A 57,671-nucleotide genomic window follows, 5' to 3' on the forward strand; every position below is an offset into this window, starting at 1 on the left:
AATAATATTAACATCATTCACACATAACATAAATTCTCCTACAAATACACCCATAAATAATGATAAAATTGTTTCTTTAGTAATAAATGCCAAACCAATAGCTACTAAAGGAGGTAATAATGTTAAAATACCAAAACGAATTGCATTATCATCATTAGCTGGTGTCTGGGAAATCCATAAGGATAAAACAAAAAGAGCTATAATAGATATAGCGGCAATTAAACCCAATTTCATATTATTATTAATATTCATTATCACACCATTTTCCTATACATTTTAAAAATAAACCATTATTCTAATTTAACAAAAATTAGTTATTTAATATACAATTGTTAAACCTAACTTATAATGTACAAGATTATTTTAGTTTTTAATAATATAAAAAATATTACATTTAACCGTAAAATAATTATAAAATTATTTAGAAAATAATGAGTTTTTAAGAAAACATTAAAAAAAATAAAGAATCCAAACTGTTGTGAAATCACATATATTTTCAAACCACATAACAAATACTCTAAATTTAAAAGTTAATATACTCCAAATAAAATTATTTATACCATGATAAAAGCTATTGAAAGCTAATTTTGAACCTTAACGTTTATATATGTTAAAAATAAAAATATTATTGTTCATATTGTTATATACTATTTTTTTTATAATATGAACAATGGTGATGGTTGAAATGAGCATTCGTTTGTATTCCTTTAGTGGTGTTTAGGAAGAGAATGTTCATTGTTTTAAAAAAGAAAAAACTTATTTTAATAATTATTACATTACGGTGAGAAAATGAGCGAACTTAAAGAATTAGTTGAAAAATTTATTGAAATTGATGATAATTTAAATGAAAAAATTGAAGCTGCATTAAACGAATCAGAAGAACTCGATGATTCATTTGAAGAAGAACATAAAGAAGAAATCGAACAATTAAGTGAAATTTACCATGACATTGAACACCTTGTTTTCAGTGAAGAATTCATCATTGTATCTAATGCTAGCAGTGAAGAAAAAGAGATTGTTGCATTAATTATCAGTGAAGAAGATGAAGATAAAGAAGAATTTGTTATTCCAGTTTTCACTGATGAAGAAGAAGCAAACAAAGCTATTGAAGTATTTAAAGAACAATTTGGAGAAAACGAATTTGTTCAAGATAAAAAAATAGGTAGCGAAATTATATCAGATAATGCAGATGATGAAGAATTCATTGGACTTGCTATTAATGCACCTCAATGGGACTTTGTAATTGGTAGTGAAGATGTTCACGAATGTTGTGAATAATTATGGATCTTAAAGATTACGAAAATTATCAAAAAAATAATGTTAAAGCTTCAAAAAGCCAATTAAAAGAATATATTCAAATATATGCAGAAATGGCAAGAAAACTCAAGAGCGAAGATGCTCTTGAACTTGAAGTTATTAAAAAAAATATTAAGAATACATTTCCTAATGAGATTTATTTTACATTAGTAGATGAAGCTGAAAAACCAGTTAAATTAACTTTAACTGAAAAAAGCAAAGAGTATATCATTCCTATTTTTACAGACATTAGGGAATATGCTATTGGAAGTGCAAAAATATCTAAATTATTCTTAGATAAATTAGAAATGAAAGTTCTCACTCCAGAAGACATATCTAAAATAGCTGACAGTGATGAATATTTCCAAGGTTTTGTAATTAATCCCCATTCACAAAACTTTAATATGGATAAAAATGCTAATTTTTAGGTGTTTAAATGAATTTTATCTGTCCTACTCTCGGTGAAAATCATGAAAAAGATTTTCTTGTTACTGGAACTCCTGATGACTTTAAAATAATTGTATTTTCAAATATGAATGAATATGAAAAAGGTTTTAAATACTTGAAATTGACTGATTATACTCCTTGTGAAGTTTCAATTGAATTATTCATGGAACTTGCAAAAAACGACAATGAATTTTCAGGCATTATCCTAGATATTCACTCTAAAAATAAGATTATTTCAAAGAAAGAACTATTAAAATGAATATTTTCTTAAAAAAAAGTCGAAACAAGAGAAGTTAATCAGATTCATCATCTGATTCTTCTGTTTCATCTACAATATCATTATTGTAATATTTATATCTATAAGACATTTTAAATCCACCAACAACTTCACGTTTAGGTCTTTTTTTAGTTTTTATAGGCCCATTTAAATCTTTAAATTTCTTTTGATGATCTTTAACAAGATTTTTATTCTCACGCTTAAATGTAGCCTGTTTATGACGAGCATGTGGGGATTTATAGATTTTTTTTCTAAGTAAACGTCTGCCACTTGTAACACGTCTTATCACAATAATCACTTATTTATGTCTATTAATATTTTTAGTTACAGATTTATCTAAAGTAGATTGAATTTCATCAATTCTCTCAACAACAACTTTTATAGCTTGTTCGCCTTGACGAGTAGGGTTAATACCTTGTTCAACAAGTAATGCATCCCTAATATCCCTTAATCTATCAATTGAATCAATTTTCATAATTGTACTATAGAACATCTCATTTCCTCCAATTCTATTTAATAAATATAACTAATCTAATAAAAATATTTTATGTTAAAAATAAAATATAAATTATGTTTATAAAACAAAAAGTTATTTATTTAGCTGGAGGTTGCTTTTGGGGTGTTGAAGCGTTCATCTCTAGATTAAAGGGAGTTAATAATACTGAAGTGGGATATGCAAATGGTAGAGATTTAACACCAACATATGAAAAGGTTTGTAGTGGAAAAACTGGACATGCAGAAACCGTTAAAGTAACCTATAATCCAAAAATAATCACTCTAAATGATATTTTAGAAAATTATTATAAAATAATAGATCCATTTAGTAAAAATCAACAATGTAGAGATATTGGAACACAATATAGAACTGGAATTTATTGGCAAGAAATTTCACAAAAAGACATTATCTTAAAGTTCATAAAAGCAAAGCAAAAATTGGAATCAAAGAAAATAATTATTGAAATATTTCCAATCCATTGTTTTTACACTGCTGAAGATTATCATCAAAAATACCTTGAGAAAAATCCACAGGGTTATTGTCATGTTGATTTAAATTTAATAAATGATAATGAATTCAGCCACTTAACCAAAGAAGAGTATGAAATAACACAATTATCTATGACAGAAACACCATTCAGTGGTAAATATAATGATTTTTTTGAAGATGGTGTATATGTAGATGTTGTAAATGGTGAAGTTCTATTCTCTTCAGAAGATAAAATAAATTCAAAATATGGCTGGCCATCATTTTTAAAGCCAATCAATGATAAAGCAATTACAAAAAATAGAGATTTTTCTCATGGAACAACACGTATAGAAATTAGAAGTGCAAAATCCAATTCACACTTGGGGCATTTATTCTATGATGGTTCCAAAGGAAGTCCTAGGTATTGCATAAATTCATCTGCATTAAAATTCATACCAAAAGATAAAATTAAATAAATTATTTAATAAAATATTATATGATGAACTTAGAAAAAATTAAACATCCAGAATTAAAAAATCATATTAATATGATTTATATGCATGGTGAAAATCAAAATCAAACTGCAATAAATAAAGTAGAAACAGAAATTAAAGATTATATTTATAATAAAGAATTTATAATATCTACTAAAGAGGAAAAACCTCTGAAAATACCTTATGCAAATGATGGTGAATATTTAGTTCCTATTTATACTGATGAAAAAGAATATATTACTGCAATGGATTATTTCTCTTTAAACAAAATAGAAAACAAAGAATATATAATTGAAAAACTAAATTATTTTAAAAAAATAAAAGAAGATCCTAATTTCTTAGGATACATTGTAAATATTGCAAGAGTAAGTTATATTATTAACCCTACTCTTTTATAAATTCTTTTTGAATATCTTCAACAATTTCAACAAATCTTTTTGAAACTTCATCATCTGGATCAATTATAGAAATTGTGCCTTCTTCATTTGGAGCATTAGAAACTTTTTCCTCAATAGGTAAATCACCTAAATAAGTAATTTCCATTTCCTCTGCAAATGCTTCCCCATTACCTTCACCAAATATATGGAGTTTTTCATCACAATGTGGACAAATGTAATAAGCCATATTTTCAATAAGACCAATATGTTTGATATTCATCATTTCAACCATTTTAACACATTTTAAAACATCTTCTTGAGATACAACGTTAGGAGTAGTTACCATAATAACTGCATCTGCATCAGGAATAGTTTGTAAAACAGTTAATGGTTCATCACCTGTTCCAGGTGGATTATCAATAATTAAATAGTCAAGTGAACCCCAATGTGCATCTGAGATTAATTGTCTAATAGCACCAGTTTTTTGAGGTCCTCTCCAAATAATAGGCCTGTCAATACCTTCTAATAAGAATGCCATAGACATTACTTTAAGACCACTTTCAGTTACAACTGGAAACATGGAATGTTTGTATTCTTCTTTTTTAGATTCAATGAATGCTAATTTTTCCTCATCATTTTTGAAATCTTTATCCGCAAGTCCAGATTCAGTAATTTCTTTAAATACATTGAATTGGTATTCATTGAATTCTTCACCATATAATTCCACACCTAACATTTTAGGAATGTTTGGACCGTGAATATCCGCATCTAAAATACCAGTTTTATATCCTAGTTTTTGTAAAGTTTCAGCAATATTTGCTGCAACGGTAGATTTTCCTACTCCCCCTTTTCCACTCATAACAACAATTTTATGCTTGATTTGATTCAAGTTTTTAGCAAGTCTTAACTCTTGTTCCATCATTTGTTTTTGTTGCTCAGGAGTCATTTGAGTCCCATGACCATGATGGCCATGTCCATGTTCTGCCATTTTATCATCTCCGAAATTTTTATTTAACTGAATTTTTTACTTACTTCTTCAACAGCAAGTATTAATGGGTCTGTAACCATTGAAACTGGTGGTGCATAAGCAAATTCCATATTACTTAAATCAAAGCAGGTTAAACCTTCAGTAATAGCTAATGTCATAGTATCAATTCTTTCAGCTACTCTCTCTTCTGCTATGATTTGACAACCAATAATGGTTCCATTTCCATCACAAATAACTTTTATATCCATTGGTTTAGCATTTGGATAATAACGAGCTCTTGTAAGTGCTTGTACCTTTTGTACAACAGGTCTGATTCTATTTTGCTGTGCAAAACTAGTAGTATATCCAACTGCACCAAATTCTAAATCTCCAACTTTTGAAACCATTGAATTTAAAACTGGGTTAAATTTAGATTTTTTACCACAAATAGTACGAGCTAATGTTTTAGATTCACGAACTGCAGTAGTACCTAATTGAGAAACTGTATTAGAACCTAAAATTAAATCTTTTGATTCTACACAATCTCCAACAGCATAAACATCTTCTACTGAAGTCTCCATCCTATCATTTACGAGGATTGCCCATCTTCCTATCTCACATCCTGCCATTTTTGCTAAGTCTAATTCAGCTCTAACACCAGTAGCCATAATAACCATATCTGCATCGTAGAGATCTTCATCCCCAAAGCATGCTTTTTCGACTTTTTCATCTCCAATTAATTTAGTAATAGGTTTACCTAAAACAACTTGAATTCCTTCCATTTCAAGGTATTCTACTAAAATATCAGACATATCTTTATCCAGAGATCTAGGAACAATTTGAGGTAACATTTCACTTAATATAACATTTAATCCACGTTTTTTAAGTGCAAATGCAATTTCAATACCAATTAGACCTGCACCAGTGACAATTGCACTTTTAGCATCTTTAATTGCTTCTTGAACTCTCATACCATCATCAATATTACGGATTCTAAATACTCCATCTAAATCGACACCTTGCATTGGAGGGATAAATGGATTACCACCAGTTGCAAGAACTAATTTATCATAATCTAAAACTATTTCATTACCTTCTTTTTGATAAGTAACAGTTTTTTTATTAGAATCAACAGCAGTAACTTCTGCTTCAATAATAACATTGATATTCTTATTTTTATAATCTTCAGGAGTTCTCATTACAATATCATCAAAAGATTCGATTGTACCAGACAATACATAAGGAATAGCACATGGAGAATATGCTACTTTATTATCTCTTGTAATAACTGTAATTTCGATATCTTCATCAAGTTTACGAATATTTGAAGCTGTAGATATACCTCCAGCTCCACCACCTACAATAATAACTTTCATTTTAAAACCACATATGATTTATACAATATAATATATATAAAAAAATAATATAAAAAGTTTATTAAGGTTATAACATGAAAGAAATTGAATTTAATTTAGATAAAAATCCTTTTATTAATTTCTTATCAGCAAGATATACCATGAGTGCTAGAATAAACGTTGAAAAATTATGGAATTGGTGTCATGAAAATAACAAATCCTTTTTTATTATGAGTTTAGGATGTTTAATGAATGCTGTAAATTCAGTTCCAGAACTTAAAAGAAGAATAATAAATAAAAAAGTTATTGAATATGAATATCTTGAAGGTGTAAGTCCAATAATGGATGAAAGAAATGAAATTTATAAAGAAATGAGAGTAAAAATTTCTCAAGACTTCTCCAATATCTTAGAATGGCATGATTACGTAAAAAATCTTTCCAAAAATATTTTAACTTCTAAACAAGAAGGATTTACTATAGAAATGGAAAAAAGAGATTTTGAAAACATTGCAAATTTTTCATGTATTCCTTGGGTTGATTTTGATATGATAACAAACTGTGCTGTGCATGGTAAAGCAATACAACCATTAATAACCTGGGGAAAAGTTAATGATAATTATGAAATGAGCGTAGCTATTACAGTAAGTCATATTTTCGTTAATGGACGAGAATTAGGATATTTTTATGAAAATGCACAAAATGAATTTAATAAATTCTAAATTAAATTCTACATTTAAAACCTAATTCATCAATTATTTTTTCCAAATACTTCTTTTTTAAAACAAAGTCACGTTTATTAGCTAATTTTTCTGAATTTGGTTGACGAACTTTTTCATTAAGCCTTGCTGCACCTAAATACTGGGTATCACCTTCAGTTAATTTATGCACTTGACCATTGTCAATAGCTTTTTTAATGTAATAATAATCATTGAATAATACATCAAAATCATTACTTAAATAATATAACTCCAAATCAGTGATGATTTCATTATTATACCAAATAATTAAAACTGATTCATATTTAAAAAGTTCATAAAAAGGAATTAAATTAAAATAGTCAATATCTGCAAGTTTAAATTTAGATGATGGATATCTTCTACCACAATGTTTTGTAAAATACTCCAAAGGAGCAATAAAAAAAGTTGATGACTCATTTAAGGAAACATCATTAATGTTTTTGCCAATTAAATCCTCAAATGAATCCATATTAATCAGTTATTCTTTATCAAGAGCAGGAATTCCTGTAATTCTTAAACCACCATAATGGGATTTGTATTTAATGTTTAATCCAATTAATAATGGAGTAATTTTTTCAATAATCCTTGCTTTTTCTAAAATACCACAGTCAATTGTTCTGATTCCAGGTATTTTATTAATAATTTCAGCTGCAATTTCTTTAGATTCGTTATCATCACCTGCAATTAAACAATCACAATCAATTTCTTCTGGAATGTTTGCAAGATGTGAATTTGAAATATTACAAAATGCACATATTACTTTTGCACCAGTTCCTTCTAATATAGAAGCAGTCCTTTCAGCAGCAGATCCTTCCATTAAATCAATGAATCTAAATGGTTTTCCACCAATAGCAGTTTCTAATGGTACAGTTGCATCCATAACAATTTTGTCATTACAGAATTCTTTAATTCCTTCGAGAGTTGGTTTTTGAGCAGCAAGTGGTACAGTGATAATTAATACATCACCTGCTTTTGCAGCATCTTCATTCGCCATACCAGTCATATTCAAGTCATAGTCAGATAATTCTTCTTTTGCTTTTTGAACTATGTCTAATGCTTTTTCTTCTTTCCTAGAACCAACAATTACTTCTACACCAGCAATAGCTAATCTTTCTGCAATTCCAAGACCTTGTGGTCCAGTTCCACCTATAATACTTACAATCATTTTACCACCTCATATTTTTTTATCATATAGTAATCCGCCAACAAAAATTAAATATTCTGGCAACTTACCATCATGAGCATAAAGTATTTTATGCCCAAATAAGTCTTCAACAGTTTTATCTACATTAGCACCTAATCCTTCAAATGCATATCTCATTTTAACAGGCATTTTACAAGGCATTCCAAATTCTCTTGTACATCTCATACAAAGATTACATTTACCCATGTATAGTCCCATTGAATCTTCATCTTCAAGCATATAAATATCATTCATTAATCTACCTTTTATACGCTCAAATCTTTTTAAAATAAATTTTAATTCTTTTTCTTCAAAAGTATGATTTAATTCTTCTTGTGAAAAATCAATTTTAAAAGCAATAATTTTAAGTTTATTATATGATTTCCATAACTCCTCCACATCAAAATCAAAAGGAGGATAATTCCAGTTGTATCCTAACTTTTCTTGTTCTTCAATGCAAAGCTTTGAAAATTTTTCAAAATCAACGTATTTTTCAAAATACTCTTCAGTATCAACATCTACAGTTAGCTTTTTAATCTCAGACATGAATAATTATTTGAATAATAAATATAATAAAAGTTTCTAATTAATTGAAATAATCATGAATTTTCCTTAAATATATGAATCCTGTATATATTTTTAAAATGGAAACAAATAAGTTATTGATAATGATAGGTACTGTAATTTATTAATAACTCTTTTAGAATTATTTATGATATTTCCTTCATAAACTTATCTAACAATATGTTGTCCGGGATGAATAAAATCATCTAAAAATTCATCACTACTAATCTCCTCAATATCAATGAATTCATAAGTATTAATAATATTCTTTTTAAGGTTTTTACCAACTTTAATAAGATTAATATACTCAAAAGTGAAAATATGCTCAATTAGTCCTACCGCATTATTGACATCTCTTTTTTGTGTGTGGACTAAAAAATCATCCTGAACATAACAATTTTCACGACCATACTTCTCAACAAAATTTTCACAAGCCTTATTAAAGAAAATTTTAGGTCCTACATTAACTTTAATATCATTTAAGTTTGATGAAGCCATTTCAAGTAAAATTACACATGTTAATAACTCATCGCTCCAATAATCTGCTTTGAAAACATTGAATCCCTCATCATTTAACTTACGTTCAAGAGCATCAGTTGTCTTCTTAAGTTGAGGATGAAGAGTATCAAGAGGAATATCTGGAATATTAAATTTAATAGCTATAATATCACTATTTCTACTCTTAAATTCATTAATTAATTCCCATTTATTTAAATTTCTTTTTAATGGATAAAAGTAGTCCTTTTTATTATTTGAAAATATATAATTACGAGCTGATTGAATAAACTCAGATAATTTATTAATCCTAAGAGCAGCTGCCACATTTCTATTCATGTCTGTTGGATCAATAACAATTAGTGGATCATTAAATAATTTAGATGTTCCATATTCTTTTAAATCAATACTATGACCATATTGCCAGTTAATAGCTGATTTTAAAGTGTTTTCAAATGTCCCATATTTAATAATTAACAATTCACATAAATAACCTGCAAACCCACCAACCTTAAATTCAGAACCATATGTTCCAGTCATTGCCATGAAACGTTTTAGGAGTAAAACTTCATTTTCCTGACCTTCAGCTAAATTCTTTTTAACAAAACGAGTATGTAGAATTGTTCTATCTACTGCAGATTTTATTTTATCACCATTTTCAATTGAATAACATGGAACAATATCCACTTCATAACCTTCAATATCTGTAGTTACATAAGGATGTGATGCAAAATGATGTTCTGGAACACTATTAAATTCCGCACAACACTTATGAGCTAAATCAAGCCCAGTTTCCTTTAAATAATGTTTATCAGTATCTAATGGAAATGCTATGAAAATATCAATATCTGACTTACCCTTAAGAGCAGTATTTTTAGCAACAGACCCCACCAAATTGACTTTAGCTTTGATGTTACTTTCATCACATAAATGTTGCAAAAAATTAATTATTTTTAATGAGATTTCATTAATTTCATTTATCTCACCAATTGTTGGTTTTATATCATTTAATATTAAATTATAATCCATAAAATCACAATTCAAATACTTTTAAATCTTCATAAATTGGTCCAGATGGTGTTAAAGTAGATTTCTTTAAAACAATATTATTTACTGTCATCTCACCAATCTCAATATCACTGAATTCTTCAATAACTGATTCAACTTGATTTCTATTTTTGGCCGATTTCATACGTCCAATAGTTAAATGTGTTGAGAATTTTTTATCTTTGTCAAAACCCAATTTAACAAATTCACTATCAAGCTTATCATGTAATTCTTTAATAATTGAATCCTCATCAATTCCAATCCAAATCACTTTTATATGATTATTATTAGGAAATACTCCGCATCCTTTAACTTTAACATTAAAAGGTTTAAATTCAGATACAACATTTTCTATTTTATTTTCCAATAATTTCAAACCATCACTATCAATTTCCCCAAAGAATTTTAATGTCAAATGAAGATTCAATAATTCGACATATTTTATCCTTGTATCAATTTGTTTAAATTGCTTGATGATTTTATTAATTTTTGGTTTTAAATCATTATCTAAATCTATAGCTAAAAATGCTCGTATCTGTGACATATTATAACCTTACTGTTCTATAATTGTTTCATCAATAGCCATTCCAAAGTGACGTGCATTAGTTTCAATATAAACTTTAACTTTATCACCTGGTTTAACATCAGCTACTGATAATGCTTCATTATTTTCATCGACAATTCTAATAGTTTCTGCATTTTGTAAAAGTGTTCTAATGGTTTTACCTTCATATTCTGCTTCAATTAATAATAAAGGCCTTCTTTCAATTTTGCTTCGTCCAACATATGCTGTTCTGGTTTTACCTTCACTATTAACTATTAATACTTCATCTCCAGCAACAAGTTCTGATAGATATCTTGTTTTGTTTCCGGGAACCATTACATATGCTTGAACTGGACCTGCATTTACTCTAAATGGTCTTGAAGCAACATATTCACTTTCAAGAGATTCTGAATGTACTAAAAACATGGATTTTGAATAAGAACCAATTAGCATTCCTTCACCAGGTTTCATCATATCAGTTGTATCAATACATACTCTATCTCCGGAACCTAATGTTTTTACTTTAGTTACAGTAGCTAGTTTTAATTCATATTTTGCTTGTGATGATTCAATAACATTTTGTGCGATTTTTTTAATGTTATTAAAGTCATTAGCTTCAAATATTATACCATCAGTACCATGTTCTAATGTTTCAAGTGCTACACGAGCTCCATCTACATCACGAACTGCTGCAATAATTTGAACATCAAATTTCTGTAAATCAGCAATAATATTTTCAAGTGGGATAATTGTCCAATCAGTAGCAATTAGAATAATATAATCTACAATAGAACCTAATTTTACAGCTAATTGCTCATGAGCTTTATCAGTTATTCTTATATAGGCACATACAGTTTTTCCTTCGCTTTTCGCTTTTTTTGCATTAGCAATATCAGTTGAATCTTTGAAATCTTCTTTTAATTCAACAAAGCCATCTCCTTCACCATTAATACCCACTAGATAGATATCTGCATCATCATTATTTGCAATAATTTTTATATTGCCCAATTTTCTAATTTCTTCAATATCATCAAAATCTAAAACATGATCAATTCCTGATTCTAATGCAGTAGTAATCATTTCTTTTTTATCTTCCCATAATTCATCAGGAGTACTTATCCAAGCGAATTTATTTTGCATTTAACCACCTATTTTAAGAATTTTAAAGCTTCTTCAACTTCTAAATCATTATGAACAACTTCAGAAATTGCTCTTGTAATTTTACCAGGATTTTCAGCTTGGAACAAATTACGTCCAAATGCAACACCTGCTCCACCAACATCAAGAGAATCTCTAACCATTTGTAATAATTCTTCATCAGTTTCTACTTTTGGACCACCAGCAATAACTACTGGTACGATTGCACCTTCAACAACTTCTTTAAAAGAATCTGGATCTCCTGTATAATTTGTTTTAACAATATCAACACCAAGTTCAGAACCTACACGTGCAGCATGTTTTACAAATTCAACATCATGTTCGTTTTCAACTTTTTGTCCTCTTGGGTACATCATTGCAAGGAGAGGCATACCCCAGTAATCACAGGTTTCAGCAACTTTACCTAATTCTTGTAACATTAAACTCTCTGTTTCACTTCCAAGGTTTACATGGATAGATACAGCATCTGCACCAAGTTGAATTGCTTTTTCAATACTTGTTACAGTTACTTTATCATTTGGATCTGGTGCAAGAGAAGTACTTGCAGATAAGTGTACTATTAAACCAATATCTTTACCGTAACCACGGTGACCTTGTTGTACAATACCTTTGTGCATTAATATAGCATCTGCTCCTCCTTGGGATATCTCTTCAACAGTTTTATCTATATCAATTATACCTGGAATTGGACCACTTGATACACCATGATCCATAGGTGCAATAACAGTTCTACCAGTATTTCTATTGATAATTCTTTCTAAACGAATTTTTTTACCTATCATATTAATAACCTCGTTTATACTTATGAATAATATATATCTTTATTAAAGTATATAAATTTTAATTGTACAATGACATAGAAATTAATGATTCTTTTTGAAGAAAATATTAAAATTTATTTAAAAAAATTGAATAAAAACAAATATTTATACTATGAATTAATGAAAAATAAAGTTCAATACAATTTAAATATAAAGTATACAATTCATCTATTTCTCTTAAGAGAGGGAGTCCATAATTCAAATTCCTTAATTTGTTGTGGAATACCTGAATCATGATAAGAATCAAGATATCCTCCACTAGATCTATAATTCTCATTACACTCTTCTACTGAATTAAAGAACTCTAAAATACCTCTATTCCTAATAATAGTATGTTTTGGCTTAAATGTTGATGACCATATATAAAATACCTTAAAAACAGTATCAGGATGATATCCTCCACCTAAATCAATACATAAAATATCACATTTTTGTATTTTCTTAAATACATCAAATAAAGTTTCATGAAGACGTACATCAGCATTAATAAACTCTAAATTATTGCAAGTTAATTCATTCATCTTAACTGTAGCTTCAGGAGAATTATCAAGAGCTATTATTTTTGAATCTTTAAAATTATCCAATAAAATTTTTGTAGTATTACCAACATGACACCCTAATTCTATAATTGTATTGCTATTTTGAGCTAAATCTAAGATTTGACTTCGGTAAATTTTTACATCATAACTAAGTTTAATCATAAATAATACCATTATTATTTAATTTATCTATATGCAATCCTTCGATATTTAGCTTTTTAAATATCTCTTCATTATAAGCTAATGCAAACACTGTATTTCCAAGCATTGCCATTGAACTACCTAAAATATCATCCATAGAATTAAAATAATCAATTTGTTCTTTAACTTTCTCAGACATTAATTTAGTTTCAAGAGAAAACTTATTTGAAAAAATTAAAAAATTATCCAAACTAGGTTCATCTTCAAATAACTCCAAATACTTTAATCCTACTTTCGAAATAATTTCTTTATGACTTGGATCATTAATAATTGTAGATGTCTCAATTGGTCCAAATGTTTTATATGCAATATAAACATCTTGATTATATGATTTTATTTCACCAATTCCGGGTGCTCCAGGTTTTGTTCTTAAAACTAAACCTTTACCTGTTTGAGCTATTACATCTCCTAAACCAGCACCTAAATTAACTTCAGCCATATGAGCAATTTGACCACATAACTCCTCTGAATAACCTAAACTTAAAAATTCATTTAAAGCCAATGTTAAACTTAATGCTGAAGCTGCTGATGTACCAAATCCAGCTCCAATTGGAAGTTGAATATCCTGAATAACTTTAAAATTTGTATTATCCAAATCTAAAATAGCTAAAACTTCACTAATAATAGTGTCATCACCAAGATTAACTTCAAATTCAAAGCTATCTGATTCAATGATTGTTGTTTTAACACCCTTTGTGAGTAAAAAGCCTACTCCACAAGATCCTTTTTTTAGTTTGGATTCATGATTTTCTATATTGAAAAAACCAGTCACATGACCTGGAACAAAAACACTCATAATTATTAATTGTTAAACAAAATAATTAAAATTTATTATTTTTTAAATTTTCTTAAATCTAATTTCCAATTTTTATAAGCAAGTTCCCTATTTGTTTCTTTCCATTCAAGATTTTCACTTAATACTTTTTTCTTTAAGACTTCAAGACTATGTGATTTTAAATTAGAACCCCTATAATACCAATAATTATCTTTTTTATAAACATTTAAAAAACCAGTACCATTATTTTTGTCTATTTCAAGGGATTTTTCAACTAAGTCTTTATCTAAAATTCTCCATTTCAAACCATAAAGACTGACAAGGACTTCTAGTTCTTTTAGTGTTTGAGCTTTAAGTGATTTATCTCCAAACTGATACTCCCAACTCATATCATCTAATTGATACACATTCATAAAACCAGAAAATTTCATAATAATAATTATGTTTTAGTAAGATAATAAATTTTTAGATTTACACTAAATAATTCATTTTAGAATAAAAAAATAAGTTTTGAGGAGTTATAATTCTCCTCTTTCGCGTCTTTGGTCTAATAATTCAAGACCTAAATTACCTAGTTTGTATTTTTGGATTTTACCACTTGTTGTAAGTGGGAATCCATCAACGAAGAATACATATTTAGGTACTTTATATCTTGCAATAGATCCAATACAGAAATCACGAATATCTGCTTCAGTAATATCATCAAAGCCATCTTCTTTAATTATGAATGCTCCAACAATTTCACCATATTTCTCATCTGGGATTCCAGCAACTTGAACATCTTGAACACATTCATGAGTAAATAAAAATTCTTCAATTTCACGAGGATAAATGTTTTCTCCACCTCTAATAATCATATCTTTGATACGACCAACAATAGAGTAATATCCATCTTCATCTACTGATGCAAGGTCTCCTGAGTGTAACCATCCATCTGGTTCGATTGTTTCAGCTGTTTTTTCAGGCATATTATAATATCCTTTCATGACATTGAAACCTCTACACATTATCTCACCAGTTTCTCCAACACCTACTTCTTCACCGGTTTCTGGATCTACGATTTTTACTTCAATATTTGGGAATTTACGTCCTACAGTGTTAATTTTTTTCTCAAATGAATCAGCAGCATTAGTTTGTGTAAATCCAGGAGCTGCTTCAGTAAGTCCATATACACTTGTAATTTCTTTCATATTCATTTTTTCGATTGCATCTTTCATTGTTTCAACAGGACAAGTTGAACCTGCCATAATACCAGTACGTAAAGAGGACATATCAAACATATCAAACATTGGATGGTTCATCATACCTATAAACATAGTAGGTACTCCGTAAACGGAAGTACATTTTTCTTTTTGAATTGAAGAAATTGCAAGTAATGGATCATATTCTTCAAGAACTACCATAGTAGATCCATGGGTGATTACTGCCATTACACCAAGTACTGTCCCAAAGCAATGAAAGAGAGGAACTTGTAAGAGTAATCTGTCCTTTTCAGTGTAATTCATGTTTTCTCCAATATAATAACCGTCATTTACAATATTACGGCTAGTTAACATTACACCTTTTGGGAAACCTTCAGTTCCAGAAGTATATTGCATATTGATAACATCATATTGAGAAACTGAATCCTTGATTTCTTGGTATTTTTCATCATCATAGCTCATACCAAGTAATAATAATTCATTAGTGTTAAACATTCCACGGTGTTTTTCTTGACCTACATGGAAAATATATTTTAAATGAGGAAATTTTTCAGTAATTAAATGACCTCTTGCACATTGTTTAAGTTCAGGTACAAGGTCATTTATAATATCAAAATAGCTAGTGTCTCTGAATGCATCAGTCATAGCTAATGCTTTCATATCAGACTGACCTAACACATATTCTAATTCATGAGCTTGGTAAGCAGTATTAACTGTAACAATTACTGCACCAATTTTTGCAGTTGCAAACATATAAGTTAACCATTCAGGTACATTTTTAGCCCATATACCAACATGATCTCCTTTTTCAATACCGAGAGCTAACATCCCTTTAGCTAAATTGTCAACTCTTTCATCAAACTCTTTGTATGTAAATCTTAAGTTTCTATCTGGATAAACGATAAATTCATGATCTGGTTGCTTTTCAACCATTGACTCAAAAAACTTCCCTAACGGAAGTTCTGTAAATAATTCACTCATTGGAAAACCTCCATTTTTTTAAATTCAACATTATTCATACTTGTAAAATATTCTTGCAAACTCAACAACAAATAACGCAAATCCAAACTATGAGTGAAAAATCTAATTAATCCATTACTAATTTTTTGTTGTTTTAATACTATCTCAAACATTTTATCAAGCCCTATATTCAGTTTAATATGGAGTGTATAATACTGCAAGTATTTTTGCTTTATCTTCTCCACTTGCATGGAGGTGGTGAGGCACTACTGAATCATAAAAGATTGTATCCCCTTTTCCAATAATAAATGAGTCTTTTCCATAAATTACTTCAATTTCCCCTTCTAATACATAGATAAATTCTTCACCTTCGTGAGAAGATAATTCTTTTTTACCTTCTTCAAATTCAATGTCTATGATAAATGGGTCTATGTTTCTATCAATTTTACCTGCACCTAATGAATGGAATTCAAGATTAGTTGCATTAGTTACATCTTCTCTACCTGAAAAATAAAGAGAATTTTCAGTTTTTCCGTTTCTAGTGACTACTGGACCAAGTTCAGGAGTATCATCTAAAAATGTACCTAAACGTACACCAAGTGCTCTTGCCATTTTAGTTAATGGAGTAAGAGAGGGAATAACTTCCCCTGCTTCCATAGCTTCTAAAACTTCAAGTTTTACCCCACTTCTTTCAGCAAGATCTTCAATAGTCATGTTTTGTCTAGCTCTAATATCTCTAATTTTCTTTGCAAAATCTTCGTTTGTCATATTTTTCACATCTTAAATTGGATTTACTTAAAAAAATTTAAGTATTTATAATTATATTCTATTTAATATATAAAACTATCTTAAAATTAAACAAATAATTAATTTTAGTATAAAAAGAATAAAATAAACATTTAATTGTTAAGAAAAAAGAGAATTTCATGAAAAATATATCAAATATCATTAATATAAAAAAAATATTTATTATTTTAATAAAAATGATTTAAAATCAAATAATTAGTAAATAGCTTAATAATTATACTTAAAAATAAGAAAAAATAGTTATATTAATCTATTCAATTAATTATTGTGGAGACTCACTAATATCTCTACAAAAAAATCATGGAAACATTAGTCTTTGAGAAATAAGGTCAGTACTCGTCTGGCCTTATAATAATATTAATTATAGAAATCAAATAATAGATTATAGGTGATTAAATGGAACTTGAAGAATATTTAGAATATGTAAATAGTGGAAAAAGAATTATTGCTGATTCTGAAGTACATTTATTTATGAATGAGTCATTAGAAAATGCATTAAAAATTACTCATAAAATAAATAATGAATATCATACTATTGAAGAAATTCAAGAATTAATTAGCGAATTAACCAATCAACCTGTAAATGAAACATTACATTTACTTCCTCCATTCAATACTGATTTTGGTAAAAATATCCATATTGAAGAAAATGTTTTTATAAATTCTTGATGTAAAATGCAAGATCACGGAGGCATGTTTATTGGAAATGGTGTGTTTATAGGACATAATGCTTGTTTATTAACTTTAAATCATGCAAAAGAAGTAGAAAATAGAGCAGATATGTATCCATCCGCTATACATATTGAAGATAATGTTTGGATTGGTTCAAATGTAACCATTCTACCAGGTGTAACTATTGGTAGTGGAGCTATTATTGCAGCAGGTGCTGTTGTAACAAAAAATGTTAAGTCAAATACAATTGTTGGTGGCGTACCAGCAAAATTTATAAAAAATATTACTGACTAAAAAACTGTAAAAAGTACCTTTAAATATATTTTAAAACATAAAATTAAATTAATATATATTAAAGGACTGTTATTATGCTAACCATTAATCAATGCTATTTAGATTTTGTAGATAAAATATTAAAACAGGGAAAAGAAACTTATAAGGATTCCAATCATCATTTGATAGAAAATTTGGGAAACTTTTATATAATTGATGACCCATTAGACTTAAAATTTAAAGCTAAATATCAACATTACACTACTAAAATGATGTTAGATGATATTAAATCTGGAAGATTCGATATAGATGAATGTCCCATTAAAAGCGATGCTCTTTATGAATATGTAAAATCAGCTGAAAATCCAGATGATCAAGGATTTGTATATACCTACCCAAACAGGATATTTACACATTTTAATATTGATCAATTCAATACAATGAAAGAAAGGATATTGACTGCAACAGGTTCAAATCGTGCAGTAGCTGTTACAATTGACCCTCAACTTGATTCAGATAGAGAAGACATACCATGTCTTCAATTTTTACAGTGTATTGTCCGTGATAATGAATTAACTATCCATTGTTTATTTAGGAGTAATGATATTTTTGGTGCATTCTATTCAAATATGTTTTTCATAACATATTTAGGTATTAAAATGAAAGAAGAAGTCAACAAGGAAATTGTTGGTGAAAAGTTAAACTTTGGTGGAGTCCATTACCACTCAACTTCAGGCCATATTTACAATACTGACTTAAAATCAGCACGTAAGTTAATAAAAACAAATAAATAAGGTTGTTTTTTAACCTTATTTTAAAACTGGTTGAAGTGAATATTTTTATATTTTTCCAGAGATATTTGAGTAATTTAATGCTCTTGATTTAATATCTCCAAATGTATCTTCAATTAGTAATTTACCATTTTTAAATACACTTCTAAGGCAATCTTCACCTTGTGCATCAATAGGTGTTGTTTTAAAAGAATTATTTTCGTTAATTAATTTAAATCTACCTGTTTTAGATTTTTTACTAGAATCTAAAGGATTCTTATAAATATCAAACCATTTATTATTACGTAATTGAGCTGAACATTTAAATGCATTTCTTTGTGTATCTCTGTTTACAGCAGTATGGAGACCTCCTCCCATACCAAAGATAATATTCTCAGCAGCCCATCCATCAGATTTCATTGCAAATAACATATCCCTAATTTTATGGTAATCTAATCCATCACCCCATAGAAGACCAATATTGGAATTAAATACTTTATATCCTTTACTAGTTAGATAAGATCCAAAACCTTTTTCTAGGATATTTAAACAATCAATTGTTGTTGCAACAGGATCTCCACTGTCTGGTCTAAATACTACTTTATTGCCCTCAATAGCTAAAAAATCAGTTATAGCTTTGTTTAACTCAGTATTTGGTTTTCCAGCTTCAGTTAAAAAGTTTTTATAGTTGTATGAATCTATAACCATAGATAGTATTCCATTTTTAGCATTATTAATTACGTTTAATACTTGCTCAAATTCACCTTCTGGACCTAATGAAGTCATTACACTGTGTTCAGTTGCTTGAACTGAGAAACCATATAAGTTTGAATCATTATAATAATTTTTAGGAATCAATAAAGCAGGAATAGTATCAGTTCCAGAAAAACTAAGTAAATGAGCTGATCCAGATAACATAGATGATTCTGTTGAACTAGCTCCACGATATCCAAAATCATGCAACATAAAATCTAAATTATCTTTTGAAGAACCCGTGACTTCAAGATAAAATTTTGATAATTTTCTTACCTCAGCAGACAATGTCGCAACTGTTGAAGGATATCAAACTTGTAAAAGCAAGGATTCTAAGTAATTGACTAACCAAAATGATTTATTATCAGTGTTTTCTACACTCATTAATACATTACCAACATTAACTGGAGTTCCTTCAGGTACTGCTTTTATTTCAATTGGGAGGTATCCATCAAATTTATCCAAAATATGATACCAACCTTTCTTATTAAATATGTCATCACCAATATGATTAGAAATAAGCTTATCTGCTTCTTCAATTTTTTCTTGACTTACAACTTGACCTTCTAAATATTTTTTCATGATATACTGCAAACCATAAAAAATAGTTTTGTTGAATTCAGAACCTACTCTACTTTCAAGATAAGAATAGATTTTTTCTGTTCCTTTAGGATAAAAATAATGATGAGTTACTTTATAACTATCAGTTAATACACATATATTATTTTGAATCATAATACCACTATAATAATAAATTATATACAATCTAAAAAAAATGAAAAAAAAGAAGAAAGATTATTTAAAGTTAGTAGCTCTTTCTTCGAAGTGTGCTTTTGGAAGTCCACAAACAGGACATTTTTCAGGAGCATTAGGACCTGAAAATACAAATCCACAGTTTTCACATTTCCATTCAATATCTTCTTCTTTGTTAAATACAGTATCATTTTCAACATTAGCAAGTAATGTTCTGTATCTTTCTTCGTGTTCTTTTTCAATAGCTCCAACTTTTTCAAATAAGAATGCAATCATTGGGAAATTTTCTTCTTTAGCAGTTTCAGCGAATTCTTTGTACATAGAAGTCCATTCTTCGTTTTCACCATCAGCTGCTGCATTGAGGTTAGCTATTGTATCTGGGATATTTTCATCATTTAAAAGTTTGAACCAAATTTTAGCATGTTCTCTTTCGTTTTTAGAAGTTTCCATGAAAATATCATGAATTTGAACATAACCTTCTTCTTTAGCTTTAGCTGCGAAGTATTGGTATTTAGTATGTGCTTGGGATTCACCAGCAAATGCTGCTTTTAAATTTTCTTCAGTTTTTGTACCTTTTAAATCATACATAATATACACCTTTTAATTATATACTATAATTTTCATTTAATAAAAATGTTTTTGATTATATAAAAATAAAGAATAAAACTTGATACTTATTATAATCTCATCACCAACTACTTATTAGAATATTTAAGTCTTTTGTTAGTGTGTTTACTGCTTATTCTATTGAAAAAAAAGCCACACTATCCATTAACATCTGTTTAAAAATATTTATTTAAAAATAATAAATTTTGTAATATAAAAAAAGAATAAAAGAAAAATAAAAATTATTTTCCTATGCAATATCAGAATATAATAACCCATATGCTCTTTGTGCAAAGAATGTTAAGTACGGAGTTACAATAACTGAAATAATTCCCAATTGTGGAATTTGACCATAAATATAAGATAAAATTCCTTGAATAACTACCATAATAATAATAACTAAAAGAATAGTAGCTATCACTTTACCTACACCAATTCTTGGAATGTCTTTTGCAGCTTCAATAATATTAAGCCCATTACCAAGACTACCAGTATTTGCTAATCTTGCTTCACCCATAGATTCAAGGAATGAGAATATTATAAATAAAATGATTGCAACAATAGCAGTAATTATTAATGAAGATCCTAATGCCTCCAAACTAGCATTTGATACAACAGGTCCAACAGCTACAGTAGAATTAATAGCAGTTGCATTGACATTTGCATTAAATTCATTAACAATTTGCATAAAATTACCAGGAATATTAGTAATTAATGCTACAATCACAACAATAATAGCCGGAACAATAAAGTATACAATATTAAGAACTATTACTTTAATACCACTTACTATATCATTTTTCCAGTTAAATGAAGGAGCTTTTTCATCCTGATTAATTCCAGATTTCATAATTGCAAGCTTATAACCCATTGTCACAAATATTACAATTAATGAAAGAATAGACAGAATTACACCTAAAATTACAAAAGCACTAGATTCAGAACTTAGTATAAAAAAAGATATTCCTCCAAAAAGTAATAATACTGCTGCAAATGTTAAAACAATATAAAGCGCAAGTTTATCTAGATTATTAGAAGGAAAAATAAATGATTTTTTGATAATATCCATTATTTCCATATTAAACACCTTTAAAATACAAATACTTATATTAAAGTACTTTAAATTATTTTTAATAATAATACTATTTAAAAGTAATGGAAAATTAAAGTAATAATCTAAAGATTTATTAAAAAAATAAAAAAAGATGAAATTTATTCATCTAAACCAAAGGATTTTTTAAGTAAATCTGCGTTAACAAATCCTTCTTTGTAAATTTTACCAGTTGATAGATCATTGATTACAACTTCAGCAGGAGCAAACATTCCTTTATCAATTTTGTAGAAATCAAATTCAGCTTCTTTAAATACATCAAAGAATGGCTTACCATATCCATCTGCTGCAGAAGAAGGTAATTTAGCTGCAACATCAGCAATATCATCGTTTTCATCAGATTCTACATAGTAATAAGTTCTTCCACCAAATAATACTGCATCGTTAGTTTTACCCATTGCTTTAAGTCCATCTGGGTCAACTGGTGCAATAGGTGCAATACCTGCTGCATGTTTTACTTTAGTTACATCAAATTTGATAGCTTCTAACATTTTGTAAGTTCCATTTTCAACTACTCTACCAGAAATTTGAATAGATCCAACTAAAGATGAAGTAGGAGCTACGAGTAAGTATACATTTTTAACATCAACATTACATTCATCAGCAATGTATTGTGCAACTTCTTCACCAGGTAATACATCAGCTTCTAAAGTTAAAATAGCTAAATCTGCTTCAGTATCTTCATAACCTATTTCTTCATAAGTCTCAGCTGGTTTTAATGCAATTGCTCTTGCAGGACCAGAACCAAGTGCAAAGAAATCTCCAACAGATACAGACCAACCTGCTTTTTGAGAACCTAAGGTTGAAATAGATGGTGAGTCAGTTTTAATTTTTACTGAAGGAAGAGCGAATTTTTCAGATAAATCTCCTGGAATGGAAATTCCAACATCTGCAAGTCCACCAAGACAAACTTTAGTATAAAGTTCACCTGCTTTGAAACTTCCATCTACATTCACACCACAATCCAAAATGGTAGCACCATTTTCTAAGGTTTCTACAGCGATGTTTAATGCATCTGCTTTTTCAATCATCACATCTACTGTCTTTTTTGCTTCTATGTTTACACTTACCATAGTTTAACCTCTATTAAAAAATATCAACTTAAATCATTTTAAGTTATCGGATAAGATTTTATTGTTATTATTATTTATATTTGACTAAATGATTTTAACAAATACTCAATTATTCATTAATCACCTGATTTTATGGAGACAATAACCAAAAAAACAAACATTACCCAAATCGATTAATTAATATATACCAGATTATAAATAATTATGTAGTGTTTTAATTACACTTTATTTTAAGGAGGAAATGTTCATGGATAGATTAAAAGATAAAGTAGCTATCGTTACTGGTTCTACAAGTGGTATTGGAATCGGCATTGCTAGATTATTTGCTGAAGAAGGTGCTAAAGTAGTTATTTGTGGACGTAGAGAAGAAAAAGGACAAGCAGTTGTTGATAATATCACAAAAGAAGGAGGAGAAGCTTCTTATCACTTCTTTGATATTACTGACACTGACAGTATTGAAAAATTAATTGATGATACTGCAGAAAAATATGGAAATATTGACATTTTAGTAAACAATGCTGCTAATGTAGCTCTAAAAGATGGAAGTATTAGTGAATTGACTATAGACATGTGGGATGCTATCTTTGAGAGTGATTTACGCGGTACATTCTATGCTACAAAATGTGTAATTCCATACTTACAAAAAAATGAAAATGGTGGATCTATTATAAACATTGGATCAATGGCATCATGTGGTGGGGATTTAGGTTCTACTGCTTATGCATGTGCTAAATCTGGTGTTGACATGCTTACACAATACACCGCACTCCAATATGGTAAAGATAATATTCGTTGTAACTGTGTACGTCCTGGATTAATAGTAACTCCAGAAAATGAAGCAAATGTGCCTGAAGTCTTAAGAAACATTTTCTTAAGTAATATCATGGTAAACCGTTATGGTGGTCCAGAAGATATAGGTCATATGTGCGTATATTTCGCATCTGATGAAAGTGAATATGTTACTGGACAAATAATCAATGTAGATGGTGGTCTTAACTCCCATGTATCCACATCAGCACAATTTAGAGAGTTAAACTCTCGTACATGGTAATTAGTACTTTTTAGTACTAATTTTTTTATTTTAAAAATGATTAAATGAAATAAATCATTTATTGTTTATTTTTTCTTATGTGAAATAAGAACAAAACTCACACCATTAATACTAAAACCAAACATCAATCGAAGACCAGTTTGTCTTAACTGTTTAGGTTACATGAGTATTCTTGTAACTTTGTTTTCGTTTACAACTTTTTTTGATTCTGGAGCTTTTTTATCAAAGTTACTGATTTATTAAATTATTCACACCAGTATTATTGAATCAAAATTAAAATTCTCATTATCCCTATATTACTGTCATCACTATCAATAACCCTTTTAGCAAAAATAACTCCTAATGAAACAACTAATTACAAATAATTTTCTTTGACATAGAAATAATTTTAGTAAATTCACGTATTTTGAAACTTGCCAGTATCTTACTTATCATATACTTACAATAAGCTCTCATGCTATTAATTATATGAATAATGTGCCTGAATAACTACTTTTAGTAGATTCAATTTTTCATTACCTTTTTATCTTCAAATCTGATAACAGTTTTCATTTTAAAAATCAGCTCATTTAACCACCAAATAGTTTTTCAATCTCTTCTCTTACAAATGGATAATCATTAACATCAGTTAAAATATGAACCTGATCACTATATTTAATATTAAATTCTTCAGTTGGAATTATATATTTACCATTACGAATAACAGATACTACAATTGCATTTTTTGGAAATGGAATATCCTTAATTTTAAAATTGATGTAATCGCAATCAAGTGGCACAACATATTCTGATAAAACCTGTTTTGAAGGCTTTTTAACAAATTCTCTGTTTTTCTTTAAAAGTAATCTGTCATATAATGACTCATATATTGGTTCATTTCCTAAAATTGTTGGAACTACATAAGCTATTAAAGATACTATAATCATTGCAACAAGAGATTCTGTTGAACCACACATCTCAGCTATTAGTACAACACCTGTAATTGGAGATCTAACTGTTGCTGCAAAAAATCCTGCCATTGAAATAACAATAAACTTATAGACTAAATCTTGCTCTAAACCAAACATTGGAACGAAAAATGATCCGAATACAGCACCAATATATGCTCCCAATACTAATATTGGTAAAAATATGCCCCCTGGTGCTCCGGATGAAAATGAAAAGAGTGAAAACAAGTATTTTAAAACTAAAAGTAAAACTAATACTCCAAGTGAAGGCATAGCTACATCAAGCATATCAAGCATAAAATGCCCACCATCACTTATTTCAGGTATCATTAATGCTACAACACCAGAAACTAAAAATACAAAAACAAATTTAAACCATGAAGGAATTTTAAGACTATTTACAAAGTCACTTGATTTTACCATTCCAATATTATACAAATAACCAAGCAAACCAATAAGAATTCCTAAAATAATTAGTAACCAGTAATAATCTAATGGAATATTCAGAAGTGGGAATGTTAATGCAGTAGATTGGCCAAATATCATTTTTGATATGAAATCAGATACAATAGCTGATACTAGTGCAATAAATACTAATGTTTTATCAAATCCATGGTTAATTTCTTCAAAAACAAATAATACTCCAGCTAATGGTGCATTAAATGCTGCTGTAATACCAACTGCAGAACCTACTAAAATAAGTCTTAATTCTTCTGTTTTAGATCCTTTAAATAAACGTGAGACACCTTTTCCAGCCATACCACCAATTTGAACTGATGGACCTTCAGGACCTAGAGATAAACCTCCAAGAGCAGTTAATACTCCAGATACTATTTTGGAAAATAATACTTTTGCCCAATTAGCTTCCATATGACCTTTAACTTCAGCATAAATCTGAGGTATTCCACTTCCAGCAGAATCAACTTCCCATTTTGTTAACCAATCAACAATAAGTCCCATAATAATTAATGCAATGAAAAATAAAATCATATACATTAAATTTCCATGTATAATATCCAAATAACTTCTTAGAATATTTTCAGAACCATGAAGTAAAAAACGATATAAACACACCATCAAACCAGCAAATATACCTACCATGATTCCTTGAATAGTTAAACGGAAAATATATTTTGGGTTTTCAACTATTGATTTTAATGTTTGCTCAAGATATCTCATTACTCTTAATTTTATATTAAATAATATAAATATTAATATTCAAACATGATTAAATACACTATGAGGTGTTTTATTGACTAAGAATAATAAAACTTTAGAAGACATAATAGACGTTATTTTTTATGATAAACCAGCAACACAAGAGGAAATTGCTGAAAAATTAGATATTAGTCGTAGATACGTTACTCAATTACTTAAACCATTAATTGACGAAGGAATTGTAAAAAGATCTTATGTTATTGATTTAAATAAATATGATGAAACTTATGGTTCATCAAATCCTATTTTTAATTCTAAACAGCATTCTGCTTATTTTTTAATTGAAAATATGTTGAAAAATATGGCAGAGCATGTTAAAAAAGAAGTTGAAATGTCTTTTGAAGCTATTTTAAATAATGACAAAGAAATTGCCAAGCAAGCTTTAGAATTAGATTATACTACAAATAATATGTTTGAAAAGGTTCGCTCTTCTGTTGAAACTGTTGTTAACATTGATCCTCATTCAAGACTTTCTAAAATTTTATTATTCAATGAGGTAGCATACAATCTTGAACGTATTGGTGACTATTCAGGCCATATTGCTAAGTTTGTTATAAATGAAGAAGCACATGTTGATGATGAACTTTTAAAAATATTAACTAAAATGCACAAATATGCACAAAAATCAATCTCTTATTCAACAGATGCTTTCATCAACAAGAAGTTAGAATTACGTGGAGATTTAATGGATACTGAAGAGAAAATGCATGAAAAACAAGAAACAGCTTTGAGTTTAATCGCAAAACAAATGGTTGAAACTTCATTTGATGACGTTGAAGAATCAAATTATTATATCTACATATCTCGTGTAATTAAGTCTTTTGAAAGAATGGGAGACATATCAGTTGAAATTATCGAATTAGCAGCTGAATTTCACAAGGATATTCCAAGACCAACTATTCCCCGTGCTTTCAGGGAATAAAACCTTCTTTTTTTGCTTTAATTAAAATTCATGTGATTTTTTATTCACATTTTAGGAAATAGTAATTTTCAAGACATATTTTTTGACTAATTTTCTTCACATTATGAGAATAATAGTTCCTATTTTAGTAACCTTTATATATGGAAAAAAATAACCTTCTAATTGTGTGATACAATAATCACACATTTTTAAAGGTGTTAAATAATGAAAAATACAAAAAAAATTACAATAATAGTTCTTGCTGTTTTCATTATCGGAGGAATCACACTTCTTTCAGGTTTTGGAAGCTCTGAAACAGTCAATATTGTAGGTTCAACATCCGTTCAGCCAGTAGCTGAAAAACTTGCTGAAACCTATGAAGAAACTCATTCTGATATTAATATTAACGTTCAAGGAGGAGGTTCCAGTGTAGGAATTAAAAGTGCACAAGACGGCACAGCAGATATTGGAACAAGCTCTAAAGATTTAAAAGACGATGAAAAAGAAGGATTGACCGAATATAATATAGGTCAAGACGGTATTGTAATAGCAGTTAATAATAAAAATACCATAACTGATTTATCTAAAGAGCAATTAAAAGACATATTCTCCGGAAAAATCACTAATTGGAATGAAGTTGGAGGACCCGATGGAGAAATACACCTCGTTACTCGTGAAGCAGGTTCAGGTACTTTAGATGCATTTGAAAGTATTGTAATGGGTAAAGATACAAAAATTAAAAGCGATGCAATTGCACAAAGTTCAACTGAAGCTGTAAAACAATCCGTAAAGCAAGATGAAAATGCTATCGGTTTTGTATCATTTGCACACATGACTGATGATGTAAAATCTATCTCAGTTGGTGGAGTAAGTCCTAGCAGCGAAACTATTGCAGATGGTTCTTACGAATTACAAAGACCATTCTTATTCCTTGTAAAAGGAACACCAACCGGTGAATTAAAAGAGTTTATAGACTGGGTAAACAGTTCTGAAGCTCAAAAAGTTCTCGATGAAGAGAAAATTATCAAATCTACAAATTAAAAAAATTAATAAAAAATGATTAAATTTATTGAGCTTTTGTTATTATCTAAAAATACCTAAAAGCTCCAATACCTTTAATTATTTTATTTATAACATTTTTTGAGGTTTAAAATGACAAAAAATAATTTATCTGAATTTTTTATAGAACACGGATTAGCCGTTACTGCACTTCTTTCTATTTTTATAATTTTAACAATATTAGGATTCATTTTTATTGAGGCAATACCAGCATTTCAAGAATACGGATTTTTACAATTCCTACTCGGACAAGTCTGGTCTCCTAATGATGCTCAATACGGCGTATTCGCAATGATTATAGGATCACTGTGTGTTACTCTTTTCTCATTAGTTATTGCAGTTCCTTTATCTATTTTATGTGCAATATTCATGGCAGAGGTTGCAAGTGAAAAAGTTGCTAATTTTTTAAAACCAGTTATTCAAACATTATCCGGAGTCCCTTCAGTAGTATATGGGTTTTTTGGACTTGTAGTTCTTGTTCCACTCGCTAGATCTTATTTTGGAGGAACAGGATTTAGTATATTCACTGCTGGAATCATTCTAGCAATCATGATTTTACCTACAATTATTTCTGTATCTTATGATGCATTATGTGCTGTACCACATGAATATAAAGAAGCATCTTTAGGATTAGGTGCAACAGATTGGCAAACCATTCGCCACATCATATTTCCTTCAGCATTACCCGGTATAGTAACTTCAATCATTTTAGGTATGGGTAGAGCTATTGGAGAAACATTAGCAGTAATTATGGTTGCAGGTAACGTAGCACAAATACCAAATTCATTATTCGCTCCTGTTAGAACATTAACTTCAAATATTGCTTTAGAAATGAGCTATGCAACAGGATTACACCATAATGCATTGTTCGCTACTGCAGTAATTTTATTCATTATCATATTATTGTTATTAGTAATCGCAAATTATATTCAAAGTAAATACAAAATGGACGTTGGAGGAGGAACTTTATGAATTTTAACTTTATTTCAGCTAAAAGCGCTCAAAAAATAATGAATTACGTATTCATATTTTCAGGTGTACTTACATTAGCTATTTTAATTATCATTTTAGGATATATTATCATGAATGGAATTCATGTATTAAGCCCAGAATTCATATTTGGAGAAGTTATTGACTCCGGTAGAGCTGGTGGAATTTTCCCTATGATCGTGTCCAGCTTATACGTCACATTCATTTCAACATTAATAGCTACACCATTGGGTGTTGGTGCAGCAATCTATATTTCAGAATATTCTAAAAACGGTACAATTTCTAGAATCATTCGTTTCGGTGCTGAAACAATAGCTTCAATTCCTTCAATTGTATTTGGATTATTCGGATTATCCTTTTTCGTAGTATTTTTAGGTCTCGGATGGTCTATTCTTTCAGGAGGATTAGTACTTGCTATTATGGCAATACCTACAATTTTCCAAATTGCAGAAGTTTCCATATCCTCAGTTCCAGACACATATAAAGAAGCAAGTTTAGGTTTAGGAGCTACTAAATGGCAAACAATTTATAAAGTTATTTTACCAGCTGCACTTCCAGGAATCATTACAGGAATTATTTTTGGAATGACTCGTGCAATATCAGAAGCAGCTGCTGTTATGTATGCTGTAGGTTCAGCTACATCAATACCAGTATCTATGTTTGATCCAGGTAGGCCACTACCATTACATTTATACGTTCTTGCAACAGAAGGAGTTTCAATGCCAAATGCATATGGTACTGCTGCAGTTCTTGTAATTATTGTTTTAGTTATGACTTTCCTTACACATTATTTCACAACAAAATATCAAAAGAAAATGACAGGTAATTAAAAAAATAAAATGAGGTTTATTTATGAACAGAATTAGAGTAGAAAATTTAAATACTTACTTTGGAGATACACAAATTCTCAAAAACATAAACGTTGCATTTCCAAAAAACTCCATAACTGCGTTAATTGGTCCTTCTGGTTGTGGAAAATCAACATTTTTAAGATCCCTTAATAGAATGAATGATTTAATACCTACATTCAGCCACGATGGAAAAATTTACATTGATGATGAAGACATTTACAATCCAGATGTTGATGTTGTTGAACTTAGAAAAAAAGTAGGTATGGTTTTCCAAAAGCCAAATCCTTTCCCAAAATCCATTTTTGAAAATGTTGCTTATGGTTTAAGAATACATGGAATTGATGATGAAGATTTCATCGAAAAAAGAGTAACTGAATCACTTAAAGCAGCAGTTATCTGGGATGAAGTTAAAGACAAGCTTGATCAATCTGCAATGGGATTATCTGGAGGTCAGCAGCAAAGATTATGTATTGCAAGAACAATAGCTAACAGTCCTGAAGTTATTTTAATGGACGAACCATGTTCTGCACTAGATCCTATTTCAACTATTAAAATTGAAGACTTAATCCATAAACTTAAAAAAGATTATACAATTATTATAGTTACACATAATATGCAACAAGCTTCAAGAGTTTCCGATTACACTTCATTCTTCTTGAATGGTGAAATTTTAGAAAGTGGAGAAACAGAACAAATATTTATTAATCCAAAAGAGAAGAAAACTGAAGAATACATTACCGGAAGGTTCGGATAAAAAAAATAATTTGGGAGATTAAATATGCATAAAGAATATCCAAGTATTACATTTAAAAACAGAATTGAACACATTGAAAAAAGCATAGAAGAACTCGGTGAATTAGCTATTAAATCAAATGAAGATGTTATTAGCTTATTAGACAATTATGATGAAAACACATATCTTGATGTATTAAACAGATCTAATGAAGTTGATATTAAAACAATCGATTTAGAAAAAGAATGTATCAGTTTTATGGCAATTGAACAACCAGTAGCTAGTGATTTAATGTTTATTGAATCTGGTATTAGAATATTAAGTCACATTAAAAGAATTTGCCGCTTATTTATGAAAATCGCAGAATCAATAAAAAACCTCCAAGATGTTAAGGTTCCAGAAATCATAATTAAGAAGTTATCATATATGGGAAACCGCACTCAATATATGATTAAAAAATCCATTTTCGCATTCTTAAATCATGATATAGAAAAATCAAAAGAATTAGCAGCTGACGATGATCAAATTGACGATTTGTATGATACTATCTTAGAAGAAGCTACAGAAATGATTGAAAGCAAAGAATCAGTTCCTGATTTTCTTAAAGTCATTACAGTAGTAAGATACTTAGAACGTATTGCTGATAAAACAGTAAATATTGGTTCAAGAGTAATATTCATGGAAACATTTAAACGTCCAGAAATTGATTAAAATAATTTTTATTATTTTAATCTTCTTTTTTTAATTAGAACTTCTCCAAGTGTTACCGCATTTAGCACATCTAATAAAATTAGTTGGAGCTTCATCGGCTGAACGAGTTTGCACTGTCCACCAGTATCCTTTAGTTCCGCCGCATTTATAGCAAGTTATTTTTGTTGTTGGCAATGCCATATAATTATCTTTTTTAACAATTACTTTATTTTCAGGATTAGTTTCACCTTTCATGTGATACTGCTCTTCTAAATCATTATTACTTAGAGATTTTTCATAACCACATGTACATTCAATCTTACCTTTTTTAGGCATTAACATTGCACCACAATCTGGACAGAATTCCATATAACTAAACACCATTGAAAATTAATAACTATTAGTTTAGTGGAAGTTGTTTATAAATATTCTCGTTGGGATAAAAAAAACTATTTAAAAAAATTAGAAAATAAAAGTTTGGGTGTGAAAGGATTAACCTTCCACCATAATCAGTTTACCCGTAGATGGATCTTTGTATACTTTACCCATTTCTGTATACCCTTGACCTGAACTGTTTGAAGTGTCAGGTGTTTCATTTAATTTTTGGCCTTGGTCAACTTCAGTAGTGTGTTGTTGCATGCTTTCCTGTATAGATTGATCTGGATCAATCATTGCCTGCATATTCCAGCTTATAATAACAAAAACTAGAAAACCAACAGCAATGACTAACATTGCATCTACAAGGTTTGCTGTTCCAGCCATTGGATCTTCTTCAACTCTTTTTGACCTTCGCCTGCTTTTTTTCCTTGGCATAAAATCACTATATATTCATGAAATCTAAAACTGCATCAATCAAAGCATCTAAATCAGATAAATAACTATCATACCATCCAGATCTAATTTTACCAATAAAATAACATAAAGCACCAGATCCAATACCCACAATAGTTGTATTAAATGCAACAGTCAGAGAAGTTGCAAGAGTATTGATATCCCCTGCACCTAATGCAGCAAGACCTGGACCCATTGGAATTAAAGTACCCATTAAACCTAATGTTGGTCCAATACGTGTAATAATATCCGTTTTTTTTAATGTAGCTAATGTTTTTTCTTCTTCAAATTCAAATAATTTACGAGCCAATGCATCCCTTGAATCATTTCCTAAACGTTCAGATGATGCAAGCTCAATTAAAACTCTTTTTTGAGATTTAGGAATTTTTGCATTGTTAATCACATTTTTCAAATTATCAACAGATTTAGAATCATTGATATCATAAATTAAATCTCTTATTGTTCCAACAGAAACTTTTTTTCTTGAAGTATATTCTGCAATAATTCCTCCTAATGTGATAATAGTAATTATAACAATCACAAGTAAAATAACAAGTACTGGAATTGTTAAACTTTGTGAAATCACATCAAGAGAACCTGTTAAAAACTCCCCACCAGGAATATTAAAAACCATAATTTTCACCTAAAAATCTAATCGAAAATAGTCTTACCTCTTTTAGTTAAAAAGATACCACCAAATAATAAAATAGCAAATGCTAAAATCACCATAAGTATATCTTGAGGAGAACTAATAGTTATAGAACTTAATGTTTTAGTTAATGTAACTGCAATATTTGGAATTACAATAGCTGAAAGCAAGAAATATGTACCAAGTAAAAGCATGAAATTGCCCAAAATAATAGGATAAGGTTTATTGATAAACCTAAGAATAGTATTTGATGCAAAATAAGTTATAATCATTACTAAAACAAGAGCACCAGTAGCATACCAACTTAAATTAAGTGAGCTAACACCAATAGTTGGTGCAACAATTAACACACTTGCAATTATTGAACCAAAACAACAAGGACAAGGAGCAATAATAGCTAAGGAAGTTGCGGTTGATGTATTTTTGTCATGTATTTTCCATTCTCTTATTGTAAACAGACCAGCAATAATCATGATTGAAGCCATTATAATATAAAAAATTGTATTATAACTGTAAATTGCTTGAACTAATTGTTCCGCAAAGAAAGAAGCAATGTATGAAATAATAATTACTCCTCCTCCATAAGATATGCAGATTATTGCAAATAATTTTTTATTTAAATGAGCTAATCCTGATGCAAGTCCTATTTTAATCCCAAAAATAAGAACTGCTGCAAAAATACCTAATTGCCATAAAACACTCATCATATCCATATTAATTTCTCCATAATCAATTTAATTTTAAATAAAATATTAATTTATCCGATATGTAAATAAATAAATATCAATATTACATTTTAACTTCATTATTTAAATAATAATGGTACAAATCAAAATCAGTAAGTTTTAAGGTATTGAAATAATATAATTAATATAATTAAATAAAAATGAGGCAAAATATGTTTTGGAATGAAGAAATTGAAACCATGTCAAGGCCTGATCTTGAAGAATTACAATTAAAAAAACTTCAAGCAACTGTAAAAAGGGCATTTGATAAGATACCTTACTACAATAAAAGATATTCAGAATCTGAAGTTTATCCAGAAGATATAGAAACTTTAAAAGATATTGAAAAACTTCCATTCATAACAAAAGATGATTTAAGAGAAAGTTATCCATTTGGGCTTTTTGCAGTAGATATTAAAGATATTAAAGAATTACACTCCTCTTCAGGTACTACTGGTAAACCTGTAGTTTCAGGATATACTGAGAAAGATTTAGATACATGGGCAGAAACAACAGCACGTGGACTTACTATGATGGGCCTTGGTGAAAATGATATCATCCAAAATACCCATGGATATGGAATGTTTACAGGTGGTTTTGGAGTGCATTACGGATCTCATAAAATCGGTGCAACAATCATTCCTATATCAACCGGTCAAACCAGAAGACAAATTGAAATTATGAGTGATTTTGGTACTACTGGATTAATATTTACCCCATCTTATGGAATACACATTGGAGAAGTTGCTCTTGAAGATGGAATTGATCCAAAAGATTTAGGAATTAAAGCCATTGGATTCGGAGCTGAAATGTGGACAGAAGAAATCAGACAAAAAGTAGAAGAATTATTTGGTGCTAAAGCATACAATATTTATGGATTAACTGAACTTATGGGACCTGGTGTTGGTGTAGAATGTAAAGCACAACAAGGACTACATATTGCAGAAGATATTTACTATCCAGAAATTATCGAACCAAATACAGGTAAGGTAATTGGTGAGGATAAACCTGGAGAACTAGTCTTAACTAACCTTGAAAGAGAAGGAATGCCAATTATAAGATTTAGAACAAAAGACTTAACCACAATCACATATGAAAAATGTAGTTGTGGTAGAACTCATGCTAGAATGAGTAGAATTACAGGTAGATCTGATGATATGATTAAAGTAAAAGGAGTAGCTATTTTCCCATCCCAAATTGAAAAAGCATTACTTAAAGTTGGTGATGTAGAGCCTCATTACATGATTATAGTTACAAGACCTGGAACTTTAGATGAAATTGAAGTCAAAGTAGAAGCATCAAAAGATCTTTTCTTTGATGGTGTAAAAGAAATGATGGCAATTAAAAACAAAATTGGTAAATCAATTGAAAATGAAACAGGTATTCGTGTGAAAGTTACATTGGTAGAACCAAAAACATTGCCAAGATTTGAAGGAAAAGCAAAAAGAGTAATTGATAAAAGGAAGTTACACTAAGGAGATTAAACATGAAAATCAAACAATTATCAATTTTTTTAGAGAATAAAATAGGCAGTTTGTCAAAGCCTCTTGAAATACTTTCAAAAGAGGGTATTAATATAAGAGCTATGTGCATGGCAGATACTTCAGAATTCAGTATTTTAAGACTTGTTATAGATAATCCATTAAAAGGAAAAGAAATTTTAGAAGAAAATAATTTCCTCGTTAAGATTACAGAAATCATTGGTGTTGAAATGAATGATACACCAGGCGGTCTTACAACGGTATTACAAGTCATGAAAGATAATAATATAGATTTAGAGTATCTTTATGCATTTACACATGATAAAGTTGGTAAAGCTATTTTATTACTACATGCTGATGATATGGATAAATTAATAGATTCATTACACGAAAATGAAATCGTTATCATACCATCCGATGAAGTTTACAATTTATAGATAATTTTTAATTATCTACTCTTTTTTTACGTGAAATAAATGAATTCAAGTAGAGTAATATTTATAGATTATTTAAAAGTAATTGGTCTTTTATGTATCATATTAGCCCATATTTCAACAGATACAGGCATACTGCAAATTAGAAATTTCGATGTTCCTTTGATGGTGATGATTTCAGGATTCCTTGCAGTTGACTCATTTAAGAGAAACCTTAAACAAGACAAATCATTCTTAAGGTATTTTTGGAAGAGAATTAGTCGTCTATTATTCCCAACATGGATTTTTCTAATTGTATTTTTTTCAATAATGACAATGTTTTCAGTAAATGGAACTTATCCATATGAAATTAATTTTATAATTAATAGCTTTTTATTACTTGATGGATTATCATATGTTTGGATTATAAGAATATTTCTCATTTGTACATTCATAACTCCTATAATATACTATTTCGATAAGATTGAAAATGATTATATTCAATTTTTAATCCTACTTTTGATTTATATTCTCTATGAAATAGCTATATTTTTAAAAATAAATGAATGGAATATTATTTTTGAATTCATATTAGCTTATATTGTACCTTATGGAATCATATATTTACTTGGAATGATTTCTAAAAAAACAAACCCTAAAACTGATAGAATTATTTCAGTTCTTTGTTTATTTACATTTATTGTTTCTGGATATCTGATTTATTTGAATACTGGAATGTTTCAACCAACACAAATTATGAAATATCCACCAACAATATACTACATAAGCTATGCTTTATTTGTATCTTTCTTACTGTTTAGCATATTTAAAAGAATTAATTTAAAACAAAATAGATTTATTAAGTTTTGTTCTAAATCTTCACTTTGGATTTATCTATGGCATATATTGTTCTTAACAATAATACCAATAATTTTGGGAGAATTAAATTGGGTTTTAAACTATATTATTGTATTAATCTGTTCAATTGGAATAACATATATTCAAAATAGGATTCTTGATTTGTTCAATCTAGATATAAAAATATTAAGACAATAAAACTAATAAAAAAAGAAATGGAAAATATTATTTTTCAATAACAAATCCATGGTTTTGTGCTTTGGTTACAAATACTGTACCACTTTCACCAATTATCTCTTTGGTTTTTTCTACAATAAACTCATTTGATTCATCAAAAACAGTGTATAGAACTGGTCCAAATGAAGAAATACCAACACCATATGCTCCTGCTCTTTCAATAGCTTGCATAATTGGTAAATAACTAAAATCAAGGGAATGTTCTAATTTATTGAAACCAACTTTTTGAAGCTCACTTATAGCCCATCCAAAGTTTTTAATATCTTTTTCAAGCATGAACGGAACAAGATTCATTAAAATTAAATGAGATACTTGTTCTACTTCTTCTTTTGGAATAGGACAATAAGTTTGGAAAACATCCACTTCGTCATCCCCCTCCATATGTTTTTCAACTTCTGGAATAGCTATTAAAATGTTCCATTCTTCTGGAAAATCATATCTTGCAATTAATGTTGCGGGTTTTGCTTGGGATGCACCTGAAGGTAAGAATAATGGTTTTTCTTCCTTACTATGTCCACCATCTAAGATAAAGCCTCCTAAGTCATGAGTGTATGTTCCAATTCCAGAGGTTCCTCCCCTTCCTACAATGCTACTGAGTAGGTTACTTTCTACTTCAATACCCATAGTTTCAGTTATTAAATGTGCAGTCGATACAGCAATTTGAGTTCCACTTCCAAATCCTGAATGTGGAGGATAAGTATTATGAACAATAAATTTGAAACCAGAATCAATTTTAAAGTATTCAACAGTTTTTCTAGCTGCATCAGGAATTTTTTCCCTACATTCTTCAATAGCTTCCTCATCTGTTACATTATCTGTGAATTCAAGTTCTATTCCGCTTTCAATTTGCTCAATTTCTAAAACAAATTGGGGATCAGCTAATGCTAATCCAATACCACCATCGACTCTTCTATATGACCCATTCAAGTCAATAAGAGACATATGTATTCTTGAAGGTGCTTTAATTATCATTTTTTCACCAATTTATAAAAATTTATCTTATAATTATATGTAAATAAAGTTTTATAAATGTTGTCATATTAAAATAAGTTGCTAACCTTTAATTTAGCATTTTCAAATGTATAGTGAAATTAATATAAAAAAATAAGATTAGACTAGATTTGAATCTAGTCTTCAGATGGTGCACGAGTAGCTAATTCTTTGTTTAACTCGTATATTAATCTGTTGTCCCCATCAGCTAATTTAGCTTTTGCAACTAATTCCATTGCATTTTCTTCTTCTTCGACTTGTTCTTCTACAAACCATTGGAGGAAGTTGTTAGTTGCATGGTCTTTTTCTTCAATAGCAATGTTTACTAAATCATTGATAAGACCTGTTACAGTTTTTTCATGTTCTAAAACATGTTCAAACGCTGCAAGTGGACTATCCCATTCAGTTTGAGGTGCTTCAATAGCAGTTAAAGTAACAGATGCTCCTCTTCTAATAATATAATCATAGAATTTCATTCCATGTTCTAATTCTTCATTTGCTTGTACTCTCATCCAGTTAGCAAATCCTGCTAAATCTTCATCTTCAAAATAAGCTGCCATGGATAAGTATAAATATCCAGAATAAACTTCAGCATTTAATTGTTCATTTAATGCTTTTTCCATATTTTCAGATACCATTAATATCACCAACTTAATTTTTGTTTGTAATATAATATAAATTTTAAGTAATTTGAAAACATATTAATTAACATGATTGAAAAATCCCTTTATGAGAATTACCAAATTGATTTTAATGAAACATTTACACCAAATACTGGTGATTATTTATTTATTTTTAATGAAAAAAGAGAATTGTTTTTAGATGATAATAAACAGTTAGCAAAATCTATTGATGAATTTGATGTTAACTTTTGTTTTTATATTGGAACATACAAAAATAAACGAGCATTTGTTATTAATGTTAACAGTGATGAATCATTTTATGAATTAAGAGAAATTTATGAATTCAATCCTGACCTTTACCATATTGCTGGAAAAGCAGTTTTAGTAAATGACTGGTATATTTCCCATCAATTCTGTGGTAGATGTGGAACCAAAACACAAATAGATGAAAAGGACATGATGCTAATATGTCCAAAATGCGGGCAAAATCATTATCCTCGTATTGCTCCTGCAATTATAGTTGCAATTAGAAAAGGTGATGAACTACTCATGGCAAAGCACAGTTATCATGAAACAATAAGATATGCACTAATTGCTGGTTTTGTTGAGCCTGGTGAATCTATTGAAGAAGCAGTTAAAAGAGAAGTATTAGAAGAAGTGGGATTAAAAATAAAAAATTTAAGATATAAAAGAAGTCAATCTTGGCCATTTCCAAATTCTTTAATGCTTGCTTTTACAGCAGAATATGAATCTGGAGACATAACTGTTGATGGAGATGAAATTTTAAAAGCAAAATGGTTTAAAAAAGAAGAAATTACAAGATATGAATCAGACATTAGCATATCTGATTGGTTAATCCAAGATTTTCTAAACCACTAAATATTCAAGGAGATTATACCTGCTTTTAATCTCTCTAATCCCTCTTTTAATAATTTTTTAGGACATGCAATATTCATTCTCAAAAAACCAGCTCCATTTTTACCAAAATCACTACCTGCCGATAAAAACAAACCTTGATTGAATCTTAGATACTCAGATAATTCATTTGATGAAATATTTAAACTAGAACAATCAAGCCATAGTAGATATGTCGCATCACACTCAACTAATCTGATTATTGGTAATTCTTCTTTTAGATAATTTCGAACAAATCTTTTATTTTCAAATAATATTTTTTTAAGTTCCTCTAACCATTCTTCAGAATCATTATAAGCTGCAATTACTGTACTTGTTGCAAACACATTACATGAATCTGAATTATCAACATGTAATTGCATTTTGATTTTTTCAAATAACTCTTTATTTTTTGTATGAACTATAGAACTTTTAAAACCAGCAACATTAAATGATTTTGAAGGTGATAAGCAAGTAATTGCTTTTTTATGATTAGATGAAATTTCAAAAGGATTATATTTAATATCAGGATCTGTCAAATCACAGTGAATCTCATCTGAAATTAAGATAACATTATGCTTAGTGCATAATTGTCCAATCTTAAATAAATCCTTTTTTGACCAAGTTTTACCAATTGGATTATGAGGATTGCAAAGAATCATCATTTTTACTTTTGATAACTTTTCATCTAAATCATCAAAATCAATAATATATTTGCCATTTTCATAAATCAATTCATTTTCTAGGATCTTGCGATTATTCTCTTCGATTACATAATAAAATACATGGTAAACAGGAGACTGTATTAATATATCATCACCCACATCAGTTAAACATCTTATCATTGATGATATGGATGGCATTATTCCAATAGAATACAACATATCCTCTTTTAACATTTTAAAATCATATCTTCTATTCCACCAATTGATATATGATTCAAATAGCTCATCAGGAACAATTGAATATCCATATATCGGATGCATTGCTCTTTTTAAAATAGCTTTCTCAATAGCTGGAGCTACTTTAAAATCCATATCTGCTACCCACATCGGCAAATCATCATCAAAACAATCCCATTTTAGACAATTAGTATTATTCCTATCAATAACACTTTCAAAATCAAATTCAGTATTTTTCATAGTGAACCCTAGTTTCATCAAATTTATCCATGAATTTATTTTCAAAACCATCAGCAGGATAACCTAATGTGATAATACAATATGGTTTTAAATCAGTGATATCATTAATTCCGATTATCTCACCTATTTTAGCCATTCTTTCTTCTTCAGGTGCAACTCCATTCCAAAGACCACCTAATCCAAGGTTTACTGCTTCAAGTAACATGTTTTCAGCTACTGCACCCATATCTTGTTGCCATACAGTTTTATAAAATGCTCTTTCGATATTCGCAACAAGTACAATTGCAACAGGTGCATCAGTTACACGTGGTTTAATTTCACCTAATTTTTTTAATGTTTCTTTGTTTTTAACTACAACAAATTCCCAAGGTTCTGCTCCAAGTCTAGAACCAGGTGCCTGCATTCCAGATTTTAAAATATTTAAAATTAATTCATCATCAACACCCTTATCCTGATATTGACGAATGCTTCTTCTTGTATTTATAATTTCTTCAAATTCAGACATATTTATAAATAATATTATCATTATATAAATAATTAGTTTAATGGAGGTGAAAAAATGGAAAGCAACAAATTAGCTGGTATTTTGACTATTATTCTTGGTTTAATATTCATATTATTCCCAATGTTTTCATCAGAGCTAATCTCAATAATTGTTGGTTTAAGTTTAGTGTTTTTTGGTATTTCAGCAGTATTTATGGGATACAATATGAGAAAAGATGGAATTTCATACTCTATGATTCCAATAATAATCGGGATTATATCCATTGTTTTAGGAATAGGATTTATATTCTATATTGATGCTCTTTCATTCTTAGTAGGATTCCAATTTTATATTGTTGGAATTATCATGATTGTATTTGGAATAAGTGGATTAATCTCAAAATTAAATAGAATATCTGCATTTACATCAATACTTGTTTTAATAATGGGTATTGTATCAATAGCACTTGCCATATTTGCTCTTAATGAAGCAATATACATTTCAATCATTATTGGTATTGTTTTGATTATTGAAGGAGTGTTATTCCTTTTAAATGATTAAAACTTATTAAAAATAGCATTTAAATAATCAAGGACTTACCATCACCATAACCAATCATTATAGTTTGGTTTTGAAAAAATAGAAATTATTAAAGTGTGAAAAAAATACTTACACACTTTAAGATTTTATGAATTTTCACTTTTACTAAAAGAAATCTCATTTTTATCGCAAAACTCTTCAATATGTGAAATAACATCTAAAAGATCATCTTTATCATATTCATTTTTGAAATAATACACAACTGGTTGGGCATTTGTATAAACAGTAATGACAATATACTGATTATCCCATAAATGAACATCAAGAGTATTGTACATTTGAATATTGTTTATAATATCACTTTTAGCTTTTTGAGAGGAAGTTTCATTGCCAAAAACTTTAATTTCACTATTTGGATAATTATTATGTAAATTTATGATTTTCTCCTCATCAGTTAAAACATCTTTTTGAGGTTTTATTTCAGACAACTTATCTTTAAATAGCTTTGCATTATGTAATTTTTCTTGAATTTCAACTAATTCCTTTTCTAGCCTTTTTTCATCCTCAATTAGTGAATTAATAAAAGCTTCACTACCATTGTTATATTCTTCATACATTTCAAGGACATCCCTTGCAGACAGTAGTGATTGGTTTTTAAAAAAATCCTTTGTGTGTTGTTTTACACGAATGCTTAAAGGTTTTAATTTTTCTTTTTTAGATTTATAATCAAACATTTCCTCTGCTAAATCATTACCTTTTTTGTGTAAATACTGCATTCTTGATGTAAACATTTTTTCAAATTCTTCACGATTCATGTCTTCAGGGAACTTGAATTCAAATTCACCTGGAGTGTATGATCCTCCGAATCTTTCATTTCCAAATTCAAATTTTCTTTTTTGGTCAGTCATTGTATCACATCCATTTTGTATTACAAAATAGGTTTTTGTATACAATATAATATTGTGGCAATGTACTATATAAATGTATTCATTTTTAGAAAATGTATACTTAATATTAGTCAGTTATCTAATTTTTATACAATGAAATACATAATGTTTAATTAAAGGAGATAAATAAATGACGCAATATTGTAGAAAGTGTGGAGCAGAATTAGATGACGACGCAGAATTTTGTAATTCCTGTGGCTTCAATCTTAATAGTAATCTCAATGAACAGAAAATAAAGAAATTTGAACATCATACATCCTCAAATAAAAATGAATTTGTAACTAAATCACCATTGATTTTGGCTGTTATTGGAATAATCATATCCATTGCTGAAGGTTTAAGTACACCGTTACTACTAGGATGGGACAGTATCCTAATAGCCATGGCAGTTGGTGTAATTGGAGGAGTTTTAGGAATCATTTTAATGGAAAAATTCGACGAACCATTAATAGCTGCTATTGAATTTATTGCAACTGGATTTTTAATCTACACATTCATTGGTCGCTTTGGTGAAATAGCTACTATTCTATTTATTATTGCAGCTGTTTTAGCATTATACCTTAAAGGACATCATACAAAAAACAAAAAACTCTTTGCAATTCCAATTTTAACTGTTATTTTATTATTTGTATTATTAATAGCTGGTGGAGCAGCATACCAAATTAATGCTGAAAATTCAGTGACAGTCGGCAATTTAACCCAAAATATAACAAATGACGGCTATGGATATTATAATGGTTATATAACTGGAGACATTAAATTAGATTCAAACTTTGATTATTTAAGTGTACATGTTGATTTTTTAGATAGTAATGGAAAAGTAATTGATTCAACAATTGGATGGAGTAGTGCAAATCCTGAAAATGGAAAAACATATAAAATTTCTGCATTGTATTTCGACCAACAAAACCCAGCAAAAGCAGAAATCAAAGTAGTTGACTCATTTAATGATGAAACACCATTATACACAGAAAATATGACTATTTTAACTACAAGTGAAGTTTAAATACTTCACTTAACTTATTTTTTTTAAATTACTTCAAAATTAATTAGCTTAATTTTATTAGAAATTAAATTAGGATTACTGTCAAGTTCTTCAGATAATTTAGTAGTAATATACTTTTTATTATCATCTGCAAAAACAGTAGCTATTTTAATATCATCTGTATTAATTAAAACACTTGCAAGGAAGTTAGCACCACTAGAAATCCCAACACCTAAACCAAATTCTTTAGCTAGTCTTTTAGACATGTTAATTGCATCTAAATCATCAATAAGTACAATATCATCAATTAACTCTTCTTCAATGATTCCTGGAATAAAATCATCACCAATTCCCTCAATCATGTGACTACCTTCTTCCATTCCCATTTTAAGAATAGATAATGTACTAGGTTCTAATGCAAATAATTTAAAGTTAGGATTACTTTCTTTTAATCTCTTACCGATTCCCATAAGAGTTCCACCAGTACCTATGCCTGAAACGAAAGCATCAACATCACCAATGTCATCCAAGATTTCTTGGCCTGTTTGAGCTTGTACTTTTACATTTAATGGATTATCAAATTGGAGAGGTCTATATGCATCATTTTCTACTGCAAATTCTTCTGCAAGCTCTAAAGCTTTTTTAAATCCTCCTTCCTCTTTAGATACTAAGTGAACATGAGCACCATACATTTCAATTAAGTTTCTTCTCTCAATAGAAACCCAATCTGGCATGAAAATATGAACATCATGACCATATAAAGCACCAATTGCACTAAATGAAATACCAGTATTTCCACTTGTAACTTCTACAATTGGTTGTGTTTCTTTTAAATTACCGTTTTTTCTTTCTGTTTCAATAATGTTTAATGCTATTCTATCTTTAATACTTCCAGAATAATTGTAAAATTCAAGTTTAGAATATGTGCTTCTTAGTTTTCCTTCATATTCATAATTAATTTTTATCAATGGAGTATTTCCAACTAACTTTCCAATATTCATAATAGTCCATCCACTAAAATATAATATTATAAATTATGTTTTTTGGATTTAAAATACTTTTTTAATTAAACAGTTATCTTGAATATTGGTTAATTAAAATTATTTAAAAAAAAAGTAAGAATTAAATCCCATTTACAAGAGATTTAACCCAATTAAATAGACCATCTAGAGAAAATTCACTAGATGAATTATTTCCTAAAAATTCACTTACCTGATTTTGATAGTATTCAACATCACCTTGTACATTTTGTACTTGTTCAATAGAATCTGCTAAGTTTTCAATATCAATATTAGTAATATTAATATTATTGTTTTCAACATGATTGTTGATAATATTTACAATCTCATCATGGTTTGTAATATTACTATTAGATACTTCTTCTTTAACTTGATCCACCATGTTAGATAAACTATCTGCATTTACACCTGAATTATTTACAATTTCTGCTTGGGTGTAAATTTCATCATTCGCAGCTTCTTTTACAGAATCTGGAATTTGAACATTAGTTGCTTCTTCATAAGAGTTCATGATTCCTGCAAGAGCAGATTCACCAGATGCTTGAACCGGACTTGTTACATACACATGACCACTTGTTATTCCAGCAGATTTTAAAGCTGAAAGGTACATATCACCAGTTATAGTGGTAATTTTGGATTTATCAACACTTACCTTTAAATTTTCATTATCATTTAAATCAACAAGTGCAGAGGACAATATTTGATTTGAATTATATGATTTACCGGTAATACCACTTGATATTTGATTTACTTGATCTGCGGTGATTGTTTTTACATCTACATTATTAATATCAACATTTCCTTGTTTGACAAAAAAATTGTCAACAAAAGACTTGTAATTTGAATTTGAATAGGTTGTCTCACCATAAGTTACTACAACATTAGAATCTGTTGCAAATCCAGTTGGCATTAACATACCAACAAGAATCAATGCTAATAACAACATTATAATCTTACGCATTTTATCACCTCTTATAATGCTTATTAAAGATTATCCTATGTACTATTTAAATGTTATAGTTTTTTAGAATAAATCTATACCAACAAGCCAATAATAATATGTTTGGCATTTATAATTTTTAATAAATCCTCTTGATATATTAACTATTTTAATTCAGTATCATATTGTTTGGAAAAATATGAATCATCAATGTTTGAGTTTTTTTAATTCAAAGACATATTCATCGAATAAAATTACATGTTTTGTCAAGTTATAGAGTTAATGCTGTTTTCATGACTCTTCTTTAAAGATTTTAACAAGAAAAACACAATCACAAATATCTGCAATACAGTCAATATTTCAAATAATAACTTTTATATAATAAATACAACTTAAATAACATTTATAATAAAATATATGTCGTTTAGAGGAGTAGAAAATACTCCTCTTTAAAAATAAAAACATCCATATTACAAAACTACTTTTTTATCGGCGAATGTCGACAAACTATCGACACTCAAGGAGAGTATTTATATCCCAAAACTATTTTTTTATCTAATAATTTTGGATTATTTACTGTTTTTTTACTTACAACCTTTTTCCAGTGTTTGCTTCTAATTATCTATTAATCTTTGACTAATCCATTCTTCATTATAACCTTTTTCACAATAAACATTGATTGTTAATTCAGGGTCTGCTATTACCAAAGCAGGTAAACATTTAGTATACAAAAAAATATCTAATATTCCTATCTTTACCAAATATTTACATTGTTTATAAACTCCTTAGAAATAATATATAAATATATTAAATAATTTTATTTATAAAGATTTATATTGCTTTTTTTATAAAAATAATAACAATTTATAAATATTGTTAAGGATTGATTATATTGACAGTAAAAGCTCAATAGATAATAAATCTAATTTTGTTTATCAAGAAAATAATAAATAAATTAAAAGGTGATTAATGTGGATGAAATAAAATTAACTGGTAAAAGTAAAGATATCGTTTCAGATAATATTTCTAAACTTAAAGAAATATTTCCAGATGTAATAACTGAAAATAAAATTGATTTTGAAAAGTTAAAATTAATCTTAGGTGAAGATATTGATGATTCTGAAGAAAGATATAGTTTTACTTGGCCAGGTAAAACACAAGCTATTAAAGAATCTCAAAAAGAATCTACGGGTACTTTAAGACCTTGTAAAGAAGAAAGTAAAAACTGGAATACATCAAAGAATATATATATATATAGAGGGAGATAATTTAGAAGTCCTTAAACTATTACAGAAAACTTATTATAATAAAATTAAAGCCATTTATATTGACCCACCATATAATACTGGAAAAGAATTTGTTTATTCTGACGATTATAAAGATAATTTAGATAATTATCTAAAAATTACTGGTCAAAAATCAGATTCAGAAAAAAATATTAAATTAACTACCAATACTGAAATTCAAGGCCGTTATCATAGTAATTGGTTGAATATGATGTATCCTAGATTAAAATTAGCTAGAAATTTATTAACAGAACAAGGAGTTCTGTTTATGAGTATTAATGATTCTGAAATAGAAAATCTTAAAAAATTAGCTAATGATATATTTGGTGAAGAAAATGTTGAAATCATGATATGGGAAAAAGTAACTGGAAGTGAAAATGCAGGTTCAGGGAAAATGAAAGTTACAAAACGTTTTCGTAAAGATCATGAATATATAATTGTATGTTATAAATCTAAAGAGAATACATTATTCAACAAACCTTTACGTATTAAAAAAACAAAGAATGAATATGGTAATACTGATAATGACCCTAGAGGAAATTGGATGAGTTGTGAAATATGTAAAAGTGAAAATAAGTCTAACCCTAATGGTAAAAATTATTTTGAAGTTACAACTCCTGCAGGTATGAAAATTTCTAGACAATGGCATTATAGTTATGATGAATTAATGGAATTAGATAATGATAATAGGATATACTGGGGAAATGGTAAAATTATACCTAGATTAAAAAAATTTTTAAATGAACCTTCACCAACAACACCTACTTCAGTTATTATGGGAATGTACACTCAAACAGAAGGTAATAATGATTTAAAAGAATTAAACCTAAATTTTGATAATCCAAAACCTGTAAATTTAATAAAATGGTTTTTAGAATTTTTTGATGATGATGAGTGCATTGTATTAGATTTCTTCTCCGGATCTGCTACTACTGCACAATCTACTATGGAATTAAATTCTACAGATAATCACCATCGTAAATTTATTATGGTTCAAATTCCTGAAGCTACTGATGAAAAATCAGATGCTTTCAAAGCAGGTTATAAAAATATTTGTGAAATTGGTAAAGAAAGAATCAGAAGAGCTGGAGATAAAATAATTGAAGAATCAAATAATAAAAATTTAGATATTGGTTTTAAAGTTTTTAAATTAGACTCTTCTAACTTAGAAAAATGGGATCCTAATTTTAATAATATCCAACAGTCTTTACTTATAGATCAAATCAAAAATGATAGAACGAATGATGATTTAATTTATGAAATAATACTAGAATATGGAAAAGATGGTATTGATTTAACTTCACCAATTGAAAAACATGATAATATTTATTCTATTGATTCTGGAACATTAATAATATGTTTAGATGATAATATTACAACCGAAATAACTGATAGTATTTTAGAAATTTCTAAAAATCCATCTGATTCAAAAGTTGTATTTAAAGATAGTGGATTTGCAACAGATTCTGATAAAGCCAATATAAAGGAAATATTGAAAACAAATAATATTGATGAGTTTATAACAATATATGAGATTAAGTATGAAACTTAAATTTGATTCAAATCTTGATTATCAGACTGAAGCTGTAAATGCAGTTACTGATTTATTTAAAGGTCAAAATTCTATGCATCAATATTTCACTGTTACCGGTCAAGCTACTTTAAATTCTACTCAAGGCATTGGTAATAAAATAGACATATCAAATGAGGATATTTTAGAAAATTTAAGAAACGTGCAATCTTATCATAAGCTTGCACCATCTGAAACACTTTCAAGTTTAGATTTTAATATTGAAATGGAAACTGGTACTGGTAAAACATATGTTTATTTAAAAACAATTTTTGAACTTAATAATAAATATGATTTTACAAAATTTATTATTGTAGTTCCAAGTGTTGCTATTAAAGAAGGGGTAAATAAAACTATTGAAATTACAAAAGAACACTTTAAAGGATTATATGATAATGTAATTTATGATCATTTTGTTTATGATTCATCAAAATTAGAACAAGTACGTAACTTTGCAGTTAATTCTAATATTCAAATAATGATTATTAATATTGATGCATTTAATAAAAGTTTTAAAGACCCATCTAAAGAAATTAAAGCAAATATTATTCACAGAGAACAGGATAAATTAAGTGGATATAGACCTATTGATTTAATAGCTGAAACTAATCCTATTGTAATTATTGATGAACCTCAATCTGTAATGGGTGGTAAAGGTGAAGAGGCTATTTCATATCTTAATCCTTTATGTACTTTAAGATATTCTGCAACTCACAAAGAAATTCAAAATCTTATTTATAAACTTGATGCAGTTGATGCATCTGAAATGGAACTTGTAAAACAAATTGAAGTTGCTGGTTTTGAATCTGAAGGTTATCATAATGAAACATATTTAAAGTTAATTTCAACCAATAATAAATCTGGTTCTATATCTGCAAAGATTGAAATTGATGCTAATGTAAAAGGTTCAATTAAAAGAAAAACAGTTACTGTTAAACAAGGTAGTGATTTATCAGAAAGCAAATTAAGTAATCGTGAAATTTATAATGGTTATGTTGTTGATGAAATATATTGTGAAGAAGGAAATGAATATGTAACATTTACTCAAAAAGATGAAATTTTAACTATTGGTAAAGTCTTTGGTGATGTAGATGATTTAAAACTTAAAAAAGCTCAAATTCATAAAACTATTGAAGAACATTTAGATAAAGAGCTAACATTTGCAAAGATGGGTAAAAAAATTAAAGTATTAAGTTTATTTTTCATTGATAAAGTAGCTAATTACAGACAATACGACTCAGATGGAAATCCTGTTAAAGGTCCATATGCTGAGATATTTGAAGAAGAATATAAAAAAGTTATTCAAAAACCTAAATATTCCACTTTATATAATTATGTTGATTTAGATCGTTTAGCAGAAGAAGTTCATAATGGATATTTTTCTATTGATAAAAATGGAAAAGTAAAAGATACAAAAGAAACAAAAACAGGAAAAATTAAGATATATAGAGATGATGAATCAGCTTTTAATTTAATTATGAAAGATAAAGAAAAACTTTTAAGTTTTGATACTCCATTAAAATTTATTTTCTCACACTCAGCACTGAGAGAAGGTTGGGATAACCCGAATGTTTTCCAAATTTGTACTTTGAATGAAACTAATTCCACCATGAAAAAACGCCAAGAAATTGGTAGAGGATTAAGATTATGTGTAAATCAAGATGGTGAACGTATACACGATAAAACAGTTAATACATTAACTATAATGGCAAATGAATCTTACGAAGACTTTGCAAAGAATCTTCAAAAAGAAATAGAAGATGAAACTGGAATTAAATTCGGTACAATTCAAGAAGATGCTTTTGCACATATTTCATGGATAAATAAAAAAGGCGTTGAAGAACCATTAGGAAAACAACATTCACTAGATATTTTCAAGTACTTTAAATACAAAAAATATATTAATGCTAAAGGTAAAATACAAGAAGCTCTTAAAGTTGCTGTAAGAGATGGAACCGTTGAGGTTCCTGAAGATTATGCTCAAATTAGAGAAGAAATTGTTAAAGTTGTTGAAAAACCAACCAAAGGTCTTAAAATACGTGATGTTAATAAACGTCGTCAAGTTAAACTTAAAGAAGGTATTTTAAACAATGAAGAATTTAAATTATTCTGGGATAAAATTAAACATAAAACAACATATTCTGTTGAGTTTGACAGTGAAGAGTTAATTTCAAAATGTATTAAGGTAATGCAAGACCGCTTAAATATTCAATCACCAAAATTATTATACACAAAAAGTGGTTTGACTATTGAGGCATCTGGTGTTAATTATAATGAAAATGGAATTATAAGTACTGCTTACTCTGAAGAAGATGAAATAGCTCTTCCAGATATTGTTAAGTACTTACAAAACGAAACTGATTTAACTAGAAAAACTATTGTTCGTATTTTAATAGAAAGTGATACTTTAAATCAATTTAAAAAAAATCCTCAAGAATACATGCAAGAAACTGCTAAATTAATCAATAAAGTAATGAGTGAATTGATTGTCGATGGTATTAAATATACAAAAACTGATGATGCATATTCACAAGAATTATTTAAAAATGAAGAATTATTTGGTTATTTAGAAAAGAACCTTGTTGAAGCAAATCACTCAGTTTATGACTACATTATTTATGACAGTGAAAATGAAAAGACATTTGCTGAAAGATTAGATAATGATCCTGATGTAAAACTATTTGCTAAACTTCCAAGTTGGTTTAAAATCAAAACTCCTATTGGAAATTATAATCCTGATTGGGCAGTGATGCTAGATGAAGGATATGAAGAAAAAATGTATTTTGTTGTTGAAACAAAAGGAACAATAGAATATCATGGCAATAGACCTAAAGAAGAATATAAAATTGAATGTGGTAAAAAACACTTTGCAGCTTTAGGTAATGATGTGAAATTTACAGAATCTAATTCATATGAAAACTTTAAAAAGAATATTGAAAGTTAATACTTTAAAGAGTATAAATTAAAATCGCTAGAAAATCATAGAATAGGTTTTCTAGCAATTATTTAATTTATAAATCATTATATTTTCTCATTATAAGATTGTTTAAATAATTCCATAAAGTAGAGAACTTCATCAATTTCTTTAATTTGAATTTCACAATATCTAGTTCCCAAACGACCCATATTAAAAAAATAATAGTGATAACATGGAAAGAAAATATATCAATATCAATTTATTAAATTATGAGAGATTATTAAATATGAGTCATGAAATGACATAATTACTAGATTATTAAATGATTATGAATCAATTAAAGATTTAATTGATGCAGATGAAGAATTTGAAAATAAACAAGGAATTCATTCTCTTCATTAGATGAACTTGATGAATATTTAAATGATTAAATCAACCTGCACTAAGATTTAATCAAAGCTATTCATTTTTTAAAATAACATATCGACATATTTAAATATATCAAAATAATATTATTATACATGTCAATTGAAAATTGTGACACACACTGTTCAGTTGAAGATTTAATTAACACATTACCTTCAGATAAAACTCTTGAAGAAAATGCAGCAGTATTAAAATCTTTAGCTGACCCTACTCGATTAAAAATAATTCATCTATTGAAAAATGGAGAATTATGTGTCTGTCAGATATTGGAAGCTATTGATAAATCCCAATCCACCATATCTCATCATTTAAATATGATGAAAAAGGAAGGCATTTTATCCACACGCAAACAAGGAAAATGGATTTATTATAAACTAACCAATGAAGACATAATAGAAAATCTTGAAAGAATATTTTAATAATGAGATGATAATAATGAATGATAAAATAGCTTTAGCTTCTTGTAATGGAATGAGTGCTAATGGACTAGTGTCTCGTGTAGCAGTTGGAGACTGTAAAAAAGAAAATGATAATGTCATATCAATTTGTATGGGATCAATTTCAGCAGATACTGAAGGAAAAAACGATGATATGCTTAAAAAATTCCCAATTATTGCAATAAACGGATGTGATAATGGATGTGTGAACAAAATCTTAAATAACAAAGGCATCACCGTTTCCAAAACTATTGGAGTTGGAGATGTGCTAAAAGAACATAATGTAGTTTCAACAGACCCTTTTAGATTAGATAGTGACGGGGAAAAATGCGTGGAAATTATTAAAAACAAAATAAATGATGAGTTACAAACAATATGAATTATAAAAGATTAAAGGAACTACTTAAAAATCCAGAAATACAAACTATTACTTAGTATGTTGATGTACTTCAAAGAATTAGATATGAACTTGATACTCCTTAAGTTAAACCAATTCCACATTCCACAGTAATCAATAATTTAAAAAAGATAATATAAATTAATAATTAACTGGAGAGTGTTATTTATTCCACTTTTAAGACATATTAAAAATAATAAAGAGGTATTAAGAAATTTACCAGCAGATATGCGAGAGGAATTAATTACATTGGAAGATATTATTCCAGATCATATTTTTATCTCCTCTTTGTTATAATGATCCAGTTTTTAATAAAGAAAAACGTGAATTATTAAATAAGAGGACAGATATTCTTGCAAAAATGTATTTTGTTAGGGCTAATCGTGAAGAATTAGCTGAGAACGACCCAGAGTATAATCCATTTTACGCTAGAATGAACATCAAAACTGATGAATGTGTTGAGTTTGTTAAAAAATACTCTCAATTTAAAGACATCATAGAATCCATTGTCTTCAATGAGATTGGTAGTGACGACATTGTGAAAGAAATTCCTATTGATGAGTATTTAGCTAAATATGCTAAACCAATTTCACATTCCGAATTAACCAATAATTCTAAAAAAAGAAAAACCAGACAAAGCCAAGCTTTAAACAAAAAAAAATAAAAAATCTGATTCAAAATTAAAAATTAAGAAAATACTTAAAGATTATAAAGACGATACATTAGTTAGCATTGCTGGTGGATTTAATAACACAGATTTATTTAATAAAGGTTCCATTTTCAATATTGTAAAAGAACCAGATAATTTATATGATATGGAAGCTATTGCAGTCAAACAGAACAATGAAACAATAGCTTATATTGCAAATAGTATTAACACTGATGTGAGAGGAACTATGAGTGCAGGTAGGATTTATGATAAATTTAATAATGATGCTAAGATTGAACTTATTTTTGTAGATAATCCAATCATAGCAAAATTAATTATCTGAATTTAATATCCAATTTATGAGGGAGAATATGCCAAGCAATATATCAAAAGAAATGAAAATGAAATTTCCACCAATTATATTAATTAAAAGTAACAAAAAACCTGAAGATGCAAAAGCACCTAAATCCAGAGGATGTGTAATGAGTCTTGTTGCACAAACAATAACTAAGCGCATAACTACTTGTTTTGGGCGTGAACATATTGCTTGTGGTGGAGTTTCAGTAGGTTTTGGTTGGGGAGATGGATTTAAGGATGGAAATGCAATGGATTTCCAAGCATCATTTTTATCCTGTGGCATTGAATCAACTCCAGATAAAGAAAAATATCTAGAAAAACTAAGCCACATGCCAAAACCAACCCAAGAAATGTTTAAACATGGCGAGAGAATTTATAGTGATTTTGAAACTGCAAAGGAAAATATAAAATCTAGACCAGTTTATGATAGCGAAGATTATGTGATTTTTAAAGGATTAGAAAATTTAAAAGAAGATGAAATTCCTGATTCTGTAATATTTACCGTTAATCCAATTGAATTAACTGCATTAATTCAGATAAACACTTCATTTAGACTTAAAGATGCTTATCTTTTAACTCCACAGGCATCTGGATGTCAAGCTATTGGATGTTTTACTTTTAGAGAAAGTGAAAGTGATAATCCAAAACCTGTTTTAAGTCCTATTGATTTTGCAGCACGCAGTAAAATGAAACATTTTATTCCTAATGATTATTTAATAATTTCAATGCCTTGGAAATTGTTTTTAAAATTAGAAGAAATAAGTAAAAAAAGTGTTCTTCAAACTGGAATGTTTAAAAAATTCATTTAGAATAAATTAATCTAAATAATGAAATTAATCCAACAGTTACAGTAATACTTTCAATGACTGTTGATGAAATATCCCATATTGCAATAAAATACATTATATAGATTATACTGTTTAGAATAAATCCCATTTTAATTGATTTAATTGATTTTAAATAGTAATTACATAATGTAAGTTGCACTAAAGCAAGAATTGGTAATAATCCAATAAGGCCCATAGTATTTACTAAACAACCTACAATTACAGAAATGATAATGAAAATTACAGTCCAGTTAAATGTCAATTTATCTTTATAGACCATTGCATTTCTTGATGCTGCAATTGCCATAGTTACAACACCTGTCCATGATAAAAAGAATACTGAAGAAATCATCAGAATAAAAGCATTTAGAAATTGATATTTATATGCTTCTTTTTCATCATTGACCCACATGCTAAGTAAGATGAAAATACCTGCAATAAATGATATTACATTGCCTATGACAATATTAACGGGTAAATTCATAGTATCTTTTCTAACTTCAATAATTCTATTTTTTTATTTATGCCTCCAGCATATCCTGTTAATTTACCATTTGTACCTAATACACGATGACATGGTATTAAAATAGAAATAGGATTATGTCCAACAGCACCACCAACAGCTTGTGCAGACATGTTTGAAGATATCATTGATGCAATCTCACCATAAGTTAGTGTCTCACCGTAAGGAATGCTACATAATATTTCCCACACCTTTAGTCTAAACTCACTACCTTGAGGTTTCAATTTAAAATCGATTTTTGGATTTAATCCATCGAAATAATCATCAAACCACTTTTTAAGCCTTTTAAAAATCGCTAAATCATTATTTTCAACGGTTTCATCAACTGTATCCTTGAAGAATTTCTGATTATAAAACCAAACACCACAAATAGCTTCACCGTCGCTTACAAAAAGCATTTCACCTATTGGAGAATTATAGCTGGTTGAATAATGCATGTTATCTATAAATATGACTTGAAAAATAGCTCAAATTCTTCATCATCCATTGGCTCTGGAGTTGATATGTTTTCATTAGACATTATACTTGAAGCAAGGTTAATGTATTCTTGTGTTTCTTTACTTTCAGGGTATTTTTCTATAACTGTTTTTGCATCTAATTCAGCTTCTTGAATAAGATTACTTCTATGGATAGTACCAATAACATGTGTGCCTATCTTTTTGGCAAAGTCGTTAACAATTCGCTCCTCATTTTCAACATTTCTACAATTACAGATTATACCACTTAAGTTACCTTTAAGCTTTTTAATACCTTTTACAATATTATTTGCAGCATATAATGCCATATATTCTCCAGATGTTACTATTAAAACTTCATCAGCATATTTTTCACGAAGAGGCACTGAAAAACCTCCGCAAACAACATCTCCTAAAACATCATACAAAACAACATCCAAATCCTCATCGAAAATGCCTAGATTTTCAAGGCGTTTCATTGCAACAATAACACCACGTCCAGCACATCCAACACCAGGTTCTGGACCTCCACTTTCAACACATAAAATGTCCTTAAAACCTTTAAAAACTAAATCATCTCTTTCAGGTTTTCTATTATTCTTTAATGTTTGAACAATAGTTGGGATTCTTGAACCGTATAATGTACGTGTTGTATCAGCCTTTGGATCACAACCAATAACCAAACAATTTAAATCATCACTACCCCATACGGCAGATAAATTAGCTACAGTAGTACTTTTTCCAATTCCACCTTTTCCATAAATAGCTATTTTTTTAATCATCAATATTCCTCTCAACTAATTTATAAACAAAGTCTTTTTCTCTAACTTTTGTTGGAATAGCAATCGCTACATTAAAACCTTTTTTAACATTCAAAACAGATTTACCTTCAATTTGCATAGAATCAATAGTATGAATAATAGATCCAGTAGTTTTACCTTGAATGATAATTTTATCCCCAATTTTTAAATCATCCCAGATTCTAAGCTCAGCTGCTTTAGCCCTATTATAATAATTTACAACTTGACCAATATCTTTTTTAATATATTTTGATTGATTATCCTCACTAACCTCAAATGGAGTATTAAAATAAAAATTAGTGTCAAATCCACGATTAAATACACTTTTAAGTTCTTCCATCCATTCATCTTTGACTTTATAGTTTAATGGATCATTATTATAATTATCAATAGCTTGCCTGTAAATTCCAGTAACCATTGCACCATAATCAGGACTTCGAGCTCTTCCTTCAAGCTTAAATGAACTAACTCCACTTTTCATAAGTTCTGGAATATATTCAATCATACACATGTCTTTAGGTGAGAAAAAATTAGTTCTATAACTTCCATCATCACTAGGTGCAATGATAAATGATTCTTCATCAACATCTGAGAAATTTATAACTTTATCATCACCATCTTCATAAGTTAATGTCCAGTTTTTGCGACAAGGCTGCAAGCAATCTCCACAATTAGCACTTCTACCATAAAGACCATAACTTAAAAAACAGCGTCCAGAAATTGCCATGCAAATAGCACCATGAACAAAAACTTCAGTTTCAATTGGAGATTTTTTAGCAAGCTCAGTAATTTCTCCCAAAGAAAGTTCACGGGAGAGAATTGCTCTTTTAGCTCCTAATTTTTTAAGTGTTTTTAGCATATATGAATTTGAAACATTTTGCTGTACACTAATATGAGCTTCAAGACCATTAGATACTGTATTTTCAATTAATCCAATATCTGATAAAATAAGACCATCAATTTCACTAGATGAGATGGTTTCAAGGTTATTATCTAGAGAACAAGCTAACCTTTCATTTAAAATAGTGTTTGTACATAAATAAGTTTTAGCTCCATACTCTTCAGTTATTTTAGATACTTCTTTTAAGTCATCTAGGGAAAAATTTTTAGCATTGACCCTCATATTATAATCATCAAGGCCAAAGTAAACTGCATCAGCACCATTTTCCAAAACAGCACGAAGCGAAATAAAATTTCCTGCTGGAGCTAATAATTCAACCATAATATCTAAGGTTTATAATATGTTTCTGCTTCAAGACCATCTGGAATTTCAGTAGGATACTCTTCATTTATACATCCTAAGCATAAATTATCTTTTGGCATTCCAATAGCCTCAATTAAAGCTTCAATAGTAATATAACCTAATGTATCAATTTCAAGTTGTTCTTGAATTTCTTCAATAGAATAATTAGCAGCAATCAACTCTTTTTTAGTTGCCATAGCTACACCATAGAAACAAGGAGAAATAACTGGTGGACAACCTACTAAAAAATGAATTTCAGCTGGTTCTGCTTCTTTTACAAGATCTAATAATTTTTTAGAAGTAGTTCCTCTTACAATACTATCATCTATTAAAATAATTCTTTTACCTTTAATAGCATCCTTAAT

At 28.5% G+C, this 57,671-nt stretch carries 66 protein-coding genes and 2 pseudogenes (2 of these 68 running past the window's edge); 30 read left to right on the top strand and 38 right to left on the bottom strand.

Translation table 11 applies throughout. From position 1 onward, the window contains the following. Window positions 1–252 carry the 5' portion of a Na+/H+ antiporter NhaC family protein gene (locus tag ACI389_RS05430; RefSeq protein WP_439780529.1) on the bottom strand. Its footprint begins 1,491 nt before the window's first position, so the window shows 252 of its 1,743 coding nt (coding positions 1–252); it begins with the start codon at window positions 250–252; the stop codon falls past the left edge of the window. A gap of 537 nt (window positions 253–789) precedes the next feature. Between ACI389_RS05430 and ACI389_RS05435 the strand changes: the two genes are divergently transcribed. Genes ACI389_RS05435 through ACI389_RS05445 form a run of 3 tightly spaced genes read left to right on the top strand, consistent with a single transcriptional unit; the run spans window position 790 to window position 2,002 of the window. Continuing rightward, on the top strand, window positions 790–1,278 hold the full coding sequence (locus tag ACI389_RS05435; protein ID WP_439780530.1) for an SseB family protein: 489 nt from the start codon (window positions 790–792) through the stop codon (window positions 1,276–1,278). Window positions 1,279–1,280: 2 nt separating this feature from the next. Further along, on the top strand, window positions 1,281–1,724 hold the full coding sequence (locus tag ACI389_RS05440; RefSeq protein ID WP_439780531.1) for a hypothetical protein: 444 nt from the start codon (window positions 1,281–1,283) through the stop codon (window positions 1,722–1,724). 8 nt (window positions 1,725–1,732) lie between these two features. Further along, window positions 1,733–2,002, top strand: coding sequence for a hypothetical protein (locus ACI389_RS05445; protein WP_439780532.1), 270 nt, complete (start codon window positions 1,733–1,735; stop codon window positions 2,000–2,002). A 34-nt stretch (window positions 2,003–2,036) separates the two neighbouring features. Here ACI389_RS05445 and ACI389_RS05450 read toward each other — a convergent pair whose 3' ends face one another. Both ACI389_RS05450 and ACI389_RS05455 read right to left on the bottom strand, forming a co-directional pair. Continuing rightward, window positions 2,037–2,309: a hypothetical protein gene (locus tag ACI389_RS05450; protein WP_439780533.1), complete on the bottom strand. Its 273-nt coding sequence runs from the start codon at window positions 2,307–2,309 to the stop codon at window positions 2,037–2,039. 9 nt (window positions 2,310–2,318) lie between these two features. Then, the gene (locus ACI389_RS05455) at window positions 2,319–2,513 is read right to left on the bottom strand and encodes a hypothetical protein (protein ID WP_439780534.1); all 195 of its coding nucleotides are present in this window, start codon (window positions 2,511–2,513) and stop codon (window positions 2,319–2,321) included. 77 nt (window positions 2,514–2,590) lie between these two features. On the opposite strand from ACI389_RS05455, the gene msrA reads away from it, so the two are divergent. After that, window positions 2,591–3,460, top strand: coding sequence for a peptide-methionine (S)-S-oxide reductase MsrA (gene msrA / locus ACI389_RS05460; protein WP_439780535.1), 870 nt, complete (start codon window positions 2,591–2,593; stop codon window positions 3,458–3,460). Window positions 3,461–3,480: 20 nt separating this feature from the next. Then, a complete protein-coding gene (locus tag ACI389_RS05465; protein ID WP_439780536.1) occupies window positions 3,481–3,876 on the top strand; it encodes a hypothetical protein in 396 nt (131 codons plus the stop codon). Here the strand turns inward: ACI389_RS05465 and ACI389_RS05470 are convergent. Together ACI389_RS05470 and ACI389_RS05475 are read right to left on the bottom strand one after the other, a co-directional pair. Further along, the gene (locus tag ACI389_RS05470) at window positions 3,863–4,843 is read right to left on the bottom strand and encodes an Mrp/NBP35 family ATP-binding protein (RefSeq protein ID WP_439780537.1); all 981 of its coding nucleotides are present in this window, start codon (window positions 4,841–4,843) and stop codon (window positions 3,863–3,865) included. The two genes, ACI389_RS05465 and ACI389_RS05470, sit on opposite strands and share 14 nt — an antisense overlap. A gap of 23 nt (window positions 4,844–4,866) precedes the next feature. Beyond that, the gene (locus tag ACI389_RS05475; RefSeq protein ID WP_439780538.1) at window positions 4,867–6,198 is read right to left on the bottom strand and encodes an FAD-dependent oxidoreductase; all 1,332 of its coding nucleotides are present in this window, start codon (window positions 6,196–6,198) and stop codon (window positions 4,867–4,869) included. A 74-nt stretch (window positions 6,199–6,272) separates the two neighbouring features. On the opposite strand from ACI389_RS05475, the gene ACI389_RS05480 reads away from it, so the two are divergent. Further along, window positions 6,273–6,896 carry a CatA-like O-acetyltransferase gene (locus tag ACI389_RS05480; protein WP_439780539.1) on the top strand — a complete coding sequence of 208 codons (624 nt, stop codon included), beginning with the start codon at window positions 6,273–6,275 and terminating at the stop codon, window positions 6,894–6,896. A gap of 1 nt (window position 6,897) precedes the next feature. Here the strand turns inward: ACI389_RS05480 and ACI389_RS05485 are convergent, their stop codons facing one another. The 12 genes from ACI389_RS05485 to ACI389_RS05540 all read right to left on the bottom strand — a co-directional run bounded on the left by ACI389_RS05485 (window position 6,898) and on the right by ACI389_RS05540 (window position 17,171). Further along, a complete protein-coding gene (locus ACI389_RS05485; RefSeq protein ID WP_439780540.1) occupies window positions 6,898–7,383 on the bottom strand; it encodes a hypothetical protein in 486 nt (161 codons plus the stop codon). Window positions 7,384–7,392: 9 nt separating this feature from the next. Then, entirely contained in the window at window positions 7,393–8,079 is a 687-nt protein-coding gene (gene npdG / locus ACI389_RS05490; protein ID WP_439780541.1) for an NADPH-dependent F420 reductase, read from the bottom strand. Window positions 8,080–8,088: 9 nt separating this feature from the next. Then, entirely contained in the window at window positions 8,089–8,643 is a 555-nt protein-coding gene (locus ACI389_RS05495; RefSeq protein ID WP_439780542.1) for a DUF2284 domain-containing protein, read from the bottom strand. A gap of 186 nt (window positions 8,644–8,829) precedes the next feature. Next, window positions 8,830–10,185, bottom strand: a complete 1,356-nt coding sequence (cca, locus tag ACI389_RS05500) for a CCA tRNA nucleotidyltransferase (protein WP_439780543.1) — start codon at window positions 10,183–10,185, stop codon at window positions 8,830–8,832. Window positions 10,186–10,189: 4 nt separating this feature from the next. Further along, window positions 10,190–10,747, bottom strand: coding sequence for an RNA 2',3'-cyclic phosphodiesterase (gene thpR / locus ACI389_RS05505; protein WP_439780544.1), 558 nt, complete (start codon window positions 10,745–10,747; stop codon window positions 10,190–10,192). Window positions 10,748–10,756: 9 nt separating this feature from the next. Then, window positions 10,757–11,887, bottom strand: coding sequence for a 3-dehydroquinate synthase II (locus ACI389_RS05510; RefSeq protein ID WP_439780545.1), 1,131 nt, complete (start codon window positions 11,885–11,887; stop codon window positions 10,757–10,759). An 8-nt stretch (window positions 11,888–11,895) separates the two neighbouring features. After that, entirely contained in the window at window positions 11,896–12,687 is a 792-nt protein-coding gene (locus ACI389_RS05515) for a 2-amino-3,7-dideoxy-D-threo-hept-6-ulosonate synthase (protein WP_439780546.1), read from the bottom strand. A gap of 203 nt (window positions 12,688–12,890) precedes the next feature. Next, window positions 12,891–13,427 carry an SAM-dependent methyltransferase gene (locus ACI389_RS05520; RefSeq protein WP_439780547.1) on the bottom strand — a complete coding sequence of 179 codons (537 nt, stop codon included), beginning with the start codon at window positions 13,425–13,427 and terminating at the stop codon, window positions 12,891–12,893. Beyond that, window positions 13,420–14,262 carry a pantoate kinase gene (locus ACI389_RS05525; protein WP_439780548.1) on the bottom strand — a complete coding sequence of 281 codons (843 nt, stop codon included), beginning with the start codon at window positions 14,260–14,262 and terminating at the stop codon, window positions 13,420–13,422. Before ACI389_RS05525 ends, ACI389_RS05520 begins: the two co-directional genes overlap by 8 nt. A 35-nt stretch (window positions 14,263–14,297) precedes the next feature. Then, the gene (locus ACI389_RS05530) at window positions 14,298–14,672 is read right to left on the bottom strand and encodes a hypothetical protein (protein WP_439780549.1); all 375 of its coding nucleotides are present in this window, start codon (window positions 14,670–14,672) and stop codon (window positions 14,298–14,300) included. A gap of 87 nt (window positions 14,673–14,759) precedes the next feature. Then, window positions 14,760–16,424: an AMP-binding protein gene (locus ACI389_RS05535; RefSeq protein ID WP_439780550.1), complete on the bottom strand. Its 1,665-nt coding sequence runs from the start codon at window positions 16,422–16,424 to the stop codon at window positions 14,760–14,762. A 174-nt stretch (window positions 16,425–16,598) separates the two neighbouring features. After that, entirely contained in the window at window positions 16,599–17,171 is a 573-nt protein-coding gene (locus tag ACI389_RS05540; protein WP_439780551.1) for a helix-turn-helix domain-containing protein, read from the bottom strand. A 435-nt stretch (window positions 17,172–17,606) separates the two neighbouring features. On the opposite strand from ACI389_RS05540, the gene ACI389_RS05545 reads away from it, so the two are divergent. From ACI389_RS05545 to ACI389_RS05555, 3 genes and pseudogenes are all read left to right on the top strand, one after another. Then, window positions 17,607–17,879, top strand: coding sequence for a hypothetical protein (locus ACI389_RS05545; RefSeq protein ID WP_439780552.1), 273 nt, complete (start codon window positions 17,607–17,609; stop codon window positions 17,877–17,879). A gap of 126 nt (window positions 17,880–18,005) precedes the next feature. After that, a pseudogene (locus ACI389_RS05550) lies at window positions 18,006–18,161 on the top strand (DapH/DapD/GlmU-related protein); the annotation flags it as partial. 89 nt (window positions 18,162–18,250) lie between these two features. Beyond that, window positions 18,251–18,949: a thymidylate synthase gene (locus ACI389_RS05555; protein WP_439780553.1), complete on the top strand. Its 699-nt coding sequence runs from the start codon at window positions 18,251–18,253 to the stop codon at window positions 18,947–18,949. Window positions 18,950–18,994: 45 nt separating this feature from the next. Here ACI389_RS05555 and ACI389_RS05560 read toward each other — a convergent pair. From ACI389_RS05560 to mch, 4 genes and pseudogenes are all read right to left on the bottom strand, one after another. After that, window positions 18,995–20,413 (bottom strand): annotated as a pseudogene (locus ACI389_RS05560) (nicotinate phosphoribosyltransferase). Between the two features lie 60 nt (window positions 20,414–20,473). Then, on the bottom strand, window positions 20,474–21,019 hold the full coding sequence (gene rbr, locus ACI389_RS05565; protein ID WP_439780554.1) for a rubrerythrin: 546 nt from the start codon (window positions 21,017–21,019) through the stop codon (window positions 20,474–20,476). Between the two features lie 268 nt (window positions 21,020–21,287). Further along, entirely contained in the window at window positions 21,288–22,115 is an 828-nt protein-coding gene (locus ACI389_RS05570; protein ID WP_439780555.1) for a DUF4013 domain-containing protein, read from the bottom strand. A 134-nt stretch (window positions 22,116–22,249) separates the two neighbouring features. Next, window positions 22,250–23,221 carry a methenyltetrahydromethanopterin cyclohydrolase gene (mch, locus tag ACI389_RS05575; RefSeq protein WP_439780556.1) on the bottom strand — a complete coding sequence of 324 codons (972 nt, stop codon included), beginning with the start codon at window positions 23,219–23,221 and terminating at the stop codon, window positions 22,250–22,252. A 247-nt stretch (window positions 23,222–23,468) separates the two neighbouring features. On the opposite strand from mch, the gene ACI389_RS05580 reads away from it, so the two are divergent. Next, window positions 23,469–24,272 carry an SDR family NAD(P)-dependent oxidoreductase gene (locus ACI389_RS05580; RefSeq protein ID WP_295031383.1) on the top strand — a complete coding sequence of 268 codons (804 nt, stop codon included), beginning with the start codon at window positions 23,469–23,471 and terminating at the stop codon, window positions 24,270–24,272. 569 nt (window positions 24,273–24,841) lie between these two features. Here ACI389_RS05580 and ACI389_RS05585 read toward each other — a convergent pair. Continuing rightward, a complete protein-coding gene (locus ACI389_RS05585; RefSeq protein WP_439780557.1) occupies window positions 24,842–26,398 on the bottom strand; it encodes a chloride channel protein in 1,557 nt (518 codons plus the stop codon). 73 nt (window positions 26,399–26,471) lie between these two features. On the opposite strand from ACI389_RS05585, the gene ACI389_RS05590 reads away from it, so the two are divergent. The 6 genes from ACI389_RS05590 to ACI389_RS05615 all read left to right on the top strand — a co-directional run bounded on the left by ACI389_RS05590 (window position 26,472) and on the right by ACI389_RS05615 (window position 31,682). Next, window positions 26,472–27,359: a PhoU domain-containing protein gene (locus tag ACI389_RS05590; RefSeq protein WP_439780558.1), complete on the top strand. Its 888-nt coding sequence runs from the start codon at window positions 26,472–26,474 to the stop codon at window positions 27,357–27,359. Between the two features lie 204 nt (window positions 27,360–27,563). Beyond that, window positions 27,564–28,379 carry a phosphate ABC transporter substrate-binding protein gene (locus tag ACI389_RS05595; RefSeq protein ID WP_439780559.1) on the top strand — a complete coding sequence of 272 codons (816 nt, stop codon included), beginning with the start codon at window positions 27,564–27,566 and terminating at the stop codon, window positions 28,377–28,379. A 111-nt stretch (window positions 28,380–28,490) separates the two neighbouring features. Next, window positions 28,491–29,369: a phosphate ABC transporter permease subunit PstC gene (gene pstC, locus ACI389_RS05600; protein WP_439780560.1), complete on the top strand. Its 879-nt coding sequence runs from the start codon at window positions 28,491–28,493 to the stop codon at window positions 29,367–29,369. Further along, window positions 29,366–30,217: a phosphate ABC transporter permease PstA gene (gene pstA, locus ACI389_RS05605; protein WP_439780561.1), complete on the top strand. Its 852-nt coding sequence runs from the start codon at window positions 29,366–29,368 to the stop codon at window positions 30,215–30,217. Before pstC ends, pstA begins: the two co-directional genes overlap by 4 nt. Window positions 30,218–30,239: 22 nt before the next feature. After that, a complete protein-coding gene (gene pstB, locus ACI389_RS05610) occupies window positions 30,240–30,992 on the top strand; it encodes a phosphate ABC transporter ATP-binding protein PstB (RefSeq protein WP_439780562.1) in 753 nt (250 codons plus the stop codon). Between the two features lie 24 nt (window positions 30,993–31,016). After that, window positions 31,017–31,682, top strand: a complete 666-nt coding sequence (locus tag ACI389_RS05615) for a phosphate signaling complex PhoU family protein (RefSeq protein ID WP_439780563.1) — start codon at window positions 31,017–31,019, stop codon at window positions 31,680–31,682. A 30-nt stretch (window positions 31,683–31,712) separates the two neighbouring features. Here ACI389_RS05615 and ACI389_RS05620 read toward each other — a convergent pair whose 3' ends face one another. The 4 genes from ACI389_RS05620 to ACI389_RS05635 all read right to left on the bottom strand — a co-directional run bounded on the left by ACI389_RS05620 (window position 31,713) and on the right by ACI389_RS05635 (window position 33,854). Then, window positions 31,713–32,030 carry a transcription factor S gene (locus ACI389_RS05620; RefSeq protein WP_439780564.1) on the bottom strand — a complete coding sequence of 106 codons (318 nt, stop codon included), beginning with the start codon at window positions 32,028–32,030 and terminating at the stop codon, window positions 31,713–31,715. A 123-nt stretch (window positions 32,031–32,153) separates the two neighbouring features. Beyond that, a complete protein-coding gene (locus ACI389_RS05625; protein ID WP_432645130.1) occupies window positions 32,154–32,474 on the bottom strand; it encodes a DUF2149 domain-containing protein in 321 nt (106 codons plus the stop codon). A gap of 7 nt (window positions 32,475–32,481) precedes the next feature. After that, window positions 32,482–33,126 carry a MotA/TolQ/ExbB proton channel family protein gene (locus ACI389_RS05630; protein WP_439780565.1) on the bottom strand — a complete coding sequence of 215 codons (645 nt, stop codon included), beginning with the start codon at window positions 33,124–33,126 and terminating at the stop codon, window positions 32,482–32,484. Between the two features lie 17 nt (window positions 33,127–33,143). Beyond that, the gene (locus ACI389_RS05635; protein ID WP_439780566.1) at window positions 33,144–33,854 is read right to left on the bottom strand and encodes a DUF2162 domain-containing protein; all 711 of its coding nucleotides are present in this window, start codon (window positions 33,852–33,854) and stop codon (window positions 33,144–33,146) included. 185 nt (window positions 33,855–34,039) lie between these two features. On the opposite strand from ACI389_RS05635, the gene ACI389_RS05640 reads away from it, so the two are divergent. From ACI389_RS05640 to ACI389_RS05650, 3 genes are read left to right on the top strand one after another with little or no spacing between them, the layout of a single operon-like run. Continuing rightward, window positions 34,040–35,341, top strand: a complete 1,302-nt coding sequence (locus ACI389_RS05640; protein WP_439780567.1) for a phenylacetate--CoA ligase family protein — start codon at window positions 34,040–34,042, stop codon at window positions 35,339–35,341. An 11-nt stretch (window positions 35,342–35,352) separates the two neighbouring features. Further along, complete coding sequence (locus ACI389_RS05645) at window positions 35,353–35,784, top strand: acetolactate synthase (RefSeq protein ID WP_432645134.1); 432 nt, start codon at window positions 35,353–35,355, stop codon at window positions 35,782–35,784. A 39-nt stretch (window positions 35,785–35,823) separates the two neighbouring features. After that, on the top strand, window positions 35,824–36,816 hold the full coding sequence (locus ACI389_RS05650) for an acyltransferase family protein (RefSeq protein ID WP_439780568.1): 993 nt from the start codon (window positions 35,824–35,826) through the stop codon (window positions 36,814–36,816). Between the two features lie 27 nt (window positions 36,817–36,843). Here the strand turns inward: ACI389_RS05650 and ACI389_RS05655 are convergent, their stop codons facing one another. Together ACI389_RS05655 and ACI389_RS05660 are read right to left on the bottom strand one after the other, a co-directional pair. Next, complete coding sequence (locus ACI389_RS05655) at window positions 36,844–37,827, bottom strand: beta-ribofuranosylaminobenzene 5'-phosphate synthase (RefSeq protein ID WP_439780569.1); 984 nt, start codon at window positions 37,825–37,827, stop codon at window positions 36,844–36,846. A gap of 155 nt (window positions 37,828–37,982) precedes the next feature. Next, window positions 37,983–38,483: a ferritin gene (locus tag ACI389_RS05660; protein ID WP_439780570.1), complete on the bottom strand. Its 501-nt coding sequence runs from the start codon at window positions 38,481–38,483 to the stop codon at window positions 37,983–37,985. 72 nt (window positions 38,484–38,555) lie between these two features. Here ACI389_RS05660 and nudC point away from each other — a divergent pair, with 72 nt between their 5' ends. Continuing rightward, complete coding sequence (gene nudC, locus ACI389_RS05665) at window positions 38,556–39,347, top strand: NAD(+) diphosphatase (protein ID WP_439780571.1); 792 nt, start codon at window positions 38,556–38,558, stop codon at window positions 39,345–39,347. On the opposite strand, the gene ACI389_RS05670 is transcribed toward nudC, so the two are convergent. Then, a complete protein-coding gene (locus ACI389_RS05670) occupies window positions 39,344–40,504 on the bottom strand; it encodes a MalY/PatB family protein (protein ID WP_439780572.1) in 1,161 nt (386 codons plus the stop codon). The two genes, nudC and ACI389_RS05670, sit on opposite strands and share 4 nt — an antisense overlap. Next, window positions 40,491–41,009 (bottom strand): nitroreductase family protein, encoded by a 519-nt coding sequence (locus ACI389_RS05675; RefSeq protein ID WP_439780573.1) that lies wholly within the window; start codon window positions 41,007–41,009, stop codon window positions 40,491–40,493. Before ACI389_RS05675 ends, ACI389_RS05670 begins: the two co-directional genes overlap by 14 nt. Before the next feature lie 54 nt (window positions 41,010–41,063). Between ACI389_RS05675 and ACI389_RS05680 the strand changes: the two genes are divergently transcribed. Then, window positions 41,064–41,549 (top strand): DUF308 domain-containing protein, encoded by a 486-nt coding sequence (locus tag ACI389_RS05680; RefSeq protein WP_439780574.1) that lies wholly within the window; start codon window positions 41,064–41,066, stop codon window positions 41,547–41,549. Between the two features lie 125 nt (window positions 41,550–41,674). On the opposite strand, the gene ACI389_RS05685 is transcribed toward ACI389_RS05680, so the two are convergent. Beyond that, on the bottom strand, window positions 41,675–42,436 hold the full coding sequence (locus ACI389_RS05685; protein ID WP_439780575.1) for a hypothetical protein: 762 nt from the start codon (window positions 42,434–42,436) through the stop codon (window positions 41,675–41,677). 169 nt (window positions 42,437–42,605) lie between these two features. Here ACI389_RS05685 and ACI389_RS05690 point away from each other — a divergent pair, with 169 nt between their 5' ends. Beyond that, a complete protein-coding gene (locus ACI389_RS05690) occupies window positions 42,606–43,481 on the top strand; it encodes a zinc-ribbon domain-containing protein (RefSeq protein WP_439780576.1) in 876 nt (291 codons plus the stop codon). A 23-nt stretch (window positions 43,482–43,504) separates the two neighbouring features. On the opposite strand, the gene ACI389_RS05695 is transcribed toward ACI389_RS05690, so the two are convergent. Continuing rightward, window positions 43,505–44,461, bottom strand: a complete 957-nt coding sequence (locus tag ACI389_RS05695) for a PLP-dependent cysteine synthase family protein (RefSeq protein ID WP_439780577.1) — start codon at window positions 44,459–44,461, stop codon at window positions 43,505–43,507. Between the two features lie 121 nt (window positions 44,462–44,582). Continuing rightward, window positions 44,583–45,440, bottom strand: coding sequence for a DUF1002 domain-containing protein (locus tag ACI389_RS05700; RefSeq protein WP_439780578.1), 858 nt, complete (start codon window positions 45,438–45,440; stop codon window positions 44,583–44,585). Window positions 45,441–46,390: 950 nt separating this feature from the next. On the opposite strand from ACI389_RS05700, the gene ACI389_RS05705 reads away from it, so the two are divergent. The 8 genes from ACI389_RS05705 to ACI389_RS05740 all read left to right on the top strand — a co-directional run bounded on the left by ACI389_RS05705 (window position 46,391) and on the right by ACI389_RS05740 (window position 54,267). Continuing rightward, window positions 46,391–46,687 (top strand): hypothetical protein, encoded by a 297-nt coding sequence (locus ACI389_RS05705; RefSeq protein WP_439780579.1) that lies wholly within the window; start codon window positions 46,391–46,393, stop codon window positions 46,685–46,687. Between the two features lie 58 nt (window positions 46,688–46,745). After that, window positions 46,746–48,257 carry a site-specific DNA-methyltransferase gene (locus ACI389_RS05710; RefSeq protein WP_439780605.1) on the top strand — a complete coding sequence of 504 codons (1,512 nt, stop codon included), beginning with the start codon at window positions 46,746–46,748 and terminating at the stop codon, window positions 48,255–48,257. After that, a complete protein-coding gene (locus ACI389_RS05715) occupies window positions 48,247–51,219 on the top strand; it encodes a type III restriction-modification system endonuclease (RefSeq protein ID WP_439780580.1) in 2,973 nt (990 codons plus the stop codon). Before ACI389_RS05710 ends, ACI389_RS05715 begins: the two co-directional genes overlap by 11 nt. 494 nt (window positions 51,220–51,713) lie before the next feature. Continuing rightward, window positions 51,714–52,037 carry an ArsR/SmtB family transcription factor gene (locus tag ACI389_RS05720; RefSeq protein ID WP_439780581.1) on the top strand — a complete coding sequence of 108 codons (324 nt, stop codon included), beginning with the start codon at window positions 51,714–51,716 and terminating at the stop codon, window positions 52,035–52,037. A 16-nt stretch (window positions 52,038–52,053) separates the two neighbouring features. Beyond that, window positions 52,054–52,434, top strand: coding sequence for a putative zinc-binding protein (locus ACI389_RS05725; protein ID WP_439780582.1), 381 nt, complete (start codon window positions 52,054–52,056; stop codon window positions 52,432–52,434). A 379-nt stretch (window positions 52,435–52,813) separates the two neighbouring features. Beyond that, complete coding sequence (locus tag ACI389_RS05730; RefSeq protein WP_439780583.1) at window positions 52,814–53,116, top strand: hypothetical protein; 303 nt, start codon at window positions 52,814–52,816, stop codon at window positions 53,114–53,116. 151 nt (window positions 53,117–53,267) lie between these two features. Further along, window positions 53,268–53,444, top strand: a complete 177-nt coding sequence (locus tag ACI389_RS05735; RefSeq protein WP_439780584.1) for a hypothetical protein — start codon at window positions 53,268–53,270, stop codon at window positions 53,442–53,444. A 28-nt stretch (window positions 53,445–53,472) separates the two neighbouring features. Beyond that, window positions 53,473–54,267, top strand: coding sequence for a DUF169 domain-containing protein (locus tag ACI389_RS05740; RefSeq protein ID WP_439780585.1), 795 nt, complete (start codon window positions 53,473–53,475; stop codon window positions 54,265–54,267). Here ACI389_RS05740 and ACI389_RS05745 read toward each other — a convergent pair. The 5 genes in view from ACI389_RS05745 to purF are tightly spaced (at most 5 nt apart) and all read right to left on the bottom strand, a layout consistent with a single transcriptional unit that may run on beyond the window. Beyond that, the gene (locus ACI389_RS05745) at window positions 54,260–54,769 is read right to left on the bottom strand and encodes a YgjV family protein (RefSeq protein ID WP_439780586.1); all 510 of its coding nucleotides are present in this window, start codon (window positions 54,767–54,769) and stop codon (window positions 54,260–54,262) included. The genes ACI389_RS05740 and ACI389_RS05745 overlap by 8 nt on opposite strands. Next, entirely contained in the window at window positions 54,766–55,245 is a 480-nt protein-coding gene (locus tag ACI389_RS05750) for a methylated-DNA--[protein]-cysteine S-methyltransferase (protein ID WP_439780587.1), read from the bottom strand. The genes ACI389_RS05745 and ACI389_RS05750 overlap by 4 nt, the downstream gene beginning before the upstream one ends. Window positions 55,246–55,250: 5 nt before the next feature. Further along, the gene (gene cfbC / locus ACI389_RS05755; RefSeq protein ID WP_439780588.1) at window positions 55,251–56,045 is read right to left on the bottom strand and encodes a Ni-sirohydrochlorin a,c-diamide reductive cyclase ATP-dependent reductase subunit; all 795 of its coding nucleotides are present in this window, start codon (window positions 56,043–56,045) and stop codon (window positions 55,251–55,253) included. Then, window positions 56,038–57,285 carry a peptidase U32 family protein gene (locus ACI389_RS05760; protein ID WP_439780589.1) on the bottom strand — a complete coding sequence of 416 codons (1,248 nt, stop codon included), beginning with the start codon at window positions 57,283–57,285 and terminating at the stop codon, window positions 56,038–56,040. The genes cfbC and ACI389_RS05760 overlap by 8 nt, the downstream gene beginning before the upstream one ends. Window positions 57,286–57,290: 5 nt before the next feature. Then, a protein-coding gene (purF, locus tag ACI389_RS05765; RefSeq protein ID WP_439780590.1) for an amidophosphoribosyltransferase crosses the window boundary here: on the bottom strand, window positions 57,291–57,671 show its end. It continues 1,041 nt past the right edge of the window; 381 of the gene's 1,422 nt are visible here — the last part of the coding sequence; its start codon lies off the right edge, out of view — the gene reads right to left on this strand; it ends in the stop codon at window positions 57,291–57,293.

It is taken from the genome of Methanobrevibacter sp., assembly GCF_051877095.1.
Lineage (GTDB): Archaea > Methanobacteriota > Methanobacteria > Methanobacteriales > Methanobacteriaceae > Methanocatella.

Bases quoted from the DNA above. Each gene is read 5' to 3' on its own strand.
- ACI389_RS05630 (WP_439780565.1), bottom strand. From the start codon at position 33,126: ATGGTTTTTAATATTCCTGGTGGGGAGTTTTTAACAGGTTCTCTTGAT.
- ACI389_RS05735 (WP_439780584.1), top strand. From the start codon at position 53,268: ATGGAAGCTATTGCAGTCAAACAGAACAATGAAACAATAGCTTATATT.
- ACI389_RS05635 (WP_439780566.1), bottom strand. From the start codon at position 33,854: ATGGATATGATGAGTGTTTTATGGCAATTAGGTATTTTTGCAGCAGTT.
- ACI389_RS05595 (WP_439780559.1), top strand. From the start codon at position 27,564: ATGAAAAATACAAAAAAAATTACAATAATAGTTCTTGCTGTTTTCATT.
- thpR (WP_439780544.1), bottom strand. From the start codon at position 10,747: ATGTCACAGATACGAGCATTTTTAGCTATAGATTTAGATAATGATTTA.
- ACI389_RS05690 (WP_439780576.1), top strand. From the start codon at position 42,606: ATGACGCAATATTGTAGAAAGTGTGGAGCAGAATTAGATGACGACGCA.
- ACI389_RS05640 (WP_439780567.1), top strand. From the start codon at position 34,040: ATGTTTTGGAATGAAGAAATTGAAACCATGTCAAGGCCTGATCTTGAA.
- ACI389_RS05625 (WP_432645130.1), bottom strand. From the start codon at position 32,474: ATGCCAAGGAAAAAAAGCAGGCGAAGGTCAAAAAGAGTTGAAGAAGAT.
- ACI389_RS05695 (WP_439780577.1), bottom strand. From the start codon at position 44,461: ATGAATATTGGAAAGTTAGTTGGAAATACTCCATTGATAAAAATTAAT.
- ACI389_RS05725 (WP_439780582.1), top strand. From the start codon at position 52,054: ATGAATGATAAAATAGCTTTAGCTTCTTGTAATGGAATGAGTGCTAAT.
- ACI389_RS05475 (WP_439780538.1), bottom strand. From the start codon at position 6,198: ATGAAAGTTATTATTGTAGGTGGTGGAGCTGGAGGTATATCTACAGCT.
- ACI389_RS05650 (WP_439780568.1), top strand. From the start codon at position 35,824: ATGAATTCAAGTAGAGTAATATTTATAGATTATTTAAAAGTAATTGGT.
- ACI389_RS05470 (WP_439780537.1), bottom strand. From the start codon at position 4,843: ATGGCAGAACATGGACATGGCCATCATGGTCATGGGACTCAAATGACT.
- ACI389_RS05480 (WP_439780539.1), top strand. From the start codon at position 6,273: ATGAAAGAAATTGAATTTAATTTAGATAAAAATCCTTTTATTAATTTC.
- ACI389_RS05675 (WP_439780573.1), bottom strand. From the start codon at position 41,009: ATGTCTGAATTTGAAGAAATTATAAATACAAGAAGAAGCATTCGTCAA.
- cca (WP_439780543.1), bottom strand. From the start codon at position 10,185: ATGGATTATAATTTAATATTAAATGATATAAAACCAACAATTGGTGAG.
- ACI389_RS05645 (WP_432645134.1), top strand. From the start codon at position 35,353: ATGAAAATCAAACAATTATCAATTTTTTTAGAGAATAAAATAGGCAGT.
- msrA (WP_439780535.1), top strand. From the start codon at position 2,591: ATGTTTATAAAACAAAAAGTTATTTATTTAGCTGGAGGTTGCTTTTGG.
- ACI389_RS05620 (WP_439780564.1), bottom strand. From the start codon at position 32,030: ATGGAATTCTGTCCAGATTGTGGTGCAATGTTAATGCCTAAAAAAGGT.
- ACI389_RS05740 (WP_439780585.1), top strand. From the start codon at position 53,473: ATGCCAAGCAATATATCAAAAGAAATGAAAATGAAATTTCCACCAATT.
- ACI389_RS05670 (WP_439780572.1), bottom strand. From the start codon at position 40,504: ATGAAAAATACTGAATTTGATTTTGAAAGTGTTATTGATAGGAATAAT.
- ACI389_RS05435 (WP_439780530.1), top strand. From the start codon at position 790: ATGAGCGAACTTAAAGAATTAGTTGAAAAATTTATTGAAATTGATGAT.
- ACI389_RS05580 (WP_295031383.1), top strand. From the start codon at position 23,469: ATGGATAGATTAAAAGATAAAGTAGCTATCGTTACTGGTTCTACAAGT.
- ACI389_RS05715 (WP_439780580.1), top strand. From the start codon at position 48,247: ATGAAACTTAAATTTGATTCAAATCTTGATTATCAGACTGAAGCTGTA.
- ACI389_RS05530 (WP_439780549.1), bottom strand. From the start codon at position 14,672: ATGAAATTTTCTGGTTTTATGAATGTGTATCAATTAGATGATATGAGT.
- ACI389_RS05570 (WP_439780555.1), bottom strand. From the start codon at position 22,115: ATGGAAATAATGGATATTATCAAAAAATCATTTATTTTTCCTTCTAAT.
- ACI389_RS05515 (WP_439780546.1), bottom strand. From the start codon at position 12,687: ATGATAGGTAAAAAAATTCGTTTAGAAAGAATTATCAATAGAAATACT.
- ACI389_RS05540 (WP_439780551.1), bottom strand. From the start codon at position 17,171: ATGACAAACGAAGATTTTGCAAAGAAAATTAGAGATATTAGAGCTAGA.
- ACI389_RS05760 (WP_439780589.1), bottom strand. From the start codon at position 57,285: ATGGTTGAATTATTAGCTCCAGCAGGAAATTTTATTTCGCTTCGTGCT.
- ACI389_RS05655 (WP_439780569.1), bottom strand. From the start codon at position 37,827: ATGATAATTAAAGCACCTTCAAGAATACATATGTCTCTTATTGACTTG.
- ACI389_RS05525 (WP_439780548.1), bottom strand. From the start codon at position 14,262: ATGAGTGTTTTTGTTCCAGGTCATGTGACTGGTTTTTTCAATATAGAA.
- ACI389_RS05520 (WP_439780547.1), bottom strand. From the start codon at position 13,427: ATGATTAAACTTAGTTATGATGTAAAAATTTACCGAAGTCAAATCTTA.
- ACI389_RS05455 (WP_439780534.1), bottom strand. From the start codon at position 2,513: ATGTTCTATAGTACAATTATGAAAATTGATTCAATTGATAGATTAAGG.
- ACI389_RS05720 (WP_439780581.1), top strand. From the start codon at position 51,714: ATGTCAATTGAAAATTGTGACACACACTGTTCAGTTGAAGATTTAATT.
- ACI389_RS05545 (WP_439780552.1), top strand. From the start codon at position 17,607: ATGGAACTTGAAGAATATTTAGAATATGTAAATAGTGGAAAAAGAATT.
- ACI389_RS05510 (WP_439780545.1), bottom strand. From the start codon at position 11,887: ATGCAAAATAAATTCGCTTGGATAAGTACTCCTGATGAATTATGGGAA.
- pstC (WP_439780560.1), top strand. From the start codon at position 28,491: ATGACAAAAAATAATTTATCTGAATTTTTTATAGAACACGGATTAGCC.
- ACI389_RS05445 (WP_439780532.1), top strand. From the start codon at position 1,733: ATGAATTTTATCTGTCCTACTCTCGGTGAAAATCATGAAAAAGATTTT.
- cfbC (WP_439780588.1), bottom strand. From the start codon at position 56,045: ATGATTAAAAAAATAGCTATTTATGGAAAAGGTGGAATTGGAAAAAGT.
- nudC (WP_439780571.1), top strand. From the start codon at position 38,556: ATGATTGAAAAATCCCTTTATGAGAATTACCAAATTGATTTTAATGAA.
- npdG (WP_439780541.1), bottom strand. From the start codon at position 8,079: ATGATTGTAAGTATTATAGGTGGAACTGGACCACAAGGTCTTGGAATT.
- ACI389_RS05440 (WP_439780531.1), top strand. From the start codon at position 1,281: ATGGATCTTAAAGATTACGAAAATTATCAAAAAAATAATGTTAAAGCT.
- pstA (WP_439780561.1), top strand. From the start codon at position 29,366: ATGAATTTTAACTTTATTTCAGCTAAAAGCGCTCAAAAAATAATGAAT.
- ACI389_RS05495 (WP_439780542.1), bottom strand. From the start codon at position 8,643: ATGTCTGAGATTAAAAAGCTAACTGTAGATGTTGATACTGAAGAGTAT.
- pstB (WP_439780562.1), top strand. From the start codon at position 30,240: ATGAACAGAATTAGAGTAGAAAATTTAAATACTTACTTTGGAGATACA.
- ACI389_RS05535 (WP_439780550.1), bottom strand. From the start codon at position 16,424: ATGAGTGAATTATTTACAGAACTTCCGTTAGGGAAGTTTTTTGAGTCA.
- ACI389_RS05750 (WP_439780587.1), bottom strand. From the start codon at position 55,245: ATGCATTATTCAACCAGCTATAATTCTCCAATAGGTGAAATGCTTTTT.
- rbr (WP_439780554.1), bottom strand. From the start codon at position 21,019: ATGTATGATTTAAAAGGTACAAAAACTGAAGAAAATTTAAAAGCAGCA.
- ACI389_RS05745 (WP_439780586.1), bottom strand. From the start codon at position 54,769: ATGAATTTACCCGTTAATATTGTCATAGGCAATGTAATATCATTTATT.
- ACI389_RS05680 (WP_439780574.1), top strand. From the start codon at position 41,064: ATGGAAAGCAACAAATTAGCTGGTATTTTGACTATTATTCTTGGTTTA.
- ACI389_RS05660 (WP_439780570.1), bottom strand. From the start codon at position 38,483: ATGGTATCTGAAAATATGGAAAAAGCATTAAATGAACAATTAAATGCT.
- ACI389_RS05555 (WP_439780553.1), top strand. From the start codon at position 18,251: ATGCTAACCATTAATCAATGCTATTTAGATTTTGTAGATAAAATATTA.
- ACI389_RS05615 (WP_439780563.1), top strand. From the start codon at position 31,017: ATGCATAAAGAATATCCAAGTATTACATTTAAAAACAGAATTGAACAC.
- ACI389_RS05730 (WP_439780583.1), top strand. From the start codon at position 52,814: ATGTATTTTGTTAGGGCTAATCGTGAAGAATTAGCTGAGAACGACCCA.
- ACI389_RS05685 (WP_439780575.1), bottom strand. From the start codon at position 42,436: ATGACTGACCAAAAAAGAAAATTTGAATTTGGAAATGAAAGATTCGGA.
- ACI389_RS05485 (WP_439780540.1), bottom strand. From the start codon at position 7,383: ATGGATTCATTTGAGGATTTAATTGGCAAAAACATTAATGATGTTTCC.
- mch (WP_439780556.1), bottom strand. From the start codon at position 23,221: ATGGTAAGTGTAAACATAGAAGCAAAAAAGACAGTAGATGTGATGATT.
- ACI389_RS05700 (WP_439780578.1), bottom strand. From the start codon at position 45,440: ATGCGTAAGATTATAATGTTGTTATTAGCATTGATTCTTGTTGGTATG.
- ACI389_RS05465 (WP_439780536.1), top strand. From the start codon at position 3,481: ATGATGAACTTAGAAAAAATTAAACATCCAGAATTAAAAAATCATATT.
- ACI389_RS05585 (WP_439780557.1), bottom strand. From the start codon at position 26,398: ATGAGATATCTTGAGCAAACATTAAAATCAATAGTTGAAAACCCAAAA.